Source organism: Paenibacillus cellulosilyticus (assembly GCF_003182255.1).
Lineage (GTDB): Bacteria > Bacillota > Bacilli > Paenibacillales > Paenibacillaceae > Paenibacillus_T > Paenibacillus_T cellulosilyticus.
Window position 1 is genome coordinate 57672 of sequence record NZ_QGTQ01000021.1, and the last position, 47910, is coordinate 105581.

The 47910-nt window shown below is 49.0% G+C and carries 59 protein-coding genes, 1 tRNA gene and 2 rRNA genes (1 of these 62 cut by a window edge); 5 read left to right on the forward strand and 57 right to left on the reverse strand.

Features of this window, described 5'->3' with window-relative positions; genetic code table 11:
• From DFQ01_RS21320 to DFQ01_RS31195, 7 genes are all read right to left on the reverse strand, one after another.
• A tRNA-Ser gene (locus DFQ01_RS21320) sits at positions 1-56 on the reverse strand; it reaches 33 nt to the left of the window's first position.
• 161 nt (positions 57-217) lie between these two features.
• On the reverse strand, positions 218-1498 hold the full coding sequence (gene serS, locus DFQ01_RS21325; RefSeq protein ID WP_110045938.1) for a serine--tRNA ligase: 1281 nt from the start codon (positions 1496-1498) through the stop codon (positions 218-220).
• A 66-nt stretch (positions 1499-1564) separates the two neighbouring features.
• Positions 1565-2149, reverse strand: a complete 585-nt coding sequence (gene pdxT, locus DFQ01_RS21330; RefSeq protein WP_110045939.1) for a pyridoxal 5'-phosphate synthase glutaminase subunit PdxT — start codon at positions 2147-2149, stop codon at positions 1565-1567.
• A gap of 141 nt (positions 2150-2290) precedes the next feature.
• The gene (gene pdxS / locus DFQ01_RS21335) at positions 2291-3172 is read right to left on the reverse strand and encodes a pyridoxal 5'-phosphate synthase lyase subunit PdxS (protein WP_110045940.1); all 882 of its coding nucleotides are present in this window, start codon (positions 3170-3172) and stop codon (positions 2291-2293) included.
• 139 nt (positions 3173-3311) lie between these two features.
• Positions 3312-4595: a D-alanyl-D-alanine carboxypeptidase family protein gene (locus tag DFQ01_RS21340; protein ID WP_110045941.1), complete on the reverse strand. Its 1284-nt coding sequence runs from the start codon at positions 4593-4595 to the stop codon at positions 3312-3314.
• A 156-nt stretch (positions 4596-4751) separates the two neighbouring features.
• Positions 4752-6209, reverse strand: a complete 1458-nt coding sequence (gene guaB, locus DFQ01_RS21345; protein ID WP_110045942.1) for an IMP dehydrogenase — start codon at positions 6207-6209, stop codon at positions 4752-4754.
• Between the two features lie 193 nt (positions 6210-6402).
• Positions 6403-6639 carry a helix-turn-helix domain-containing protein gene (locus tag DFQ01_RS31195; protein ID WP_174812912.1) on the reverse strand — a complete coding sequence of 79 codons (237 nt, stop codon included), beginning with the start codon at positions 6637-6639 and terminating at the stop codon, positions 6403-6405.
• A 70-nt stretch (positions 6640-6709) separates the two neighbouring features.
• On the opposite strand from DFQ01_RS31195, the gene DFQ01_RS32240 reads away from it, so the two are divergent.
• On the forward strand, positions 6710-6934 hold the full coding sequence (locus tag DFQ01_RS32240) for a helix-turn-helix transcriptional regulator (protein ID WP_110045943.1): 225 nt from the start codon (positions 6710-6712) through the stop codon (positions 6932-6934).
• A 456-nt stretch (positions 6935-7390) separates the two neighbouring features.
• Here the strand turns inward: DFQ01_RS32240 and DFQ01_RS21360 are convergent, their stop codons facing one another.
• From DFQ01_RS21360 to DFQ01_RS21585, 43 genes are all read right to left on the reverse strand, one after another.
• Positions 7391-7627, reverse strand: a complete 237-nt coding sequence (locus DFQ01_RS21360) for a hypothetical protein (RefSeq protein WP_110045944.1) — start codon at positions 7625-7627, stop codon at positions 7391-7393.
• Between the two features lie 324 nt (positions 7628-7951).
• Positions 7952-8557 carry a lysozyme gene (locus tag DFQ01_RS21370; protein WP_110045946.1) on the reverse strand — a complete coding sequence of 202 codons (606 nt, stop codon included), beginning with the start codon at positions 8555-8557 and terminating at the stop codon, positions 7952-7954.
• Complete coding sequence (locus tag DFQ01_RS21375; RefSeq protein WP_110045947.1) at positions 8554-9012, reverse strand: phage holin family protein; 459 nt, start codon at positions 9010-9012, stop codon at positions 8554-8556. Before DFQ01_RS21375 ends, DFQ01_RS21370 begins: the two co-directional genes overlap by 4 nt.
• A gap of 187 nt (positions 9013-9199) precedes the next feature.
• Positions 9200-11533 carry a M14 family metallopeptidase gene (locus DFQ01_RS21380; RefSeq protein ID WP_110045948.1) on the reverse strand — a complete coding sequence of 778 codons (2334 nt, stop codon included), beginning with the start codon at positions 11531-11533 and terminating at the stop codon, positions 9200-9202.
• Positions 11526-11729 (reverse strand): hypothetical protein, encoded by a 204-nt coding sequence (locus tag DFQ01_RS21385; RefSeq protein ID WP_110045949.1) that lies wholly within the window; start codon positions 11727-11729, stop codon positions 11526-11528. Before DFQ01_RS21385 ends, DFQ01_RS21380 begins: the two co-directional genes overlap by 8 nt.
• Positions 11722-11991 (reverse strand): hypothetical protein, encoded by a 270-nt coding sequence (locus DFQ01_RS21390; RefSeq protein WP_146216908.1) that lies wholly within the window; start codon positions 11989-11991, stop codon positions 11722-11724. The genes DFQ01_RS21385 and DFQ01_RS21390 overlap by 8 nt, the downstream gene beginning before the upstream one ends.
• 49 nt (positions 11992-12040) lie before the next feature.
• The gene (locus DFQ01_RS21395; RefSeq protein WP_110045951.1) at positions 12041-12619 is read right to left on the reverse strand and encodes a hypothetical protein; all 579 of its coding nucleotides are present in this window, start codon (positions 12617-12619) and stop codon (positions 12041-12043) included.
• A 39-nt stretch (positions 12620-12658) separates the two neighbouring features.
• Entirely contained in the window at positions 12659-14569 is a 1911-nt protein-coding gene (locus tag DFQ01_RS21400) for a hypothetical protein (RefSeq protein ID WP_110045952.1), read from the reverse strand.
• A gap of 4 nt (positions 14570-14573) precedes the next feature.
• Entirely contained in the window at positions 14574-14933 is a 360-nt protein-coding gene (locus tag DFQ01_RS21405) for a DUF6711 family protein (RefSeq protein WP_110045953.1), read from the reverse strand.
• Between the two features lies 1 nt (position 14934).
• Positions 14935-17484, reverse strand: coding sequence for a phage tail protein (locus tag DFQ01_RS21410; RefSeq protein WP_110045954.1), 2550 nt, complete (start codon positions 17482-17484; stop codon positions 14935-14937).
• The gene (locus DFQ01_RS21415) at positions 17485-17862 is read right to left on the reverse strand and encodes a Gp15 family bacteriophage protein (protein ID WP_110045955.1); all 378 of its coding nucleotides are present in this window, start codon (positions 17860-17862) and stop codon (positions 17485-17487) included. It lies immediately after the preceding gene.
• A complete protein-coding gene (locus DFQ01_RS21420) occupies positions 17834-18142 on the reverse strand; it encodes a hypothetical protein (protein ID WP_110045956.1) in 309 nt (102 codons plus the stop codon). Before DFQ01_RS21420 ends, DFQ01_RS21415 begins: the two co-directional genes overlap by 29 nt.
• A 16-nt stretch (positions 18143-18158) precedes the next feature.
• Positions 18159-18599, reverse strand: a complete 441-nt coding sequence (locus tag DFQ01_RS21425; protein ID WP_110045957.1) for a phage tail tube protein — start codon at positions 18597-18599, stop codon at positions 18159-18161.
• 8 nt (positions 18600-18607) lie between these two features.
• Positions 18608-18994: a minor capsid protein gene (locus DFQ01_RS21430; protein WP_110045958.1), complete on the reverse strand. Its 387-nt coding sequence runs from the start codon at positions 18992-18994 to the stop codon at positions 18608-18610.
• A complete protein-coding gene (locus DFQ01_RS21435; RefSeq protein WP_110045959.1) occupies positions 18991-19389 on the reverse strand; it encodes a hypothetical protein in 399 nt (132 codons plus the stop codon). Before DFQ01_RS21435 ends, DFQ01_RS21430 begins: the two co-directional genes overlap by 4 nt.
• Entirely contained in the window at positions 19389-19712 is a 324-nt protein-coding gene (locus DFQ01_RS21440) for a hypothetical protein (RefSeq protein WP_245946820.1), read from the reverse strand. The genes DFQ01_RS21435 and DFQ01_RS21440 overlap by 1 nt, the downstream gene beginning before the upstream one ends.
• Positions 19709-20071, reverse strand: a complete 363-nt coding sequence (locus DFQ01_RS21445; protein ID WP_110045961.1) for a head-tail connector protein — start codon at positions 20069-20071, stop codon at positions 19709-19711. The genes DFQ01_RS21440 and DFQ01_RS21445 overlap by 4 nt, the downstream gene beginning before the upstream one ends.
• A gap of 4 nt (positions 20072-20075) precedes the next feature.
• On the reverse strand, positions 20076-20336 hold the full coding sequence (locus DFQ01_RS21450) for a hypothetical protein (RefSeq protein ID WP_110045962.1): 261 nt from the start codon (positions 20334-20336) through the stop codon (positions 20076-20078).
• Positions 20337-20349: 13 nt separating this feature from the next.
• Positions 20350-21225 carry a capsid protein gene (locus DFQ01_RS21455; protein WP_110045963.1) on the reverse strand — a complete coding sequence of 292 codons (876 nt, stop codon included), beginning with the start codon at positions 21223-21225 and terminating at the stop codon, positions 20350-20352.
• Between the two features lie 12 nt (positions 21226-21237).
• The gene (locus tag DFQ01_RS21460) at positions 21238-21825 is read right to left on the reverse strand and encodes a phage scaffolding protein (protein ID WP_110045964.1); all 588 of its coding nucleotides are present in this window, start codon (positions 21823-21825) and stop codon (positions 21238-21240) included.
• A gap of 175 nt (positions 21826-22000) precedes the next feature.
• Positions 22001-22210, reverse strand: coding sequence for a hypothetical protein (locus DFQ01_RS21465; RefSeq protein ID WP_110045965.1), 210 nt, complete (start codon positions 22208-22210; stop codon positions 22001-22003).
• Positions 22211-22222: 12 nt separating this feature from the next.
• Complete coding sequence (locus tag DFQ01_RS21470; protein WP_110045966.1) at positions 22223-24085, reverse strand: phage minor capsid protein; 1863 nt, start codon at positions 24083-24085, stop codon at positions 22223-22225.
• Complete coding sequence (locus tag DFQ01_RS21475; protein WP_110045967.1) at positions 24082-25569, reverse strand: capsid protein; 1488 nt, start codon at positions 25567-25569, stop codon at positions 24082-24084. Before DFQ01_RS21475 ends, DFQ01_RS21470 begins: the two co-directional genes overlap by 4 nt.
• A 3-nt stretch (positions 25570-25572) precedes the next feature.
• Positions 25573-26892: a terminase large subunit domain-containing protein gene (locus DFQ01_RS21480; RefSeq protein WP_110045968.1), complete on the reverse strand. Its 1320-nt coding sequence runs from the start codon at positions 26890-26892 to the stop codon at positions 25573-25575.
• Positions 26885-27604 (reverse strand): phage terminase small subunit, encoded by a 720-nt coding sequence (gene terS, locus DFQ01_RS21485; RefSeq protein WP_110045969.1) that lies wholly within the window; start codon positions 27602-27604, stop codon positions 26885-26887. The genes DFQ01_RS21480 and terS overlap by 8 nt, the downstream gene beginning before the upstream one ends.
• Before the next feature lie 58 nt (positions 27605-27662).
• On the reverse strand, positions 27663-27920 hold the full coding sequence (locus DFQ01_RS21490; protein WP_110045970.1) for a hypothetical protein: 258 nt from the start codon (positions 27918-27920) through the stop codon (positions 27663-27665).
• A 380-nt stretch (positions 27921-28300) separates the two neighbouring features.
• Positions 28301-28903, reverse strand: coding sequence for an RNA polymerase subunit sigma-24 (locus DFQ01_RS21500; protein ID WP_110045972.1), 603 nt, complete (start codon positions 28901-28903; stop codon positions 28301-28303).
• The gene (locus tag DFQ01_RS21505) at positions 28896-29186 is read right to left on the reverse strand and encodes a hypothetical protein (protein ID WP_110045973.1); all 291 of its coding nucleotides are present in this window, start codon (positions 29184-29186) and stop codon (positions 28896-28898) included. Before DFQ01_RS21505 ends, DFQ01_RS21500 begins: the two co-directional genes overlap by 8 nt.
• The gene (locus tag DFQ01_RS21510; RefSeq protein ID WP_110045974.1) at positions 29183-29398 is read right to left on the reverse strand and encodes a hypothetical protein; all 216 of its coding nucleotides are present in this window, start codon (positions 29396-29398) and stop codon (positions 29183-29185) included. Before DFQ01_RS21510 ends, DFQ01_RS21505 begins: the two co-directional genes overlap by 4 nt.
• 3 nt (positions 29399-29401) lie before the next feature.
• Positions 29402-29800 carry a RusA family crossover junction endodeoxyribonuclease gene (locus DFQ01_RS21515; protein ID WP_110045975.1) on the reverse strand — a complete coding sequence of 133 codons (399 nt, stop codon included), beginning with the start codon at positions 29798-29800 and terminating at the stop codon, positions 29402-29404.
• 455 nt (positions 29801-30255) lie between these two features.
• On the reverse strand, positions 30256-32517 hold the full coding sequence (locus tag DFQ01_RS21525; protein WP_110045977.1) for an AAA family ATPase: 2262 nt from the start codon (positions 32515-32517) through the stop codon (positions 30256-30258).
• On the reverse strand, positions 32507-33040 hold the full coding sequence (locus DFQ01_RS21530) for a hypothetical protein (RefSeq protein WP_110045978.1): 534 nt from the start codon (positions 33038-33040) through the stop codon (positions 32507-32509). Before DFQ01_RS21530 ends, DFQ01_RS21525 begins: the two co-directional genes overlap by 11 nt.
• A gap of 26 nt (positions 33041-33066) precedes the next feature.
• Positions 33067-33423: a hypothetical protein gene (locus DFQ01_RS21535; protein ID WP_110045979.1), complete on the reverse strand. Its 357-nt coding sequence runs from the start codon at positions 33421-33423 to the stop codon at positions 33067-33069.
• Positions 33424-33450: 27 nt separating this feature from the next.
• Entirely contained in the window at positions 33451-33984 is a 534-nt protein-coding gene (locus DFQ01_RS21540; protein ID WP_110045980.1) for a hypothetical protein, read from the reverse strand.
• 17 nt (positions 33985-34001) lie between these two features.
• The gene (locus DFQ01_RS21545; protein WP_110045981.1) at positions 34002-34856 is read right to left on the reverse strand and encodes a DUF3102 domain-containing protein; all 855 of its coding nucleotides are present in this window, start codon (positions 34854-34856) and stop codon (positions 34002-34004) included.
• On the reverse strand, positions 34853-36409 hold the full coding sequence (locus DFQ01_RS21550) for a PcfJ domain-containing protein (RefSeq protein WP_174812911.1): 1557 nt from the start codon (positions 36407-36409) through the stop codon (positions 34853-34855). Before DFQ01_RS21550 ends, DFQ01_RS21545 begins: the two co-directional genes overlap by 4 nt.
• 13 nt (positions 36410-36422) lie before the next feature.
• Complete coding sequence (locus DFQ01_RS21555; RefSeq protein WP_110045983.1) at positions 36423-36797, reverse strand: hypothetical protein; 375 nt, start codon at positions 36795-36797, stop codon at positions 36423-36425.
• A gap of 140 nt (positions 36798-36937) precedes the next feature.
• Positions 36938-37309, reverse strand: coding sequence for a hypothetical protein (locus DFQ01_RS21560; RefSeq protein ID WP_110045984.1), 372 nt, complete (start codon positions 37307-37309; stop codon positions 36938-36940).
• A gap of 21 nt (positions 37310-37330) precedes the next feature.
• Positions 37331-38911: a DEAD/DEAH box helicase gene (locus tag DFQ01_RS21565; RefSeq protein ID WP_110045985.1), complete on the reverse strand. Its 1581-nt coding sequence runs from the start codon at positions 38909-38911 to the stop codon at positions 37331-37333.
• A gap of 9 nt (positions 38912-38920) precedes the next feature.
• Positions 38921-39529: a hypothetical protein gene (locus DFQ01_RS21570; RefSeq protein ID WP_110045986.1), complete on the reverse strand. Its 609-nt coding sequence runs from the start codon at positions 39527-39529 to the stop codon at positions 38921-38923.
• A gap of 21 nt (positions 39530-39550) precedes the next feature.
• The gene (locus DFQ01_RS21575; protein WP_110045987.1) at positions 39551-40630 is read right to left on the reverse strand and encodes an ATP-binding protein; all 1080 of its coding nucleotides are present in this window, start codon (positions 40628-40630) and stop codon (positions 39551-39553) included.
• Positions 40630-41955, reverse strand: a complete 1326-nt coding sequence (locus DFQ01_RS21580) for an AAA family ATPase (RefSeq protein ID WP_110045988.1) — start codon at positions 41953-41955, stop codon at positions 40630-40632. Before DFQ01_RS21580 ends, DFQ01_RS21575 begins: the two co-directional genes overlap by 1 nt.
• Positions 41956-41997: 42 nt before the next feature.
• Entirely contained in the window at positions 41998-42312 is a 315-nt protein-coding gene (locus DFQ01_RS21585) for a hypothetical protein (protein WP_110045989.1), read from the reverse strand.
• A 317-nt stretch (positions 42313-42629) separates the two neighbouring features.
• Here DFQ01_RS21585 and DFQ01_RS31200 point away from each other — a divergent pair, with 317 nt between their 5' ends.
• Positions 42630-42788: a hypothetical protein gene (locus DFQ01_RS31200; RefSeq protein ID WP_174812910.1), complete on the forward strand. Its 159-nt coding sequence runs from the start codon at positions 42630-42632 to the stop codon at positions 42786-42788.
• Here the strand turns inward: DFQ01_RS31200 and DFQ01_RS21590 are convergent.
• Genes DFQ01_RS21590 through DFQ01_RS21600 form a run of 4 tightly spaced genes read right to left on the reverse strand, consistent with a single transcriptional unit; the run spans position 42780 to position 43545 of the window.
• A complete protein-coding gene (locus DFQ01_RS21590) occupies positions 42780-42968 on the reverse strand; it encodes a hypothetical protein (RefSeq protein WP_110045990.1) in 189 nt (62 codons plus the stop codon). The genes DFQ01_RS31200 and DFQ01_RS21590 overlap by 9 nt on opposite strands.
• Positions 42969-42975: 7 nt before the next feature.
• Positions 42976-43110: a hypothetical protein gene (locus DFQ01_RS31960; RefSeq protein WP_281272033.1), complete on the reverse strand. Its 135-nt coding sequence runs from the start codon at positions 43108-43110 to the stop codon at positions 42976-42978.
• Complete coding sequence (locus tag DFQ01_RS21595) at positions 43107-43319, reverse strand: helix-turn-helix domain-containing protein (protein WP_174812909.1); 213 nt, start codon at positions 43317-43319, stop codon at positions 43107-43109. The genes DFQ01_RS31960 and DFQ01_RS21595 overlap by 4 nt, the downstream gene beginning before the upstream one ends.
• Complete coding sequence (locus DFQ01_RS21600; protein ID WP_110045992.1) at positions 43309-43545, reverse strand: helix-turn-helix transcriptional regulator; 237 nt, start codon at positions 43543-43545, stop codon at positions 43309-43311. The genes DFQ01_RS21595 and DFQ01_RS21600 overlap by 11 nt, the downstream gene beginning before the upstream one ends.
• 154 nt (positions 43546-43699) lie before the next feature.
• Here DFQ01_RS21600 and DFQ01_RS21605 point away from each other — a divergent pair, with 154 nt between their 5' ends.
• Genes DFQ01_RS21605 through DFQ01_RS21615 form a run of 3 tightly spaced genes read left to right on the forward strand, consistent with a single transcriptional unit; the run spans position 43700 to position 45812 of the window.
• Positions 43700-44029, forward strand: a complete 330-nt coding sequence (locus tag DFQ01_RS21605; RefSeq protein WP_110045993.1) for a helix-turn-helix transcriptional regulator — start codon at positions 43700-43702, stop codon at positions 44027-44029.
• A gap of 8 nt (positions 44030-44037) precedes the next feature.
• Complete coding sequence (locus DFQ01_RS21610; protein ID WP_110045994.1) at positions 44038-44526, forward strand: ImmA/IrrE family metallo-endopeptidase; 489 nt, start codon at positions 44038-44040, stop codon at positions 44524-44526.
• 53 nt (positions 44527-44579) lie between these two features.
• Positions 44580-45812, forward strand: a complete 1233-nt coding sequence (locus DFQ01_RS21615) for a tyrosine-type recombinase/integrase (protein ID WP_110045995.1) — start codon at positions 44580-44582, stop codon at positions 45810-45812.
• 222 nt (positions 45813-46034) lie between these two features.
• Here DFQ01_RS21615 and DFQ01_RS21620 read toward each other — a convergent pair whose 3' ends face one another.
• From DFQ01_RS21620 to DFQ01_RS21630, 3 genes are all read right to left on the reverse strand, one after another.
• Positions 46035-47177 (reverse strand): putative glycoside hydrolase, encoded by a 1143-nt coding sequence (locus DFQ01_RS21620; protein WP_245946821.1) that lies wholly within the window; start codon positions 47175-47177, stop codon positions 46035-46037.
• 426 nt (positions 47178-47603) lie between these two features.
• Positions 47604-47720, reverse strand: a 5S ribosomal RNA gene (gene rrf / locus DFQ01_RS21625).
• 96 nt (positions 47721-47816) lie between these two features.
• A 23S ribosomal RNA gene (locus tag DFQ01_RS21630) occupies positions 47817-47910 on the reverse strand; the annotation flags it as partial.

Sequence of the window (47910 nt, forward strand, 5' to 3'; positions counted from 1 at the left end):
CTTGCACTCTAACGGTTTTCAAGACCGCCCCGTTATGACCGCTTCGGTACCTCTCCACATTTAAAGTTTAACATTAAGATTGTACCACAAGCCAATCCAAACAATCAACTTTCTTTTCGCTTTTGGCCAAAATATTTACAAATAAGAGCCGCCCCAGTAGGACGGCTCACTGGAGCTGTCCTACTATCGATCTTTGGGACAGCCCTGCTATAACAGCTTATTTCTTCGTAATTACCGATACGCCGCCCATATATGGACGCAGTACTTCCGGAATAACGATCGATCCGTCTGCCTGCTGATAGTTCTCCAGAATCGCAGCGAACGTACGACCAACTGCAAGACCCGAGCCGTTCAGCGTATGCACGAACTCTGGCTTGCTCTTCGGCTCACGACGGAAGCGGATCGCGGCGCGGCGCGCTTGGAAATCCTCTACGTTCGAGCAAGACGAGATTTCACGGTACGTATCTGCGCTTGGCAGCCACACTTCGAGATCATACGTCTTCGCAGCCGTAAAGCCCATATCGCCTGTGCACAGCGACAGTACGCGGTATGGCAAACGGAGCAGCTGCAGCACCTTCTCTGCGTTTGCCGTCATTTTCTCCAGCTCGTCGTACGACGACTCTGGATGAACGATCTTCAGCAGCTCAACCTTATTGAATTGGTGCTGGCGAATGAGACCACGCGTATCGCGGCCTGCTGCACCCGCCTCCGAACGGAAACAAGCGCTGTATGCGACGAAATATTTCGGAAGATCTTCATTATTCAAAATCTCTTCACGCGCAATGTTCGTCACCGGAACTTCAGCCGTTGGAATTAGGTAGTAGTCCGAACCCTCCAGCTTGAACAGATCCTCTTCGAACTTCGGCAGCTGACCCGTACCGAACAAGCTGTCACGGTTAACGATGTAAGGCGGCAGCACTTCCTCATAGCCGTGCTGGTCGCTGTGAAGATCCATCATGAAGCTGATAAGCGCACGCTCCAGACGTGCACCTAGCCCGCGGTAGAACACGAAACGTGAGCCCGTTACTTTGCCTGCGCGCTCGAAGTCGAGAATGCCGAGGTCTTGTGCCAGCTCCCAGTGCGCTTTAGGCTCGAAGCCAAGCTCAGTAGGTGTGCCAATGCGACGAATCTCAACATTGTCCTCTTCCGATGCGCCAACCGGCACTGACTCATGCGGCAGATTCGGGATCGCCATCATCAGCTCATCGATTTGCGCTTCCAAGCCGCGAATCTCATCGTCGATTTCTTTGATGCGGTCGCCAACTTCGCGCATCTCAATGATGAGTGCTTCTGCGTCGCCGCCCGACTTCTTCAGCTTCGCAACTTCTTGCGATACGACGTTACGGCGGTTCTTCAGATTGTCCGTCTCAACCAGAATCTCGCGGCGGCGAGTATCCAGCGCCGGGAACGCTGCTACGAGCTCCTCCGACTTACCGCGGTTTGCAAGTGCTTGTACTACTTTATCGTAATCATTTCTGAGCCATTTCACGTCTAGCACGAATGATTCTCCTCTCAATAATGGGTCGGCGGTCCATCATGCCCGCATCGGCCTCGATTGCGTTCCTTAAGCGCGGCCTGCTGCCGCTTCACGTGCCATGTCTACGAAATAAGCATGCAGACGGTAATCGTCCGTCAGCTCTGGATGGAAAGAGCAAGCGAGCAAGTTGTTCTGCCGAGCTGCTACAATCTCATCCTTATACGTCGAGATGACCTCAACGCCTTCGCCTACTTCTTTAATCAGCGGAGCACGGATAAATACCGCACGAATCGGCTCATCAATACCTGCTACATCGAGATCCGTCTCAAAGCTTTCACGCTGGCGGCCAAAAGCATTGCGCTGTACCGTCATATCCATCAACTCAAGATGTGCATCTTCTTGACCTTCAATACGTTCTGCAAGCACGATCAGTCCCGCACACGTACCGAACAGCGCCTTACCTTCTGCGGAGAACTTCCGAATCGCATCGATAAAATCATACTTCCGCATCAGCTTGCCAATCGTCGTGCTCTCCCCGCCAGGGATAACGAGACCATCGAGGCTGTCCAGCTCTTCCACTCGTTTAACGGCAACGGCTTCTGCACCGGATGCTTCCAGTCCACGAATATGTTCTGCTACGGCACCTTGCAGCGCCAATACGCCTATTTTCATAACGAATACCTGCCTTTATGTTGACGCCTTCAAATCGATCAGCGTTCGAATATGTACTGCTATCTGAACCTTAGTATGCCCTTCATTGCCGAAAAGCCCCTGTATAAGGGGCTTTTCTCTTTTCTCTATGCTGTAGAGCTATTAAACGCTGCGGTCTTGCATGCGGTCGAAACCGGACAGCGTTTTGATATCGATACCTTTCATCGGCGTACCGAGGTTCTTCGATACTTCCGTGATCAGCTTGTAGTCTGTGTAGTGCGTCGTTGCTTCAACGATTGCACGAGCGAATTTCTCTGGGTTGTCCGATTTGAAAATACCGGAGCCTACGAATACGCCGTCAGCGCCGAGGTGCATCATGAGTGCTGCGTCAGCTGGCGTTGCTACGCCGCCTGCTGCGAAGTTAACGACTGGCAGTTTGCCTGCTTCAGCGACTTGCACGAGCAGCTCATAAGGAACGCCCAGAACTTTCGCTTCGTTGAACAGCTCGTCCTTCGACAGGCTGGATACACGACGGATTTGACCGTGGATCAGGCGAAGGTGACGAACAGCCTCAACAACGTTACCTGTTCCTGGCTCGCCCTTCGTACGGATCATCGATGCGCCTTCTTGGATACGGCGAAGTGCTTCGCCCAGGTCTTTCGCGCCGCATACGAATGGAACCGTGAATTCGTTCTTGTTGATGTGGAATACTTCATCAGCTGGCGTCAGTACTTCGCTCTCGTCGATGTAGTCAACACCCATCGATTCCAGCACTTTTGCTTCTACATAGTGGCCGATACGAGCTTTAGCCATGACCGGAATGGAAACAACCTTCGTTACCTCTTCAACAATCGTAGGGTCAGCCATACGAGCTACGCCGCCTGCTGCACGAATATCGGACGGTACGCGCTCAAGCGCCATTACTGCTACTGCGCCTGCCGCTTCCGCGATTTTTGCTTGCTCAGCATTCATGACGTCCATGATGACGCCGCCTTTTTGCATTTCAGCCATACCGCGTTTAACGCGCGAAGTTCCTGTTTCCATCTCCTGAAACCCTCCTATTTATATGCGGATACAATGATAGCTCCGAATGTAACTCTAACCATTAATTTTACATGAAGCGCAGCGAATCGGCAACCTTACAGCTGCGATTGCTGCGCTTCCACAAGCTATATATTTCGTATTAGCCGAACAAATTCGCAATTCCGCTGAACAGACTCGAGAAGAAGCTGCCGATATTACGGAATAACATCGTAAACCAGCCTGCTTTTTTGACGTCTTCTGCTGCGATTAGATCAACTGTCTGCGTCAACGATTGGTTCGTATCCGGGTTTTTATACTCGTACGTTACCGTACCAAGCTTCTGACCCTGCTTAATTGGTGCTTTTAGCTCACTGTCCGGCAGCAGCTCGGTTTTTACAACGTCTGCCTTCGCCTCTACACCCTTCTTCACGAGGAAGCTCACATCATTTGCTGTAATAACACCAACCGATTTCGATTTGCCCTTCGTTATTTTAACCGTTGGAACAGATTCTACGACAGTTTTCGGTGCAACAATCGTTTTCTTCTCGAAGTTTGCATAACCATAATCGTACATTTTCGCTGTCTCATGGAAGCGAGAGCCCTTCGACTTCGTGTTCATAACAACACTTACGTAACGGAGACCGTTAACTTCAACGGTACCGGTAAAGCAGTAACCCGCAGCAGAGAGGTACCCTGTTTTCATACCGTCAACGCCTGGATAAGCATACGATTTCAGTTCCGTTACGTCTTTATTCGATTCAAGCATATAATTGTAGTTAATAAGTTCGCCTTTGTCCCGCTCACGGAACTTGTATCTTTGAATACTTGAGTACTCCAGGAACTCTGGATGTTCAGTTACGATTGTTGCAGCCAGCTTCGCTTGGTCGCGAGCCGAGATGACCGTTGTATCCTCAAGACCGGCTGGTCCCGTGTAGTGTGCGGACGTTAGTCCGAGACGCTGGGCCGTTTCGTTCATTTTATCGACAAAGCCTTGTACAGAACCGCCTACTTGAACCGCCAGTGCGATCGTTGCATCGCTGGCCGATCCAACAGCCATTGCAATATAAAGCTCTTTAACCGTATGTTTCTCGCCTACCGCCAAATATACTTGGGAGCCGTCGGGTGGAACGGTTGCTGCTTCTTCCGAAGTGGATACGACTGTATCCCAAGTGAGGCGGCCCGCTTTAATTTCTTCGAGCACAATATATTCCGTCATCATCTTTGTCATACTCGCCGGAGGCATTGGTTCATCCGCATTCACTTCATACAATACTTGACCAGTCGTTGGTTCAATAAGAATAGCTGCCTTCGCATCAATACCAAGCGGATTACCCGCGCCTTCAGCAAACGCTGCTGTGGAGCCCAACGCCAACATAACCATCCATACTGCCAACACTGCCGCCGTGATTGAGCGCAGGCGCCCCAGCTTGAAACTTACCTTCAAGTTATTCTCCCCATTTCCCATAAGCTTTCGTCCGCTTTATTGTAACATAGTAAACCAATAATGAAAAAGCCAGACGAGAGAGTTTGCGAAATCCCGCAAATCCCCTTATCTGGCTTGTTATATCATGAATCAACCGAGCGCTTTTTCCTACTAAACTTACAGAGAGTAGTTAGGCGCTTCTTTCGTAATTTGTACGTCGTGCGGATGGCTTTCGCGAAGGCCAGCACCCGTAATACGAACGAATTGCGTGTCGTTCTTCAGCTCTTCGATCGTTGCCGTACCGCAGTAGCCCATACCCGAACGGAGGCCACCGATCATCTGATGTACCGTGTCAGCCATTGGCCCTTTGTAAGGAACGCGGCCTTCGATCCCCTCTGGAACGAGTTTGCTCTCATTCTCTTGGAAATAACGGTCTTTGCTGCCTTCTTTCATTGCGCCGATCGAACCCATACCGCGATATACTTTGAAGCGGCGGCCTTGATAAATTTCCGATTCGCCAGGGCTTTCTTCCGTACCTGCGAGCAAGCTGCCGATCATGATCGCACTTGCGCCCGCAGCGATTGCCTTCACGATGTCGCCGGAGTATTTGATACCGCCGTCCGCGATAATCGGAATGTTGTATTCGCGTGCAACCGATGCGCAATCATAGATTGCCGTAATTTGCGGTACGCCGATACCCGCGATAACGCGTGTCGTACAGATCGAACCTGGACCAATGCCGACTTTAACGACGGAAGCGCCAGCTTCGATCAAGTCGCGTGTAGCTTCGCCCGTTGCAACGTTACCGGCGATGATCGTCAGCGTTGGATATTTATCACGAAGCTTCTTAACCTCGTTCAGGATGTTGATGTGGTGACCGTGTGCCGAGTCCACGACGATTGCATCGACACCTGCGTTAACAAGTGCTTCTGCACGCTCGAACGTGTCTTTCGAGATACCGATTGCCGCTCCACAAATGAGTCGTCCGTGCTGATCCTTCGCTGCGTTCGGGAATTGGATCGCTTTCTCAATATCTTTAATAGTAATAAGACCTTTAAGTACGTTGTTGTCGTCCACGAGCGGAAGCTTCTCGATCTTATGCTTCTGGAGAATGACTTCTGCTTGAGCCAACGTCGTCCCAACTGGCGCCGTAACGAGCTCTTCACGTGTCATAACTTCGCTGATCTTCATCGAGTAGTCATGTACGAAGCGAAGGTCACGGTTTGTCAAAATACCAACCAGCTTGCCATTCTCGTCCACGATTGGCACACCGGAAATGCGGTATTTGCCCATGAGTGCTTCAGCGTCATAAACATGATGGTTAGGCGTCAGCGAGAATGGATTCGTAATAACGCCGCTCTCCGAACGTTTCACGCGATCGACTTCTTCTGCCTGCTGTGCGATCGACATATTTTTATGAATAATACCGAGACCGCCTTCACGAGCGATCGCAATCGCCATTGCCGATTCCGTAACGGTATCCATGCCTGCGCTAATAAGCGGCATGTTCAGCTTCACATTGTCGCTAAGTACGGTTCCTACCGCAACCTCACGCGGCAGCACTTCAGATTTGCGCGGAACGAGCAGCACGTCGTCAAACGTCAAACCCTCTTTAGCGAATTTAGTATCCCACACGAGTATGTTCCTCCCTTGATTTCATCCTTTATTTAGCTTGCTCTGACGGATATTATTGCAATATTTTTTGAAGTATATCACAGTGCATCAGAGAATGTAAATGAAATCAATTTTCTGAAAAAACCTTATTCTGGCGCGATTTACATCGTTGCACAGCGTATCACAGAAGATCATACTAATACTCTATTTTGCATCACTTCATTGGGGAACATGTGGGTAAAGTGAAATCAATTTCGTTAATACTACAGTTGTAAAGGGTAGCCAACTTTATCGCTTCACTAACAAGTGTTTTGTTAGGTTGCTTCTCATAGCGCCTAATTCTTGTTTGCTTAATCCCTGTACGATTAGATGCTTCCGTTATAGTGTAGCCGCTCAATACCCGAGCAACCCTTAAAGTTATGTATGTTTTTCTTGCCAGTTCATTCTTCATTTGACGATACCTCCTGCACCTGATGTAAAATTGATTTAATGCACATATATAAAGGAAGGAGAAAATCTGAGTGCTGTCCCTGGAATGGGGGGATAGCCGGTTACCGGAACTACTTCGCAACAGTAAAATGACCCAGGCTGAGCTGGCACGAAGAATCGGTGTGAACCGACAGTTCATATACAAAGTGAAAGTTAAGGAACGATTCTTCTCCCTAGAACAAGCAATACTTGTTGCACATGTTCTTAACTGCTCAGCCCACGACCTATATGAATACAAAATTCATAGTAACCGGTGAGAGTAGCATCGCTGCTCCCCTCCGGCCAAAAGGGAACACTACTGGGTTACAACACTCATCGTCATAGTAACAAATTGGCATCTAATTAGTTGTCGTATTGTGTCGAAATATGCTCATGTAATTTTACCCAACTCACCCCCCTGTTTGCCCAAACATAAAAAGGCCGTCATAGTCCGAAGGAATACACCGATAGGTAGAAAACACAGTAAAAAGATGTACGATCGCTTCGTACAGACCTGTGCTTTTAAACTCCACCTACTGAAATGTAACAATTCCTCCGGATTATAACGGCCCGTCGCTCGGAACCTGATATAATCACCTAATTGTAATTAAATACCACTTATAACTCCCATAGTCGCCTGACAGAGAGTAACATATAAATTAACACAAACTTGTGGTGAGAGCCAGAGATGCTTTCCCATAGCTCTCGACAACATCCTACCAAATTCAACCATGCTAGTCAACCCATCTACGAGACATTTGCGCCGGTTGCTCCCACCCTCGGACAACCCTCACCATACTACACTGCTGCTCTACATATAATAGCTCACTAAGCTGCTGCAGCGACTGTTCGACCTGTAACCTGGTCCGTCCGGACAGATGCTGCAGCCGATCCATGTCTAGCTGCGCCCATTGCTGCCTATTCAAATTGAATAAGATCCGCAGCACCTTACGCGTCGTATCATCCAGCACGCCGAATTAGCTCCACATCAACTATGCTATCTATATTGAAAACTCTAGGTGCCTTGGCGGTCATGCAGTACGCCTTAAGGCGGTTGCCCTGTACCGACAGCACGCGGACTTCCCTAATACTGACCTGACGCTTCCGATCGATGTAAATAAGCTGCACAAGCTTTCCAATGTAATTCTGCATTGTAATCACCTCGCTAAGATGTATGAACCCATCTTACCAGAACATTTGTTCCTATTTCAAGACAAAAAAACCCCCGCTAGCCTTGGCTAACGAGAGGCTTTTCTGATAATCACAAGCGTTTGGTATTATTACCAATCCGGTGTTTAGCGCATCGATACAACGAATGTCAACCAGGACAACTCCGACACAGTAAGCGTCCGCTGCTTAACCTTTTCCAACCACGCCTCATCCGTGATCGTCTTATTGCTCAGCAGCTTGCTTACGTTAGACTCCAGTACACCCCATTGGTAATTACTCAGTTGCATTTCTTCTTCCTCCTTCGTATCTGGTGTATTAAACAAATCCAGCTCAGCCTGCCGCCGCCGCGTCAACCCCGCCAGCACTGTTCCACTGGACTTGTTGTACTCGGGCAGGCTTGTGGCGATCTGCTTGGTGGTGCGTCCAAGGCACAACTTCCGAAGGTTGCCCGCGCCGCAGTTGTAGCAGAAGCTCACCAGCGCGTCGAACTGGTTCTGGTTGAGCTGCAAGTTAAGGTCGTTCACAGGATTCTCGTAGCGCACGATGTCGGACAGGAACATCGCGTCGGCCTGCGCCTGTGTGATTGTCATGCCTGCCTTGACGTCAGAGCCGTAATGGCCCCAGCCTATGGTGTAATAGGTTTCGGTAGCCACAGGCTTGTACGCCGTAAGCTGACAACCTTCGAATGATTTGATTAGGCTAATGCCCGTCTGGGATAATTTTCGGCTCATTTGCTAACACCGTCCTGACTATCGTTCAATTGCTGCAGCTTGTCACGGATCGCAGCCGGCCATGGAACGCCAAGGATCGCTGAGTTTTCAATTACGGATAAACCCTCCCGCGCAGCGTAGAAGAAGACAGCAGCGGTCCGGAACACTGGTGCGCCTGGCTGAATCCATTCATCCATAAGTGAAGCCAAACCCACAACAAAAAGGACGACTGCTTTGCGCACGCCGCCCCAGAACATTACATCGCTATTCAGCGTTTTGGTTTTAATGGCGCCAAGGACACCTGTAACATAATCAATAACCATGAGCACTAGCAGCAGCTTCAGCGATTTATCCCATCCTCCTAACCAATCGGTCGCCATCACCCCCGCTGCGGCTACAATGCCACCCAATGCTGTCTCTTTACCCGTTGTACCGATCGCCGCCGTATAGGCAGTCGCTATGGACTCTTTAATCATTGGCACCAATCCCCTCCCCCAACATAAAGAGGCCGAGCAGTTGCCCGACCTCAATCGAAAATTCCCAGTTGTGGTGATTAATTTTAATAATGAGGTTCATTGATAATGTCCCCCCATAAACCTATCTCGAATTAATGTTGTGCTGTCTCGTGACGTCAGATGCGTCGGAAGGACGCCGATCGATTCTCTATAAAGATGCTGTTTTAAATTGGTTAACGATCGAAAGTAACATATTTGTTACGTACTCTAAATTCATTTGATGAACAGTTACTGTGTAGCTTTCTGACTCTGAAGGCAGCTTCATTGCACATTCGCAGAGCACACTTGGAATCCCTTGCTTTGCAACCCATGCAGCCATTAACGGAGTATCATTGTCGTAAGATATCCGGCCTATGATTCCGCTGTCAGAGGGAACGTTATATGTTGACTGCCCTCTTCTGGTCATCTTACTAATAATGAACCTGCTTGCTGGATCAAATAACTGATTTTCAGGAATAATTTGATTGATATTTGACCAATAAGTTTCAGTCCAATCATACCCGCTTGAACCGTTCATATGAAAATCAAGGAAACACATCGCATCTAAGTTGTTTGTGATTAGTGTTCTTATATACTGGCTTTCCACTTCACTGAACGCTGATGCCCCTTTATAGTCATCCGTAGAAGCGTTCCAACGGTAATCGAAATTTCGATTCAAATCCACACCATTTGCATTTCGTCTTGTAACATTATTAAATCCATATGGATTTACAATAGGAACCACTACGAACTGCACATTAAACCTTAAATACTCTAATAATGGGCTGCTTCCCCAATTCGTATAAATCAGCTTCATAAGGTTTGCAATCGCATAAGTGGATGCTTTTTCGTCACCGTGTATGTTTGTTGCAATAATGATTTTCGGCAGGCTACGAGTATAAAATGACGAATAACTAGACCGTTGCTTTACTTCGCTGCCTTTAAATTGATACGAGTAAATCGGTAATCCGGTGCTATCGTTACCTAAAAATGATTTGCTAATATCATCAGGGTGTTCCGCAGCAAGGTCATCATACATGTTGTAAATTGCATCTATCGTATTCCCGCTGCCGAAGCTACTAACAACAGGCGCTTCAAACCATCCGCTTATTGGTTCGGGACTAAAATAATAAGACTTTTCATTGTACGTTATATACAACTGTGCGGCTATGCTAGCCAACTGACTTGTAACATTTGTTGTGTAATCAGTTGGGTATTTTCTTACAAGAATTTTATATTTATAGCCACTCTCTAGGTGAAGATCATTTCTTGTGTATGCATTGTTTTTAATATAGGTGCCATCCAGACTGTATTGAAAATAGGCCCAGTGATAGTTCTCCTTATCTCTCAAATATACATTAACGATCTCTTTGCTTGAGACGCTAAAATAGTCAACACTTCTTATACATCCAACATCAGTGTCTAGGTTAGTGCCATTTGTAGTGCTGAGTGCTCCAATTTCGAATGAAGGTCTAATGAGTTTATCTGCCTTATATCTTAATGCAGACTGAGATATATCTATTTTTGGTGATACAGCGTTATCCCCAATCTTCTCTTCCGTAATAACCTTGTCTTTTAGATTTTTGGTACCAATGATTTGTCCGACAAATCCCTCATCCACCGTTACATAGTAAGGTTCAAAAGGTAAAATGACATTGCCCACATTGACTTGTGCTGTTGCAGCTTTGATATAGATTTTTTGACCCATTACACGGATATATCTCGTACTACTTCCTAACGTCTTCGTAGCCGTGCAATCTCGTCTTGTAATAAATACTTTGTTTAAATCGTACTCCGCAAAATACAGGAATCCGTTCGCGTTACCAACCGGATTGAATGACATATCAGAGTTAGGACTTACTGCAATAAAATCAGAAACGACATAGTCTGTATTAACAGTCTCTATTCCTGCACTGCTTATTGTTAAGTTTTGAGTACTCGTGTCGTGATTATATAAGTTAGTCGATATCTTAAAAAAATTGGTTTTTGCAGGAGTAATGCTCCCGTTAGAGATGCCGGAAGTTTGATACATCCACCCCTGCAACCACGCTGATCCATTCCAGTTGTACACATATCCATCTGCTATATTTAACTTCGCTTGGTTTGATCCTGTTGGATATGCGGCCTGAATGGCAGGTAGATCCTTAAATGCTTCCGGTGTACCGTCAGATACAGATGCAATCATGCTATAAACCTCTGATTTTTCTGCCTTTGTCGCAATTGTAGCGATTGTTGAAGTAAGATCAGATTGATTCGCCTTCGTAGCAATATGTTGGGAAGCAGCATTCAATCTGTACTGCAATACCGGATAAGTAACTCCTTCTATTGGATCGTATCGTGCATCGAGGATTTCTGAATTACTTTCTCCTGTGCTTCCTACAAGGTTATCGATACGTTCCTCTTGTTCCTCAACTTGTTTATTAATTGCGGAGAAGTTACCATTGATCTTCGGGTTACTATCCCGCATCTGTTCGGACAATGGGATGTTCTGAATGTTAGCCATTCTGCTGTTCCTCCTTCCTCGTTGTTTGCTTAGCGAGCTGATCGCGGCGCTTCTGGATAGCCTCCTGGACGCCGAGCAGGATCGCGTCTTCCTGCTGCGGGTGGTAAGGCGTCACGGCCATGATAACGGCGCATATCTCCGGTACCGGCTTCATTGGATCGATCTCGCATTTTATTACAGGCTGAACCTTAGCCACCCATTACACCTTCTTTCAGAACTAAAACCGACTCTGACAATGCTGCCCACTGGACTCCGCATGAACTACATTTAGCTACTTCTTTACGCATAGGCTTGAGCTGAGGAGGAATAGGCTCAGAGCGCAAAATGGTGTCCGAAATCATTTCTTCTTTTCGAACATCTACAGGTAAACGAAAAACAGCCACCCCGCATTTACCGCAATGCAAAGTAGGCTGCTTAAGAGCTTCTATTTTGTTGTAGGAAATCATTGTCTTCTTCATCCTCCCAACGAAAAAGACGCCCCCTCAGTAGGAGCGTCTTACGTTATCGTTATTTACTTTCTAGCTCTGCAAGCTCAGCCTCTAGCGCTGCGATCTGAACGTCGTATTCGGCAATTTCAGTTTCAAGTTCAGCAAGGCGAGCGCGGTTATCTGCATCAAGTTGTTCATAGTAAGCGATGCCTTCAACTGTCTTTTGATAATGTGGATCTTCTTCAGTGATGCTGGCTAGAAACTGTTTCGCACGTTCATACTCTTTATTCGGCTGCTCAAGTGAATTCTTTAATTGATCTCGTTCTCTAACAGCAATAATCCGTTTCCCGTCCACAACCATTAGCTCATTCTTTTTGTCCTGGATGGCGTCAAATGGATCAGTTGGGATTGTCGCGGTCGACAACTGCACGCCCTCCTTACTAACGTTTAGATTTAAACCGACAGCATCAGACACAGACCTAACGGGTAAATAACTACGGCCGTCTATTATTATACCATTGCCGATCTGCTTGCTATTGTAGGATACCGGAATTTCACCTTCGACCTTTTTACCGACCAATGTAGATACTGCTCCGTACACTGGTACCGCACTTGCAGCGATTATACCGATGATAAATCCGATAATATATTTGCGCACAATATTCACTCCCATAAAATTTTCAAAGATTATACCATATTATGACTGATAGTGGGAGTGACTTGATGCAGCAATAAATGTTACTGTGCCTCCATCGGCTGTCAATAATACTGTACCGTTAGGTATACCATGGTTATGTGCCCCTGCAGCAGTCGTAACTGAACCTATATTAGCTTTACTGTTCAGCTCACTTAATAAATTGGATTCGTTCGTAATAATCTTATCCCACGAGGTTATATACAACGTCTGGCCGAACGGAATAGCAACGTTCGCATCAAGCGATATCTCTTGTGCAGTAATATCAAAAAATCCCGGGGATGAATGATCAAGCGTCACAGTGTACCCATTATTCGTGAATGACAACACAGGTCTATTTCTACCTGTATAATACGATGTCACTCGAATGTTCTCTGATTCTGACCCAAACGCCCCGAAATAGTTCCCATCGACACTCATTTCTGAACGCGGATATGCTGCTGACGTCTGTATCAGAGCGCCGGTGATCTTGCCGCCGTTGATGGCCGTACCATTTATCACGCCACCAGTAATCGTGGTGCCGTTTATCTCGCCACCCGTAATGACAGACGCCTCGATCGTGCCACTGAACTTAATAGCATCTTCAGTGTCATCATAATAGAGCTTACGGCTTCCGCCGACGTACCAGTCGAGCAGCACGTCACTGTTGATGATCAGCTTGGACGCATGATCGCTGCGCTCTGTGACAATGCCTTCTTCCTTAGTAATCGTCACACCGAAGTACGGCTTGCCTTGCTTGACTGCCGTCTGGTTGAGCTTATTCACCTGCTGTGTCAGCGATCCATCGATACTAAACTCGGATGCTTGCTCTGACTTGGCCGGCGCCTCGATACGCATCTTCAGCCCGCCCTTGTAGCTCATCACCTGGTGCAGTACGATCGTCTGATAGCCGACAAGCCCATTCCATGGCAGCAGCGCGCCGTCCCAGCTCGTTATCATCTCTTCCCACGCATTACCTTCATATTGCTGGAAGCCGATCACATCGCCATGTTCAAAATGCGGGAAGCCTCTAGCGTCCATGTCGATGGGCACATAAGAGAACCCATTCAGCGCGGCGTGCAGGTCGTCAACAATGGCCTGCGTAGCAAACGGCAGGTCGACGTACAAGGTCTGCCCCTCGCTGCCTTCGCCTGCCTCATAGGACAGCCCCTCCTCGTCATCGTACGTCGCCACAATGCGGGTGTACGTCTTCAGCGGGTTGGTCTGCTTAACGCGGATATAGTCAGATACGCCCATATCGCTAACAGGAGCTGCCGCGGCACTGAAGCGTTTGAACTTGATTAGTCCGTCTTTACCGACAAATACGCATGCCACGTTAGCAGCCGCGATGTAACTCATTACCTGGCGCATGCTGTAGCCGGTTGGCGCTACCTCCATCACATAAGATGGATTAATGACCACGCTGCTGTCGTAGGCATAGCCAAGCCGATCGCATATCTCGTCCCAAACGGCCTGCTGTGTCGTTGGATACGTGAGTGAGGAGACATACGCGACATCGGACCATACGAGCTTGTCGTAGCAAACGAGTGTCCAGACTTTGTTGTTCATCTGCCGGGAGTCAACGTAAAACTCACCCAGTGGTAGCCATTCGGTCATCCCACCTTCCCACGGCAGGTTCATATCCTCCCATGGGTATATGCCGTCCTTCCAGGTAATGCGAGACGTGCTGAGCGCCACGAATGGGGCGATGCGGGCGTTAGCAGGAACTGTTCCCTTAAGCCGCAGCTTAATCGTCAGTTTGGACATGACTGCCGTCCCCAGCTCAAACTCCTCGCCTAGCGTCAAACTGTTTTCAATTTCGAACTCGACGACATCCCGGTTATCGTAGATGTCATCGCCTGCTTCAACCTTAAGGATGAACTCACGATCTGGGCGGCGTAGCAGATCCGCGTATAGTGTAGATATTGGATACATGCAATCACCGCTCCGTCAATGTTACTTTAAGACCTGACCACAGGATCTCGCCGCCCTTGGACACAGCCACAGGTGCCGGGCGGTTGCCAACATAAAAGGTCTTGGTCTCGTACTGGCCGGTCATCGGGTCTGGGTAGGTGAAGTCGAAGAAAACGCCGCTCATGGACTGCAGCAGCGCCGACATAATAGACCATTTAATTACACCCCACTGCATTTCAATCTGGCGCTTAACAGCCACCCTGTCCCGTGTGAGCGTGCCGTCAGCGGTCCGTGTAGTCGAGTCACCATCGTCAAGGTCCATCGTGGTCACCGTGAACTGTGACGGATAGGACGCGATCACTTGCCCGTCAATCTTAAGCTCCATATCACACCTCCAGTAACGGCTGTCTCGATTGCCGCTGTGCGCTATTGATTGCTCGGGCGGCCACTCGCCCGAATTGCGTTTCGCCGATCTGCAGCACTGCGCTTTTATCGCTGGACTTGATTGCGTCAAGAATCAGCATCAGGGTATCGACAACAACCTGATTGGTGCCGCCAAGCATCTCCTGCAGCTTAGACAACGGTGAAACAACTTCCGGATCCACAGAAGCTCCTTTGTTATCACCGACCATAGCCAGCGTTGGACCGTAAGCAAGACCGCCTTTTGCTAGCTTAGGGATAGTCGGGATGTTGATGCCGAAGGATTGGCCACCTATTCCAGGGACCCAGTCTGGCATGTCGATGCTGACGGTATTGAGCTGCCGAATCATGAAGTTAAAAGCATCGATAATAAGATTAACTGCTCCCTTGAAGACACCGACAATAGAATCTGCAATGCCTTCATTAAAGCTCTGTATGCCGTTCCAAGCGCGCTTCCAGTCTCCAGTAAATACGCCGGCAATAAAGTCGACAATGCCACCCAGGGATTTAATAATACCAGCTGCTACGTCAATGATGACTCCAAGCACCGACCCGATAACATCGCCAATTAGACTGAAGATGTTAGAGAACGTTGGACCAAGCACATCTATTAAATAATTGGTTACCGGCACAATGAATTTGTTGAAAATATCAAGAGCTGCCGTTGTGAGCTTGCCGACAAACGTAGCTATCTCCTGATACAGCCCTTTCAAGTGTTTCTCCCAGAGCCACGACATGTTTTCGAGCATATTCGAAATGAACGGCTGCAGGAACTTGTCCCACAGATTTGACCATAAGCCCTTGATGCCATCCAAAGCATTCTTAACTCCGCTCAGGATCTTATCTCCCCAGGAATACCAGAAATCCTTGACGATGTTTAACGTATCGACGATCCTGTCAGAGAATAATAAAAGGCCCGGCTCAACTGCACCGGACCAAAGATCATCAAATATGAGTTTGACACCATCGAATAGGCTTAGGTAGATATCCATCGCACCAGATAGGAACTCCGACAGAATTGGAAGGCCATCTGTAACGAACCAAGTCAAGACCGGCATTGCCGCTGTCTCTAGCCCAGTGAACACATTTAGCATGGAATCTAGTAGTCCAGCTACAATGGTGCCCAGTACCGTAATCTCTTTCTGCCACAGCGGTACAACGCCCGTCGTAAACCAATTTTTCAGCGGTGCACCAAGCGCTACGATATCCGTAAAAGTCTTTCCGAATGCTGCTTTCCAATTCCCTAGTTGTGGCTCGATCTGTGCCCATGCTTGGGTGAGTGACGGACCGAACGTAGATACGATTGTCTGTCCAATCCCTTTGAACGAGCCGTCTAAACCGCCGAACATGCCTTTGACGTTGTTGACAAAACCTTGCACCTTTGCCTTTACCGGGTCAAGCTCAATGTCAGGCGTAAGCGACCCAAGGCTACCAAGATCAACGCCAGCACTAGTACCAGCCAAAGCCGCACCAGCTGCAACGTCATCCATAGCGTCTGCAGTACCCTGAGAAATCGTATTGAGCTGATCGAAGCCACCCAACGCGCCCTTGATGGTCTTGCTGGCTTTCTTCACGTCATTGGCTGCATCAGTGGAGGCGTCGCCCATACCGCTGACAGCCCCAGCAGCAGCGTCTGAGGTTGCCGTCACTTGGCTGCTGGTTTGGCCTGCACTGCCGAAGATGACTTCGGTAAATGCCTTGAAGTACTCAGCCCCAACCTGCAGGTATCGGATTAGCTTGTTAATCCAACCGATAACAGGAGTCAGCACATTAATAAAGCCTTGCCCCATAGTACCTTGGAAGATTTTCCATTGTTCATTGAGAAGCCGCGTTTGGTTGGCCCAACCATTGCTCGTCCGTGCAAAGTCGCCTTGTGCGTCCTTGCTGGCATTAAGCAGGTAATTGTACCGCAGTAGCGTCTGCTCAGCCTGACTCATGGACTGCCAGCTCTTGGTGATACCTTGGGAGAGTGCATAGGCTTCCATATTCGCGACGTTCATATTGATACCTAGCGCCATTAGCGGCTCCGTCTCGCCAGCAATACCGCTTCGTATCTTCTCGAATGCATCGTCATTACTCAGGTTATAGAATGACGCCATATCAGCGGATAACTCGGTCAACTTCTTCGACATCTGCTCCATCTGGCTACCAGCAAGACCGGAGCTCTTCATCATAGCGCCGAGTGTTGAAGCATATCGCTTTGCTGATAACTCCGAGAGGCCAAACCCTGTGAGAGCTTCCTTCGACCAGGCGTTAATATCTGCCGCCATGTTGCCAAACGTTACATCAACAACGTTCTGAACCTCGTTTAGATCGGAGGCGAGGTTGATGGCCTCGCGCCCGAAACTAACGATCTTATCTACCGCAAACGCCGCGCCCGCTAAGGCACCTAGCCGCTTAAAAGCACCGCCAACCATGTTATTCGCTATATTGGCAATACCATTCAGCTGGTTGCGAAACATATCGAAATTTAGACCCAAGTCTAAGTCTATCCTGCCTGCGCTGCCTGCTGACATCTACCTCGCCTCCTTTCCGAACATCTTCCGGAATAGCGTACTAAGCGCCTCCATGTCTTTATCCAACCTCTCTGGGTCAGATAGCTTTTGCTGCGCCTGCTTGGTTCTCCATTCACGGTGAATTCGCCGTTGATCGGGGCTAAAGGCCTTAATTGCTTTCGGGTCCTTCTCAGCCCGTATCGCTACAATGCCACCTAACGGCGTATCCGACATAAGCCCTGATACGAGCGTACAGAACTCGTCCCAGGGCATGTCTTTGTGTTGTCGTACGCGAATACCGTATTGTTTGGCAATACTCGCTTCTATTAGCGGCCAGTCATCATGCAGATCGTACCAGCGTTCACCGCTACTACTGACCTGCCCGTTGAAATCGGGCATCTGCTTCCTCGTATGTCAGCCCTTGCATAGCAGCCATGACCGCCGTCGTAAGTACCTTCAGGTTTGCAACCGACATCTTTTTTACACCGATTTCCTCAATAGCTTCCTCGCCCAGCGCTGCAGTAATGGATTCCAATACTTTTTTAGTCGATCCTTCTGCCGCAAGTTCTTCAAACTTGAAGACTGACTCAAGTGAGTCATTCACGTCATAATGCTTATCGCCAATCTGGATTTGTGGCCGCGCCGTACTCAACTTGTCCGTAATATTAATCAGTGTCATTTATACGTAAGCCTCCTTATGGTGCAGCCGGCGTATAGACCGGCAGCCCGTCCGATAATACTTCAAATTCCAGATTATCGATATTCGTCGAGTCGCCACCTGCTGGCGTCGTTAGGTTGATAACACAATCCATGGTGAGCTTATCTCCGTTCGGCAGTTCCCACTCGAACTTCGATTCGACTTCTTGGCCTGTACCGATCAGCAAACCGCCAATATAATCGTTGCCGGGATCGCCATAGTTACGCTTGCCCGAGAAGCTGAACGTCAAGCCCTTACCGGTTACAGCACGGCGAACCCAACCGCCTTGGTCCATTGGTGTCCATTCTTCGGTATTTGCATCGATCGACGGCGAGAATGTCTCCAGGTCCTTCACGACAACCATTTCAGCCACCGTCGATGCGCGACCAGCCGTGCCAATCTTAAACTTGTTATTGTGAACCGGATATACTCCAGTCATATGGCTTGTCACCTCTCATAAAATATAGTCATCTCGATTACGTACTCGTAGATCCCTTCGTCATCTGTGCCGACGTTGACGGGTTCTGGTGTACTCATCTTGAACATAATCACGCGTTTATCGCCGATCGTCGGCTGCTGGCCGAACAGTGCGTCATATACCTCCTGCGCCTTGCGTTCAGCTGTATCCGCGTTACGGCCCCAGTGGACCAAAATGGATACAAGCTTGGATGTATATGACGTATTGGGAAGCCCGCCGATCGCAATGTTAGGAGAGCCGCCAGGAAGGCCATAGAGACCGATACACTCCGGCTTCTTGCCGTCGAGCTTGCCAATATACCAGCTCGGGCAATCGACCTTCGTCTTCAACCAGTCGCGAACCTCAGCTAGCCTCATTTGATGATCCCTCCCGTAAGCTTCTTCCAAATCTTCGTAAACACGCGTTTGACGATGTTCTCCTTGCCACCCTGCGCCCATTCCTCAAGCCACATGCCCTGGGCATTGCGGTTCTTGTCACGACGGAAGTTGTATTCTGGATGCCAATAGAGACGGCGGGCATAAGGCGTATCGTAGACAACCGATACCTGCCCTTTCTTGGCCTGCGACTCATCGACAAATGCGCTGCGCTCTAGTTCACCTGTCTGCTTCGGTACGACCTCTGCTGTCATGATGTCGCCAAGGATGCTGTCTCTCGATCCTTGCAGCGTCTTCTCAAGTGCTTCGACCGCTGATTCTGAAATAGTCCGAAGCGCCTTCTTGTTCATCTTCGTTCGTGCCTTCACTTTGCCCATCAGCTCAGCTCCAGCTCAGTCGAGAATACGGAGCCGTCCGGGTTACGTGGGCGAGCAGCACGATTGATCGTCTTGCGATCTGGACCGATACGGACATATCCCTCGATCATCTTGTCTGGGTTAATGTCACCCTCAAAGATAAGCTTGCCGGAGACCTGCACCAGCTGTCGTTTAGCGTCCATGACCTGCCGCGATTTGTCCTCATAGCAAGCGAGCCCATCGAAGATTAACTCCTCGACAGGCTCCCCGTCCTCAGACAATTCAGTTTGATATACCTGAACAGGAGTCTTTAATATCCAACGTGGAAACGGCAGCTTCATCATAGCCTCCTGTTCGCCAGCCCTGTAGCCCGTAGCAGCCCCGTGACAGCTTCAGTGGTCTGAATGCCCCCAGCACCCTCAACTGCCTTGAATGACAGCGATACGCTGCCAGCGCTATAGCCTGTAAGCGGCGTGTTCAGGTAATTGCCGTACTGGAACATGAAGTCGGCTTGCTGGCAAATGGCCTTAGCCACATTCGCACGCTGAAAAGGCGTGAGGTTATCAACACCACACGCCACAATTCGGTTATAGGTTAGGCTGTCTACTTGATCGGAAGCACGCTGCAGTTCACGCTCAAGCATATCTGCTGGGATGCTACCGTTGCCGTAGAGCGTGTAATCATCAGCGGTTGCATAGGCCATATGATCACCCGCCTGTTGCTTCTTTCAGCTTTTTGTTCGCTTCGGTCAGTTTTGTCTTCATGCTCGCCAACTGCTCTTCCAGTTCCTCATTACGATCCAGTGCCTTCTTATGCTCGGCATACGTCACCGTCTTGGACGGGGACGTCTCGATCGTCTCCAGCGCGCCGCCTTGCTCCTCCGCGATGTCGTAACCAAGTTTCAGATAGCCTGCTTTGTCTGCCTCGTCAATCTTAAGCTGCTTGTTTCCTTTGATTGCGTATAGCATAGGTCATTCCTCCTTACGCTTGTGCGTTAATTTGTACGCCTGCCAGCTTACGTTCAAGCAAGAACAGGTCCGTGTAACGACGGTTTTGATACAGGTAGCCGTCGCCGCCCGTATGCGAGCCTGGTTCCCACAGATAGATAACACTGTGCTTCACAGGTGCGAGGACTGCGGACGGGTGTACCAGAATCATGTTGATCTGCTTCGCGCCTACACCCGGTACCGCGCCGCTAGTAAAGTCGAACGACGACTTCAGGCGATCCGATGGGACCATGACCAGCGTAACGTCGTCAAGACTGCGTACAGCACGGTCTACCACTCCATTGTTGCCCGTAACTTCGATTGTCCGCTGCACTTTGTCCGCTTGCTTTAAAAGCTTCTTCATTGTCGGTGTCACGTACATAATACGGCCGCTCTGCGGCACACCAGCCTCGTCCATTGCCTCCATCATGTCATCAAAGATGCTCAGCACATTGGAGAGAGAAGGTACAACCGTGTTGATCGTGCCCCCAAGGTCCTCGACCTCGGAATACAGCTTCGAGTACCGGTATTTGTCCAACTCCGGAATCGCCTGTTCCTCCTCAAACGTGTTAGTCACGTTTGCCGCAGAAAGGATCTGATTCGTTTCATCGACATCCATCGCATCGACGAAGAACTCGACATCGCGGTCATGTTGCAGCACCTTCAGCTCGAAGTCGTTGGCGATCGCTTGACGATTCCAACCACCGTTGCGGCTGTGATCCTTATAACCAGCCACGTCCAAGCGTGGAATCTTGACTGTTTTCGTGCCAACGAATTGTGCGTTCGCCGTCGTGAGCGCTGCCGAAGTAAGCTCCTGTGCGTATTTTTGAGACAATATTGTTAGAAAAGATTCTACGTAATTGTAAGGCATTGATTATCACTCCTATTTTTGTTGTGTGACGCCGAAGATTGCCGCCAACTGATCATTGGCTGCTTGACCCCCGTTACCGCCACCAGAACCGCCAACACGGAAGCCAGGTCCTCCGTTGCCACCGCCATTGCCACCTTCAGGTTTGAACAAGAATGCCTTCGACTCCTGCAATCCCTTAAGCTGCTCGTCCAGTCCGACAATCTTCTCACCATCGACGACGAGCTTCGACCGATCGAACAGCCCTGCAACAAGGCCTTCATCGTGTACCTTGCCTGTGAGTGCACCTTTGATTGCATTCGTCAGCGTAAGCTCCTTCAGCTCGTTGGCGTGCTTCTCTGCTGCGGCCGTATTATCTGCTTGGAGTTGCGCAATCTTAGCCTGCAACTCGGTAGCATCGCCCGCGCTCTTCTTCAACGTCTCGAGCTGAGCGTCACGCTCCGTGACATCCTTCTCAGCCTTCTTCTTGGCCTCAACAGCTTCGTTATACTGCGACTTAGGTACAAAATGCTTCGGCAGCTCCTTGCCGGTATCGCCGATAATAGAATCAATCTTGGCGTCGTCCAGCCCTGCCGCTTTCAAAATTGCTTTCAACCAATCCATTTATCCATCAGCCTCCATAGATTTTTATAGCTGCTCTCCAGCTACAGGGAGTAGGCCGCTATGCTCCGGCCAACGAGCAATAGGCCCTAGCAGTCTCAGCCAGGGCCTAGAAATTCACAAGCGTTTGGGATTTTAGGCAAAACAAAAGCACCCTCGCGATATGCGTGAGTGCTCTTTAGGATAGAACCTTTATGCTGTTCGCTTGTTCCTCGGTGATTTCTTCATATTCAAGATCCTCACCGACAAATATACGGCATTGCTCAGGATCAGGCTGCCATGCAGCGTTCTCCGAATCGAAACGTTCGAAGTTGCCCCCTACATATCGATACAATCGAGATGCAGAATCACCTGTATATCCATATACAAAATAGAAATCTTCCGGCATGCCCTTACCTCCTTACTTAATCTTATCGATATCTTTCGGCTTCTTCAGGCCCGAAGACAATGAGAACATCTCCTTCGTTAGCTCAGCTCGCCGTTCAGTTGATGTACTGTCGAGTCTGTATTCCTCGTATATTTCATGCATCCGTCCATTCTTAAGCTCAAAGCTTTCAGGGGTATGAAATTGCACTTCGAATTTCTGTCCCTCAGGACTAACGAATACCGCGTTTACGCCGCGATAAGGGTTACGCTTATCGTCCCACGTATTTTTGAGCTTATGGCGTGTGTAGCCCTTCGCTTCCATTTCAGCTACCACAGCTTCATAATGGCCGACCAGTTTATCACCATCCGCCTGGTACGTATACCTGATGACATCATTCATGTTGGAAAGCGTGTCATTAATGATCGCCATATCCCCGCTATTCTTACTATCCGAGTTAACCTTGCGCAGATAGGAATCCTTACCCTTAAGCCTGTATTCAAGACCCACCATATCCATACCAGTAGATTCTGATATAGCCTGAAGGTCGCTCGTAATCTGCGGCTCCCGCGCAACGACTTGCTCGTATGCGTTCAGCTTGCGATAATCGCCTTTGTACTGATTCCAACGCTCACTTTCATTATACTTAATGCGCTGGAATTCTGCCAGAGATGCAGGAGCTCGATCACCAAGTACTTGTTTATACCTCTCTAGTTGCTTAGCATCACTTGACGCCTTTTCTCTGATTAGATCCTTTGTGGTCAGAGGTGGTAATTGGGTCTTCTCACGCTTGCTGTCGCGTTTCAGATGATCATTCTCAGCTAGATGCGTCTTCAGGCGTCCTTTCCACTCTTTTACCTTGGCTGCAGCTGCTGCCTGATTGTTAGGATCGGTCGAGCCTGCCTCTCGGCGATTGTATTTCCGAATCTGACGCTCCATATAACGTTGCTTTTGTTCAGCCTTATAGTTCGCCAAGGCTTTCGCATCATCGACCGGCTGCGGAAGCTTGCTGACACCTGGAAAGAATGTCGCCATGTTATGCCGGCAATGCGGATGGAATAAACCGCCCGCCATGGCCGTACTGAGCAATGGATAATCACCGTCTGCTGCCGTTCCACCGCTATATACGTCGTCGATGTACACCTTACCTTGCCACGGTAAGCAAAGCGGTGAGCAGTTACTATGCGCTGATACGACGACAGTACGGACACCTATCTCCTGCCGCCTAGCACCCTCGCCTGCGAATGTCGCTCGCTGCGCCGCTGCCCGCAGCGCCATCTCTGCATATGAAGCGATGTTAACCTTGCGGCCATCCTTATACGTGATGCAATCGATACCTTTATCGAGAAAGTCCTTCGTTGCCATGTCTATTGCCTGATTCAACGATAACGCACCGCTGTTATGGTATAGCTGTGCCTTATATATGGTCTGCCGATACACATCATCCATTTTCCGTAGCATAGCGTGCTTGGCATTATCCATATCTCCGTTAATCGAGTCAGTCAGTGCATCAACACGTCGGTGATTCAACTTGAAGAAGTTGTCGTCATTGTCCTCACGCGGTACTGGCCGAGGCGTGTTTTCACGCTTACCGAATCCGAATCGATTCCAAATACGGTTAGCAGCATCACCCACGCTCTTGGCTCCGCGCTTGAATGACCCCCACAACGTACGTTCGACAGTATCCTTGACGTCAGGCATAGCTTCGTCGACGATCTTGCGGTTTCGCTTGCGATACTCCTTAATGGCCGCTAACTTGCGCGCCTGCCACTGCGTCCACTCGAAGCCTTCCTTCTTCTCCTCATCCTCATGAGCAGTTAGGTTACGCTTCATGGACTTTATCAGATCGGTTTCCATCTGTCCGAATATGGAACGAAGGTCAAAGCGCTTCTTCTTCATTCGTCATCCAACTCGTCGTCCGGTGGATCATCCCGTGTGCCAGGCTCATCTGTAAGCATGCCGCTGCTCTCCGCTTTCAACCGTGCGACCTCTTCGGCCTTCTCTTCATCGGTCCAGGTGTCGCCATACATCTCTTCGACAGCTCGCTCAATCGACATCACACCGAACGTCCGCGCTTTACCAACCGTCTCCACCACACTGTCAAACGACGGCGAGGCGTACTCTCCGAACTTGACGGATGGCTCATACAGTCCAGCTGCGCGACCGTTTAGCGTATCAAAGACCATCAGAGCCGTGGCAACGACCTGCGGGATAACCTCGTTCAATCGCTCGACCAGCTTGCCACGAGTATACAGCGTCGCCTTCTCCTTCTCGCGTTGCGCCTCGGCGTTGTCTGTCTTCTTCAGATCGATGCCCAGCGTGGCAGGTGAGACAATGCCCTGTAGGCACATGTCCAGCGCGCTAGCATACGATTCGACGAACGCTTCGTATAGAATTTGCGGCTGAATCATACTGATTTGGCTCTTAGCATCCTCGGCGAGTGTCGATCCAACTTTTATGAACTGATTATCGAACGGATTGGGCCGCATCGTCGCCCCGGTATCAGGGTTACGCGGTATCAGATCCTCCGGAATGTACTTCTGTACCCTACCGGACCGGATCGCGTCGAGCCATTGGCTTACAACCTCATCCAGCGCATCGAAGCTGTCTGCCTTGCCCTCGAATATCGACTTGCCGCGGCCTTTCCACTTCGGCGACTTGAAGAACATAAGCGGTAAGGCCATAATCCAGTCACCGCTATACGTCACATCGGCCAGTTCTGCCGTTTCCGGTACCATAGTGAGCGGCACTTCCTTGCCGTAGGCGTCCAGCAGCTGATACTTGATGTATCCACGCCCAAACGTCTCGACGAGTCGGTAATCCTTATCACGCTGCCGATAGTCTGTGTAGAAGACGACCTCCTGCAGTCTGCCGCGCTGCCGCTTATACTCAACCTGGTCACCGCTGTAGAACTCTATGATCGGATACGGCGTAATGGCTGTATCGACGGTCAGCTTGAAAGCTCCGTCGCCTGCTACTAGCGCATCCGTAATGGCCCCGCCCAGCAGCTCGGGGAAATCGTTATCCTCGGCGATCTCTTCCCACGTCACATTCACGGCCTCCGTCTGCAGCTCAATGCTATCCATATCAGCAATGACAATGTCAGACAGCTTGTCCGCGATTAACGCAGGTAATCCGGTATGGATCTTACGAATGCCTAGATCCGCGCTCGGTACCGCTGCCCAGAAGCGCGACCGACTAACAGCATCGGCTGCTGCTTGCTTGTGAAACTGGTCCAGCTCAGACGGATCGCCACGATACCATAGCCGATTACGCAGCACGTTCGTCCCGTAGCTGAATGGCTCTGTAATCGTAATGACTCGATTCTCCACCGCTGGATTGATCCGCAGCATCTTCATGACCATGTTTTTAAACCACCCCACTCTCTATACCTCCAATCTGCGTTTGAATGGCTGCACCGCATACTCGGAGCTGTCCAAGCAGTCTACCGGATAGCTGCCGTCATCCGTCCGCACCCATTCGCCCGCCTGGCGCTCCTTCTCGTCCCACGTCGCATTCTCCAGCGCCTCAGTCCACTGTTTCAGGTGGTGCATGACCTTATACCGCCCTTGATTGATCAAGATGTTCGTCAGTCGGATGCGATCGACGATGCCCTCTTTCTTGTAGGCAGCTACGACTTGAAGGTTGATACCGCGGCGCCGCAACTCGTTCGCCAGCGCCTGCCGAAATAGCTTATCGGCTGACTCCGCGAAGATATGAGCACACGACAAAAATGCCGGATAAGTCTCCGACCACTCGACTATCTTATTCACGATTTCCTTTGCATACCGATCATGCGTATATCCGCTTTCCTTACCCTGCTTGTGGTAGTAGCCATCCAGCAGCACGACGTTCTCGTACTTGGCCGTCATGCCCGTCAACGTGGCGACGGTCGCATCCGTACCACCAATATCGATGCCTATCGAGAACTCCATAAAGCGGTAGTCCTTGATATCAGCACGCGTTACGATGACATCCTTGCTTGTGTAGCCCGTGTAGATGCGCCCTGTCGCTGCGGTTCTCTTGCCTTGGATGTCGGCTTGATACCATAGACTGCCCTTGTCATACGTCGCAAGCACAGCCCGTAAGCGATCGTCTGGGATGCTCAGATTACCCATAACGGTAAAGTGAGCGTAATTGTACCCCGGGTTCTCTCCACGCTTCAGCAGCTCGTCCTGATAGTCGAGTACATCGCGATAGAACCAGTGTGAAGGAGGCTTCGGGTTGAGGTCGAAGAACAGCTGCCGCTTAGAGCTGGCGAGCGTCCGGTCGAACGCCTCCTGTACGAATGACTGGTGACACTCGTTCACCTCGGTGATATACACCGTACCGTAGCTGTTACCCTTGATCCTCGCCGCGTCGTTCGCCTTACCGCCTCCGGCTATGATGACGACCTTCTCACCTGTAGCTGTCTGGATGTAAAGCGCATCGCGGTTCTTGTACTCACCTTCACGGCAGCGGCCCTCGAATAGATGCTGCAAGCCGAAGCCGTTCGAGTCAATCGCGTTCATCTTGGCCGCACCGAGGCTCACTCCGGCTACTAGATGAAGCTTGTCGGGATGCACCTCTAAGCACATAGCGTAGGCGATTAGGTTGATGATGTTCTTACCTGCACGCTTACCACCTTCTGCAACGTTCAGCCATGAGTCCTTGCTGCGTGCGATATACGCCGCCTGCTTCGCCGTAAGCGGTGCATACTCAATCATCGGTCAGCACCCTTTCCGGCGCTGGGTTGTTGATCAGATCGGCAAGAGCGGTAATCTGAGCGTTCGGGTCTACGCCGTCCTTGTTCGGCACCTTAGCCTTCAGCACCTCGATGCGGGCTTTCTGCTCCTCTGTCGCAAGATCTGTCTTCAGCAGCTCGTCATATTGCTTGATCAGACTCTGAAGCGTCGCCATGGCCCGGCTCTGCGCCTGCAAGAAGGTCGCCTGCTTGTCCCAAGCCTGCTGAACCTCCCACTTCTCACCAAATACATTGCCGCTCTTCTCTTCGATCCGCTCGATCGTCTTATCATCGCGGTCCTTGACGAACATAATCTGCTGCGCCCGAATGATGGCCGTGTACTGGATCATGATGTTGTCCCAAACGATGTCGATAGGGTTGCGCTCCTGCAGCTGCTCCATGATCTCCAGCGATTCAGCCGGCAGATACTTCTGGAACAGCCCGTGCGTTACGGCGTTGCTGTTGCGCGCTGGTGCCCCTCCGTTGTTGCCGACGGCATTCTTATTCCCTTTTGGTGCACCCCCGCGTTTTGTGTGCATACCTTTGTCAGAGGGTGCACCCTTGTTTCGCTCCCAGCCGTGCCGCTGCTTCCAGCTCTTAACCGTGTTCAGGGTAACGCCATACTTCTCGGCAATCTCCTTGTATTTCAAGCCTGCTTGATAGTCCAGCTCAGCCAGCTTATGCGTCTCTGCCATGCTTCACGCTCACCACCTCCGGTATTGTGTTGTTTTGCGGAAAAATAAAAAGCACCGGTTAAGGTGCTTGATTTAGCTCATCGGTTGATGTCGATGCCGACAATAGTAGATTCACCATTCTGGATAAATCCTCTTCATTTCTCGCTATTTTCGCCGATTTCATGCAATCTTCAAAACGTATTCCCGCACACGCAAAATCTCCAAGTGCATCAATTTCCGAAACAGACATATGCATTGTCATCTCTTCGATTTGCGATATTTCTGATCCTGTAATTGCACAAATTTTCAAGATAGAAGAATATCTTATCTCGTCCATCGGAATCACCTCGTGAACATTGTAATGCATATAGCTTTATGGGAACAGCCTTTTTGACGAATCTTGTGCCTTTTGCGTAGGTGTGCCACCGACCCGACTCAAATTCCTAAACGCTTGGGTTTTTCCCTTGAAGCACCGCGGCACACTGCATACTTGCTTTGAGCCAGTCCAGCGGCCCCATATACAGCCCTTGCAGTGCACTGGCGGTGTTGGCTCCTCGCGTTCGATCTGATATTTCTTATAGGCTTCCGGCGTCATGCTGGTGCCTCCTTTACATGCAAAAAGGCCGTCCGATTGGACGACCTTGGCTCATATACAAATATTTCATACTAGCATAATACCATGGGTTGACATGCCCTGTGTTCGCATTCTATTCGCATTTATTTCGCAATTTTTTCGTACTCACTCACTGCTTTCTTACGCCAGCGGTAAAAAACATCTCGTGAGACATTCAATTCCCGCGCTGACTCATTCCAAGGTCGCCCGTCAATGTAGTGTGCACGCAGCAACTTCGCATAATCCGGTTCATAACTTTCCAGCGCCTCGAGTGCTGCATCGATCTGATCACGCTGCGCCTGTAGGTCCTGCAACTCACTCAGTCGCTCGACAACAGCCTCATAGCCATCCTTGCTGCCTGTTCGCGCCTCAATGACCTTCTCTATCTTAGCCCGCAGATCCCGCAGCGCCTTGTCATCATCCGCGTCACTGGCGCCCGCAGGTACCGCTCTAAGCTGCGCCCGAATGCCGGACGGATATTTATCCAGGTAAGCATGCGCTGCTGTCTCCAGCTCCTGCTCTCGTTTCGATAGGTACATGTATGACGGCATGCCGCGCAACCTGCGGTGCAGCTCCATCAGCTGATCGTCTTGGTTTAGTCGGCTAACCGTTATACCTGCTCCGACCGAGTAGTTTTCGAGTACTTTGATGCGGGCTATGATGCGTTTATAATTGCTCAGTTGCTCGATTACCGTTGTCTCATCCATGCGTTTCACCGTCCTTTATGCGTTGCGCCTCTCCTAAAGCGTCACAAGCAAACTTACCTTCGTCCTGCATAATTTCACTTGGATGCAGCGAATCTGAACGATATATTTGGTGCGAACCATACCATTGCAATGAACCGACGAGCAGTGTATACGCCCTGTTGAGACGTTCTATTTCGGCTTGCTGCTGGTCGATGTGCTGCAGACATTCTTCAACTACCAAATCACCAATCACCGTGTTGTAGTTCCGCGCAATTTCTAGTCTTTTAGCGTCCATATTGCTCATCTGCCTTTCTCGTAAACTTCTTCAAGCCATTCAATCAGCATCACCATCTGCTTGACTGCGATGCGGTGATCCTGGTACTTCTGACTAAGCGCGCTTGTCGACTCCGTCACCCATGCCCAGAAACTTGGGTTCCCCATCCCGTGCTGCATGGCCATCTTATTGACTTGTCCGATCCAATCGATCACATCCTTGAAGAATGCGTTATAATCCATCGGCTACAGCTCCTCGATCCGGATATATATGCCCGGCATGTCCGCCCAGAACTTCTCCACGATCTCACTAGCGACTAGAGCATCGTCTTTCCAGTAGCCGCAATCCGTCATGCAATCCTTTAGCAACTTCTGCAGGTTATCGGTGTCCGGCTTCGTCGTCTTCCACTCACCATTGCAATGCTTGCCTTTCACCGGAAAGCACCACTTCACCATGAGCCTTATAGCGCCTGTATATTTACGCCCCGGTACATGCTGGCCCAGGTGCGCCATTAACTTCGATCGAGCTGCCTTCAGCTCAGCAGGCTCGTAAAATACTGGCTTTCCGTCGACGACCGATACTTGCTTCTGCTGATGCGTGATCGTCGGTACCTTCTTCATCGGCATGAAGAATTCGATTGTCATTCTCAGGCATCCACCCTTCTAGTTGCGCGGATAAATATTAGGGGGAGGGGGAGTGGCGCTTGCGACACGCCACTCCCTATCCCTATATATATTTATATATAATGGTTGCCGCTTCCCGGCGGCGGGCACCATGACGCACCTTATTTCCGCCGTTAAATCGCCGGACAGCGGTGACCATTATACGTAAGTTATATGCCGTGCGGCGATGACCATAAAAATATGATCACCGCCGCAATAGTCGTTACAAGTTTTTCGCTCTGATGCGAACGACTTTATACATTCGTGTGCTGTGATCTTCCCGTATTCTGTTGATTGCTTCGCATATGGCAGCACTGCGTTTTAGACCGCCATGAATGTCGTATACCCTACGGTCCTCACCATATACCTCGTCGTGAAGGTCTAAGGTTATTTGCTTCGTCCACCCACTTCGTTTCACGCACGTCCCCCCTGGTGCATTAATCATTGTCATCACTATCAACTTTGACAATGACATTGCCATTATTCTTGTCGATCATATATCCAAACTTTTTCACCCAGTCTCTAACCGTTCGTTCAGCGACTTCTTTTCCGGTGGAAGCATACCACTCAATGATATCCTTTACCGTTGGAGGCTCGCCGAAATTACAGTTATCAACGACATCTTCGAACTCCTCCGCCTTACTTCTGCGTTCCTTATCAGCCTTGCCTTTTCGCTTGTCTGTGGCTTTCTTCCAAGGGGGCTGGGATGATTCTCCTTCCGGATCAATGTCCTTCAGACTGCCCACCTCATCAATCCGATGCACCGGATAGTCGAACCACATGTTAACCGGCTTGAATTTCGCATACTCCCGCAGCGTACCCTCTACACGCCATGCGGAGCGGCCACGTACGGCTTCCAGCACGCGTTGTATCTCCGCATGCGCTGCAGCCTGCTCCGTGTTATAGATGGCCCGCCGGGAGTGTTCCTCCATCTCTTTCGCGCTCAGCAGGTCATCTTGTGAAACAGAATTCCGCAGGTATTCGGGATTGTATTGCTGGAAAAACCGCTTGTAGACCGCACAAATCGCCTTGTTCTCTTCTTGCTTCAGCAGCGCTTCAGTTATATCCAGTTCTACGAGGTCGATCAGCGCATCCGGATCCCGAGCGAATACGCCGCTTCCGCTGGCCCGGTCCATCGACTTCTTGCCGCCTTGTGCACCCTTTGAGTGGTGATGGCAATAGATGACGCTGGCGCCGAGCTCCGTCGCAATTTTATCGAACTGGTTAGTAAAGTGTGCCATCTGGTCCGCGCTGTTCTCATCACCAGTCAGGACCTTATAGATCGGGTCGACGATGACGGCAATATAATTCTTCTTAGCAGCACGCCGGATCAGCTTCGGAGCCAACTTGTCCATCGGTACCGATTTACCACGCAGGTTCCAGATGTCGATATTGCCTATGTTCCGAGGCGGTAGCCCAAACGCCGTATACACGTCACGGAAGCGGTGCAAACAGCTAGCCGAATCAAGTTCCAGGTTGACGTAAAGGACACGTCCCTGTGCGCATTGCCACGATAACCACTTAATCCCTTCTGCAATAGCTATACTTAACTCAATTAATGAGAAGGACTTGCCAGCTTTTGAGGGTCCTGCAAGCAATAGTTTATGACCTTGCCGCAGTACGCCGTGAATCAATGGAGGTGCTAACTGCGGCATGTTGTCCCACGAGTTCTCTAGGCTCTCTGGATCCGGTAGATCGTCGTTAACACCTTCGATCCATTCGTGCCACTCTGCCCAGCTGCTCTTACCAAGATTCGTATCAACAATGAATTGCTTCTTCCCGTTCCGCTCGATGCCCGGCATGCGGGATAGCCTGGATGGGTTCCGGTTCTGGTTATCAATGTTCAGGCCATTCCGCTTACAGACGTTATATAGGTAGTCGACGCGCTTGCGGTACTCATCGTAATTAGCCGCCTCAACCCGCACGATGGCATGCAGGCTCTTACCACCGCTGTACACCATGACAGCGATCGGCAGCTCGAGTTCACGCATAATGGCATTCTGCTTCTCGATCTCCATCGTGTCAGACTCAACAAGTGCATAGCGAAATTCGGTCACGTTCTCATTCTTGACGCCCTTGCCGTCTAGCGGGTTGAATCGAATCCAAGCACCTGCAGCTGGGTCATAATCACCGAACACCTCACCAATATCACCGCTACCCTTGTGCAGTAGTTCAATCAGTTCGCCAGCCGTCCGGTCATAAGCTCCCTTCGTGGGTAGATATTTGCCATCATCGTTTTGCCATGTATCTGTGACATAGCCAACATTCTCGCTAGCCTCGAACAACGTCTGAAGGTAAGTCGTGATCTGCTGCAACGGGTTCCAGTCTTTCGGTTCGTGGATCTCCTTGCCCTCGATCCAGTTCTTGTCGACGATGACGTAATCGCTGGCAATCTCATCTTCCCATCCTAGCTCGTGGTCCTCGCGGTCCGATGAACGCGGCAGCCAGCCATTATCTTTGGCCATCTGTGTGATCGTGGCGCCCGTAACCGGTTTGCCTGAACCCTCGAAGGTTGTCCACTTCTTGAAGCATTCGCCTGGCCGGTAGCGTCCGCTGTCACGCTTGCTCCAGTCGTCCCATTCGCTGGCCGTGTAACCTTCATACTTCAATGCCATGCCTACGTTGACCCATTCCTGATAGCTCAGATACGCCGGGTCAACGTAGGTCAGTAGCGCGATCAGATCAATTTTATGCTCCATATCCTTGCATTTCTCCTTTCATACGGGAGAGGATAGTGCGAGCACGTTCACCCTTGTCGTCAATCACTTCAGGTTGGTCCCATCCGTAACCGTCCTCTATTGGCGCTGATTGATAGGCATACTCTGATCCGTACCACTCCAATACCTCGATCAAAGCTTCCTTTTCAAGTGTTAAATCCTCTGCCAGTACGAGGCAGTTGGATAGTTTCTCTTCTAAAGCTGCTTTGTCGCGTTGAAGGGATTCAATTTCGCTTATAATCGCATACAATTCATCGCGTGTAATTGTTACGTCACCATCATAATCTGCATACTGTATCATCAACTTCTTTTGTTCATCACTCACTCTATTCATTGGTGTATCTTCAGTTGCGTACAAAATAGCCGAAAGGCATTCCTCGCAGACTTCTATAAGTTCATGCGGACTCGTCATCTTAACACCTGGAATAAATGCAGTTCTGAAAATGGAAACAACATTGACTTTTTTCTTGGAGCAATTACCACAGTCCCCAAAATAAACTCGCATATTAACCCTCCCATGATCTTCAATATTCAAACGGTGTTCCTGCTGTAAGTGGATACCCACTCTGCAATCTTGGCATCAAGCACTCCGTTTTTTGCACCTGCACGATAAAATTCCTCAGACACCATGATTGATAAACTTTCGCCATTTCTAATCTCTGAACCATGAACTACGATGTATCCTTTCGGGCGGCTCTTACGTTCATCCCATACTGCATTCACATCAATCAGCCCTTGCGAAGCCCGACCGCCTATTCCGTGTCTCTGGTACAGGATGATAAAGGCATCAACTTTTTTCTCATCCTCGTTTTTCTGAACGATTTCGATAATCAAGCTATTTTTATACTTCTCGGATAGTTTATTGATCTGAGCTATAGTAACTGGCATGTTAAACCCTCCCATGTTCAAAGCTATTCATCGAGATACTTGGTCAGCAATAAGATCAGCTAACAATATTTCGTTTCCAGAGGTATTACGATATGGAAGAATCACGACTGCTCCGTTAAGGAAAAATACGGATGAGACCTTTCCAGTACAGGCTGCCTCCTCATTCAGGTCTACCATCTTGACGTATTCTTCATCCAAGTAAATGAAATCGGATCCCGATTGAATAATTCGCATTCTTAATACATCATGATCCTTAGAGAATGGAGTGATATTCCCGGGTTTAGCAGTTCCTAAACTTGTGTATATAGGTTGGATGTTTATCGCTTCCTTCTCCGTTACATCGCCAAAATTCGCAACAAGTGCTTTCCTTGGCTCCGGAATCATAGCAAACACCGAAAAGAGAAGAACGAGAACCTCCCGAGGAAGATGGCTGTCGGAAAAACGCAGCATCCAATGCCTATTGGTGATGTAGTGGAATTCATCCGTCCTTGACCATATAAGCGACCGTTTCCCGTGAAACTTAATCTGGCGGCAAACCTCTTTCAGATTAATCCCTTTCATCTATATCAACTCCATCCCTATAATTGTTCTGACATTTTGCCAAGCAGACCGCTTACAGCTCCTACATACTTCTGATGCTGCTCAGGATCCGTCACTTCAACATCACCTAACGTAGTCAGCAGCCCCTTGAATCCTTCAACAAGTGCATCAAACTGGATACGGAATTTCACCGTTGCGACACTGGTCGGCTGTGCCACCTTCTTACGGAGCTCGGCCAGCTCCGCCTCAATCCCCGGCGGGATTACCTCCACTGTCGCTGTCGTCTCGATCGGCTTTGCCTTCAGCTCGGCCTCCAATCGCTTTACCGCCGCCTGTGCTTCAGCTAATTCAGCATGCACCTTATCGACGTCACTGCTGCTTCCTGTGATTCGCGCATCGATGAGTTCATCCTGAAGCTGTTCTACTCGAGTCTGAAGCTTATTACGGTCTGCTTCAGCTTGCGTCTGGACCTTATTCAATTCTGATTCAAGCTTCTTCGCTTGTTTCTCAGCTGCCTGACGCGCTTTCACTGCCGCCTGCAGCTCACGTGTCGAGAGCTCCGCAGCATTCACATCAGCAGCAAATTGCTCCCGTTCATCTGCTGGCACTGTAAGCAGTGCGACTGCCTGCGTATAACTCAAATTCTCAAGCGCTTGGTAATTTGAACCGTATTCAACAGATACCTTCATGAAGTTGTTCGCGGTAGACTGGCTATAATTCACATTGTCATTCAGCCACTGGCCCCACTCACCATGCGCAACGAGCGCTTTTGCTTCATTCAACTTATTGCCGATCTCGATTGCACTCCGGAGGACAATTTCTCGGGTTTGGGCATCGATGCTGCGGATCTCCGCCGCAATTAGCAGCGGTGTTCGATCAATCAATTGACTCATACAGCTACCTCCTGCTGCGCGTCTACCTTCACGCGCGCTTTCTTTTTCGTGAGCTTTTCTTTAACAAAGGCATCTACAAACAACTGCACCTTATCGGTCGTCCCACAATTCTTAAACCCTCTACATTGAACGATCTTGTTATCTCTAATCTCCATCGTATAGAATGGCTTGTCCGGCTCCGATACCCATCGAATCACCAGAATGTCGCACTTCCCATCAGCATAGCTCTGAGCATATCGACCAACACAGTGCCGGAGCGCTTTTCCCTCCTCGATCAGTTCAAGCGAATCCTTGGCTGCACGTATTAAAAGCCCATCTTTTTCAAACTCGTATTTTGTAAGAACCTTGAGTCGCTTCTGGATCTTACGGTTAAGCTCCTCGTCTTCCTTGTATTTAACCTGCTTGATGGTATTCTGATGAGCGCTGTGCAAGTCGGGCGGCAGCAGAATCAACTCATCTGTAAGATCCAGCCCCAGCTGCTTGCAATCTTCGATATAGTCCCTCCACGTACAGAGGATGTCTCTTTCCCAAAATGCCCGCTTATTCATTTTTTCAATGGTCTGCTGCTTTCTGATATAGCCATCAGCGCGACGCAGACTTACATGCGTAAGCAGCTTCTGCAGCAAAGACCAACAGCGGTCGTACCGATCGGCCAAGTCATCGAGTTCGCTTAATGTTAGCCCCGACTTTTCATTACACATAACTTGGAATAACCTAAGGGTCAGTGGATTATTTACTTGATCGATCATCTTAATAAACTCCTTGGAGCGTTGTTTGCTAAGCTTCAGGACCTTATCTATAGTTTTGCCGTTCCAATTGATGGCGCTGTATGTTAGGCCATTATCAAGCTTCGCTGATACAAAGTAACGCATGCCAAGCTTAGTCAAATACTCAATGCACGGGTATTTAGTAAACAATGAGAAGAACTTAACGCTATCGGTTTCATGGTACTGCTCCCAGGTACTGTATTGGAACGGTGTACCCGCAACTGCTTCTCGGATCCACTCAATCGGACAGAGAGAGCGGTATCCGAATGACAATGAATTTTGGAAGTCGGACTTAATAGTGGACACTTTACGCCACTCTCTGTTCCCCCACCACGGCTCGTACATTTGTGCATTTCCCATCTCAAAAACGTACATAGCGCTTGGTGAATACAACGTTTCAACGTCAATATAATCCTTGCTATAATCGCGATGAACGTACATGCTTCTCGCAATGATAGCGTTCGGGTTTGCTAATGATTTTTCGTAAAAGATGATGTGGCCGCGATCAACAAGGTACTTACGACTAATGCCGCTTTTCTTTACAGTGCATTGTGAGCCGCATTTGACACATACCTTCTTCTCGTTTTGCTTCAGCCCAACTGTCCGATATTTTTCTCTGCAATGTGTGCAATAGCCGTACTGCAGCCCTTTCTCCCTAGTCGTAAAGATATACCTGCTTCTTAACAGGACAACATCCCGCACATAGTCCTGCACGCACTGGCTTACATCTGAAGGGAAGTGGGAGAAAAAGAGTTCACGATCATGCTCTTCTGCTTTCTTACTCATAGCGCGCCACCCCTTATAAGAAGTCATCGAGACTTACTTCAAAATCAGTTCCAGCAGTCTTGGCCGCGGGAGCGGATGTCACGGTAATGGCTGCAGCTGCTGCCTGTGTTGTGACACTCCCCTTAATTCCGTAATAGCTCAGTACGATCGCGAAACCCTCCGCATCCGTCAGCATGGCCATGCCGTTTGACTGCTTCTTCTTAGCTTCAGCCTTCATGGCGTCCAGGCTCTTCGCGATCGTCTTGTCCGCTGCGGCCAGCTTGTCCGCTGAATCTGAATGCTCTTCAAGGTAACCCAGCAGGAATTGTCCGATAACTTGCACATATTGATTATTTTTAGCGGCCGTCATCTCGGCTCGCAGTTTATCTAATGCAGCTTGCGTGCTCATTGCTTGCATCCTCCCTTGTTCATCTAAAAAATCACTAATACTGAATTGTTGACCAACCATCAAGCACACTTGGCACCAGTGAATATCAGATGCAATTTCCTTCATGTCACCGCCACAATCCGGACAGATTAACATCATTATTAGGCGCCACGATTAACCGTAGAGGTTGAAGTCAGTGCAAATTTGCCGAAACCCTTATCGACCAACATCTCGTCTGTACCGCAGATCGGGCAGACAGTCGCAGAGTGATCGATACCGTCATAATCCTCTACAGCGAAATTCACAAAGCAGTCCTCGCATTCATAAAGGTGCATCATCAGCACTGGCGCCTCAGACTTACCGGGATAGGTCACGCGTACAGGCCATTCGAGCGGATTACGAAGTCGTTCGTGATAAATCATTGTCCGGATACTCCCATGCGTGCTCCCAAGCTCCTTGGCGATCTCACGCAGCGGCTTTCCGGAGAGGAACAGCTTATGTAGCTGCCCCCTATCCACCATGTCTTTTGCCATCGTCCCTTACCTCCCGAATATTCAATCTCCGCGATATTCTTTTGGATTGACGCCATCTGGTACACGCCAGCCATTTGCAGCGATTCGGTCGATAAGGTTCTTCGCCGAATCAAACGACCACGTTCCTACGTGATCGAAGCCACGCTGCTCGAGAAAACGGATCTGCTTCGGTGTGGTGAGTCCTTCCTCCCGGCGCTTGTCGAGACGATCGAGCAACTTCGCTGCCTTACCGGCATTGTCGATCTGATCCGGAAGAATGCCCATCTTCTCTAGCGTCTGCAGCTGCTTATCACTTGGCGGAGACATCTCCCATCCGAAAGCCGGCACATACGACGCAAGATCTTCAGCTTGGATGCTCATCTCAAACTGAAGCGGATCAACCAGCGCGCGCTTACGGCGCTTCATCTCTGCGAGCTGTTTCGCCAATGCTTCTTCGCGCTGTGCAACAACGTCATCCGCAGCCTGCTTCTCGACAGTCTCCAAATCTAATGGGATACCTGCCTGGTTTATCTGCGTCGTCATGGCCTGTGCAATTTCTTCATTCTCAGCAATGAGGTGAGCAGGATGACATAGCTCATGGCGTTCTGTATGCCACAAGAAATCGAGCAGCAGCAGGTCTGTCTTTCCTGGGAATAGCCGGGTACCGCGCCCGACCATCTGGCTGTATAAGCTGCGGACCTTCGTCGGCCGTAAGACGACGACACAATCAACGCTTGGGCAATCCCAGCCCTCCGTTAGCAGCATTGAGTTACAGAGTACGTTGTATTTATCGTTATCGAAGTCCTCCAGAACTTCTGCTCGATCCTGCGAATCACCATTAACTTCGGCAGCCCGAAACCCAAACGAATTTAGAATATTCACAAATTTCTGACTTGTTTTGACGAGTGGAAGGAATACGACGATCTTGCGATTCTGTGCGATTTTCCACATTTCCGCTGCAATCGAATCGAGGTACGGATCCAGAGCTGTTCCCAGGTCACTGGTCTTGAAGTCTCCTCCTTGCTGTCCAACAGTAGAGAGATCCAATTGCAAGGGAATTGTCATCGCCTTGATCGGGCTCAGATAGCCTGCTTTTATAGCCTTTGGTAACGTGTACTCGTAGGCTAGCGATTCGAAATAGGCTCCGAGGTTACGCATATCGCCACGGTCCGGCGTAGCAGTCACGCCAAGAACGTTGGCCGATTCAAAATACTGTAGAACACGCTGATAGCTTTCCGATATGCAATGATGTGCCTCGTCAATGATAATCGTATCAAAATGGTCTGGTGCAAACTGCTCAAGTCGCTTCGGCCGCATCATCGTCTGAATGCTTCCCACGACCACTCTCCACCAGCTCCCGATCGACGTCTGTTCCGCTTTCTCTGTTGCACATTTCAGCCCTGTCGATTTCTCCAACTTGTCAGCAGCTTGGTCAAGCAACTCTCCGCGGTGGGCAAGGACGAGCAAACGCTCGCCCAGTCTTACACGATCCTCAATGACTTTACTAAATACAATCGTCTTACCGCAGCCAGTAGGCAGAACGAGAAGCGTACGCTTTTTACCGTTAACCCATTCTGCTTGGATAGATTCCCGCGCTTCCTGTTGATAAGGTCTGAGTTCCATGATGACCTCCTAGAACTGGCCCGGCGCCCATCCGCCGCCTTGCTGTTGGCCGGTAGGGAACGGTTGCTGGTACTGCTGTTGTTGCGGCGGCTGCTGATATGATTGCTGCTGTTGCTGAGTCTGATATTGAGGCTGTTGCTGTTGGTATTGAGGTTGTTGCTGGTATCCTTGTTGTTGTCCAACTCGGGGGATATCATCAGGTGCATAGAATGTTTTAACCTGGTTACTAGAACGATCCTCGCCGTTGTGCTTGTAGTTTCGTACTTCAAGCTTCAGCCTTCCTCTTGCACCGACAACAGCATTCCAATTCATGCGCAGCGGCTCCCCCTTTCTCTTTTGACCAATTGCCGAAAAGAAGTTCGACAGAAGGCCCTCTGTCTTCGTGTGCAGGAAGAGGTTATGAAACACGACAACGTCGCCATGTTCAGGAGAATGGATCGTCAAATCCAATTTAGCCTGATTACAAGGAGGCATTTTGTCACTTCCAGTAAAACGACCGCGCTCAAATTTGGAAACCGTGAAATTGTAATCGCCGGCAGGAAGCAGGGTAAACCCACCTCCACCGTCTTTCTCGATAGTGTCGTCCCAACCAAATTCGCGTTCTTGTTGATTATTCATGTATGATTCCTCCAGTGTGTATTAGAATGGCAAATTCTTTCGGGCTTCTTGGATCATTCCATGTACTTGCGGCCAAGCTCCAACAAGCACGCCAGCAATGAAACCAGGATCGTAATTTGCAATCGGTGTGTCGAGCGGATAGTAGCCCTTCTGGCTGACGACAAGCTGAATTTCAGTGTCTTTTACTTGATGTTGCATCATCAGATCGAGCAATGATGCAGGTATGCTCGATCCGCTCTCCGGCTGCGCACCGGAGTTGGACGGCTGCATTGGTTCTGGCTGTGTGGATTGCTGTGCTTGATCAGGCGGTTGCTGCTGAGACTGTTGACTATTGTATTGAGGTTGCTGAACAGCAGGCTGTGATGCGGCTGCACTGCTGTTAAAAATGTGTGCAAGATGTGAATAGTCCAACGGGAACTCATCCGGTAGTCCGTGGCGGTTCTTTGCGTCCCATGCTGGATGGTGCGTTGCATACACAGTTCGTATGCCGCCTTGAGCCTTGTTCTTCTTGCCTTCCTTATCCGTCGCAACAGAGAACGTTTTATAATTGATGAACAAGACCATATCTGCCCACTCTTTGACGAGTGCCGCGGTACGTGAACCCGTTTTCTTACCCAGCTTCAGTTGATAGCGATCATAGGCACCCATTTCATCTGGCTGCTCAAATTTAACAATCTGTGCATGAGCGTTCAGGACAACATTTATTCCGGCTTCGATCAAATCGCTAAGCATGTTGAGTAACCGACCGAACTCTTCTTCCGAGTAAACATATCCCTTGCCGTACCCAAAATCCTCGATACTTTGTTTCTGGTGAGCAGCGCATACACCTTCGTTGCACAGCAATTCAGCCCAGTCGATCGTATCAATAACTAACGTTCCGTATCGCCCAGCCTGCTGCTTCACCCATTGAACCTGCTGTTTGAGCATCTCCCAGCTCGATGGCTTCGGCAGCCGATCGACGTCCAATTCCGTCGTCGACCCTTCCGTATCGATGAAGATTGGACGTGGGAACCTCGTAGCGAGCGATGACTTACCAATTCCTTCAGGTCCATAGAGAACGACTTTCTTTGCTTTTTGAACCTTACCGCTGATAACCTGCATCAGAATTCACCTGCTTTCCATGTTGTGCCGCCCCACGACGGGCCCGGGTCAATCTCGCCTGGTACTGGCTGCAGGTGAACACCTTCCTGGCCGGCGACGTAGCCATCCTCGATGACGATCGAGCATTCTTCACCAGTGCTGACGCGCGTCGCGATAGCCTGGAGACCTTCTTGCTCAAGCCATTGACCGAATACCTGCAGCGTCTGCATATCCATCTGCTCAAGCTTGTCCAACAGGATAAAACCGCAATTTGGCTTCAGCTTGCGAACGATTGACGTGGCTACTATCAACTGATCAGCACCGCTCATGTTATCCCACTGCTGACCGTTGTACCTCAGATCGCCGTTTTCAACCGTTAGGCCCTGCAGCGGAAGATTGGCCGTAGTAAGCAGGTCCGTCTTCTGTTGCCTGATACCGTCAATCTCAGTCGATAGCTTGTCATATTCCACTCGGTATTCGCTGGCGTCAGATTCAGCCTTGTCCTTGTCGAGGTTAGCCCGAACACGACGGTTGATCTCGTCGATCTGCTGGATATTGGCTTCGAGCTCTGCTGTCGATTCATCCTGCAGGTCAATTGCATCTTTACGAGCTATAGCCAAATCTTCACCGATTTTTGCATACTCTTCCTTAAGCTTGAGCAATTCAGCCTCAAGTCTAGCAATCTCTTCGCCTTTCGACTTGCGAACTGATTCATAATGGTCCAAACGTTGCCGTTTACGCTGATTCTCGCCGTTACGCGCCAGGATAGCTTGCTGCTGCAGAATCAGCTCAGACGCTGAAATAGGTTCTTTAGGTGCATCAGGGAAATACAGCTGTTCCTTAGCGAACTTGGACTTCTGATCAGCAATCTGACCGATGGCGTGACGACGGCTATAGATCTCCTGTTCTTTCGTCTCCAGCTCATGAAGCTGAGTGCCCACACCGATGATCCGAAGTAAGATGGCCGCTTTTTCCTTGCTCGTAGAATTCATGAATTTCGGTAGATCAATCGCTAGTTCCCCGACGAAGCTATCGAGCAGCTGCTGCCCACCTTTCTGACCGTTCGGGTCAATGACCTTCAGGTCGCTGTTCTTACCCTTGCGCTCAACGACAAGCCCATTGGACAGCACAAGGTGCAGATAAGGCGGTACAACCGACCCTTCGCGTTCAGCTTGTGAAGGGCGATACTTGTTACCTCCAAGTGCCCACGCAATGGCGTCCAGCACGCTCGTTTTGCCTTGTCGGTTATTCCCACCGATAACAGTTAATCCGGACGCGCTAGGCTCCATCCTGACTGCCTTAACGCGCTTGACGTTCTCAATTTCTAACTTATTTATCTTGATCATGCGCTCTTCTCCTTCATATATGACTAGCTGATAATGTATCGATTAATCCCAGGGGCCGCGAAGACCCCGCTCGTGATCTCTGTAAACCTGTAGTTCACGTTCCAGCTGCTCATTCTCTTTCTGCAGCTCCTGCGCTAGCCGTATAGCGTACGGCCAGCCTTCGCGCGCCATTGATATAAACTGCATGATTTCAAAAGATGGAAACGGCGTTCGCGGGTTTATAATACTGTCGTGCCAGCCATCCTTATCAGTCTTCAAGGTTGCAACCGAATTTCCAACAATACACCACGGTCCAGGCGTTGCTGCCTCACAGATCGCCATGTCAGCAGCCAAGTCTCTTGCTTCTTGATTTGACAATTTTGCTTCCTCCGTTGAGCCACCATGTGCTATAATGGCGGCAACTATTATTTCTTATTGCTCAGACCTTTGCGGCTCCTACCCCGCAAGGGTCTTCTACATTTAACCGGGACTTCATACGACGCTTTCCGTTCTGCTCTGCCGCAAATTCCAGACATACCTGACGCTCATCACGCGACAACTCCAGCCATACATGCCCAGTCACGCTCACAGTGATCACCACCCTTCGTGCGCTTTCTGTCGAATATTTCCTATCCCTCTGTTAATATGGTAGTTGTCCAGACTAACCAAATCGAAAAGAAAGGAGGGTAAAGATATTGGATAAAGATAAAATTGCACATGAGCTCGCGCTAATAGCTGTAAAGCAATTCGTTGAAAGTAACAAACTGGCGTATACGAAAAGTGGCTCTATCGCTATTGACTTAGCACGTAAGTACATGGAATATTACAATTCAATAATGATGGAATTAGAGTAACTTTTCTTCAAGCAATGCCGCTTTAGTTAGCTCTAAGGCGGCTAATGCTTCTCCGACACTTAATCCCAGCGACTTCAGTTGCTGCACAAGAGACGCGCTTAATTCCAGCTGCTCTTTTGTAGCCCATCCGTACAACTCTACTTGTTTGACTGCAACGTTAACTCCAGCATTAATGGCCACGTACCCCTCACCTCCCCTCACTCGGAACGATCCGATAGTAATCGGTGTTGTAAACGTCGATCGAATCGCCCGAGCTGACGTATACTTTATTGCCTTCGCGACGGATGATCTGGCCGATGATGATTAGCTTGGAGTTGATCAACTTAACTTTCCAACTTTCAGAGACACAGGTTCAATCAGAGAACGTTCATGCTCGATTAGCCATTCTCGTTTGATCTTCCAGTATCCACCATTCTTATAAGCTTTGAGTGATCCGTCAGCAATCCTACGTTTCACCGTCACCGCGCTTATGCCCAAATAATCAGCGACGGCTTTCACATCTAATGTTGGGCGAATGCTTTCAGCCGACATACTGTTCACCTCCATTTTGTCTAATTAAATTAGACTGGTCTTCAAAAAAAATTTCATTAACCTCCACTTTCACAATTCGTGAAAATTGTTTGGCTGTACCCACACTCATTTCTTCAGGATTTCTTTCCCATTTCATGTAAGTATGAGTATGTACTCCCAAAACCTCTGCTACTTCTTTTTGCGTGAGGCCCGCAAGTTGTCTTGCCTGTTTCAGGGTCAGACCCATTGTTCACACCTCCTTCCCCTGCTCGGTTGAGACCTATGTTAATCCAATTAAATTAGACTGTCAACGATAAAATCTAATTTATTTTGAATAACATGTTGAATTTTTTCTACTTTTTGCGTATAATCCAAATTAAATAGAACGCGAGGTGCGGAAGATGATACAGGAGAATATTAAGAAGTTGAGAGCAATGTATGATTTAACTCAACAAGATCTAGCTGAAATAGCTGGAGTTACAAATAAAGCAGTCTCTGCATGGGAAAGTGGAATATCTGAGCCTCGTATGGGTGCGATCGAGAAGATCGCTGCTCGTTTTAACCTAAAGAAGAGCAATATCATTGAGGAAAACGGCATGGATATTATTGAGACAGACCAGCCAAAACCACAAACAATTGCAGCACATTTCGTTGGAGATGATTACACGGTTGAGGAGCTACAAGAAATACTTCGTTATGCTCAATACATCAAGTCGAAACGGAAGGATTGATAAGCGGTATGCTAGATTCATTACATCACGAAGCAGAAATTGATGGAGTTGAGGTAAGATACCACCGCTTCGCCTCTAAACGAATCCGCGGTTTGTATGTAGACGGGGTTATTACATTGAACCCAACAGCCATCTCTTCTCAACCGGAAATGCTCTGTATATTGGCAGAGGAGTTAGGTCATCACTTTACTTCGTCTGGTATAATACTGGATCAAAATAATCTGTTGAACCGAAAGCAGGAACTTCGAGCTAGACGCTGGTCTTACCATAGACTCATTCCCCTAGAGCGCATACTGGAAGCTTACAAAGCTCGAGTAAAAGGACGATTCGAAATTGCTGATTATCTAGGTGTGACAGAAGAATTCCTACAGCAAACAATAGATCGTTATAAAGAAAAGTATGGAGTATGCGTATCCGTTGATGACCAGCACATACTTTATTTCGAACCACTTGGAGTATTAGAATTGTTCCCACTGGACAATGATAATTTGCTGTAAGGCGTTTACACATACCCAAAAATCGAACATATGTTCTTATTGGAGGTATAACATTGGCAAGAAAAAAGAAACTTCCCCCTGGTGTTCGTCTTCGCGATGGTCGTTACACTTACCGTTATAGCGTCGAAGTATTCGAAGATGGGATTGTAAGAAGAAAGCAGAAAGAAACACCAGCATACGCTACTGCAGAAGAAGCCTATAACGAAGGAATTCTGATAAAGGCACGGCAGCTCCAAGGTACATATATCGACGAAACAAACATGACTTTAGAGGGCTGGTACGACATATGGATACAGTCATACGAGGAAAGTGGAAAGAAGAAACATACTATAAAGTCTCGAAAATCAAGAGCTCAGCCTATCCTGAAACAGTTTGGTAAAAAGAAATTAAAAGAAATAACCGCCATGCAGTATCAAAACTTCCTATACGATCTTAAACGAAACGGTAAAAAGAAGAATACGCTGCTCGCAACTCATGCTGTTGCCTCACTTCTATTTAGGACAGCTGCTGCTCCTCCTTACGAGTTAATTCAAAAGGACATTACAGAGCACGTTGTATTCCCTACATATCTGAAAACAGTTGAAGAGCTTGAAGCAGGAGAGGAAACCTTCAAGTACCTTGAGAAGGAAGAGTTAGCTCTGTTCCTAAAGACAGCTTTCCAAATCGCTGACGAAGAGAACGATCCATTAGAACGTTTAGTGCTTAGGGAATTTGCACGCTCGCTTTGGGTCCTAGCCTATACTGGTTTACGAATAGGCGAGCTCTGTTCACTGGAACGAACACGCATTAATGAAGTTAATCTGCAAATCCGTATTATTAAAACATTATATGCAATGGAAGGTGTAGAGAAATTTGAGCTTGAAACACCAAAAAATGATGGCTCTGTTCGTACCGTAGATGTTACAAAACAGGTTATTACGATGCTTCACGAACAAGAGAAAGAACGAAAACAGATCCAGCTTATGTGTACCCGCTATTATGATGGACGCCCATTCTGTTTTGTTAACGGACGAAGAAAACCTGGTTATCCAATTTCCCCAAGAGATATCGAACGCTTCATGAAAGATGTATTAATAAGAGCCGGCTTACCAACTGAGCTCACCCCACATAGCTTGAGGCACACATACACGAGCTTATGCGCAGAGGCAGGCATCGAGTTGGCCTCTATACAGAGACAACTTGGCCACATAAATGACAAAACGACGACAATGATATATCGACATGTAACAAAAGCACGACGTCGAGCAGACGTTGAAAAACTTGATGCTCTCCTTAAAGATTTATAGCCCACAGTTCCTTGTGGGGAACATGTGGGCAAATGTCCTTTAGAGCCGTGTTATAGCGCGGTCTGCTAATATTATTGCAATATTAGCAGAGGGGGTATAGGCTGTCAAGCTTGCAAGATCGGCATTTTCAGCCGTTTTCATCGCTATTTTCATGATAAGGATGAGACTTAACAGTGTTGCCATAAAGCTAACATTGATTATTACAAAATGTTAGTTACATTTTCATCTATAGTTATATTTGCATGCTGCACTCCATAACAGAAAGTCATTCACGCCCTGATCGTGCAATGCTTTAATCTGTTTCTTCACCGCCTGTCTGTCATATACCATGTGTGGATGTACCCATGTAGCGGTGAAGCTTTGCAGCCAAGGACGCAGCTGGGCTGGCTTTACGCCGCCTGCCATCATGGCTTGGTTTCGTTTCTTTGCGTCCGCTACGGCATGACTTACAATCGCGTAAGGATTCATGTCAGGATCACGCACGCCATATATGCCGCTGCTGTAGTGGGACGGATAGATCATCGGCGAAATATAATCGACCTCTTGTCCGACCGAGCGCCAACGCTGCCCAATACCCATATCATCGGATGCCGATGTAACAAGGCCAAATACATCCGCGGACACTTTAGCTCCTTGACGATGAATGATCGGCCGTGCTTGGTGAAGAAATCGACGAATCGCTTCCGCACGACTCCACCCATTTGCATTCGCAAACTTAACTTGCTTGGTCGTAATCCCCTCCGGGAATCGCACGTAATCGAACTGAATCTCGTCAAATCCGAGCTTAGCCGCCTCTGCTGCTATGTTAATGTTGTATTTCCATACTTCTTGATGATACGGATCAATCCAAGGCCGCCCGTGACCATCGTTCCATACGCCGCCATCCTGACGACGAATCGCTAATTGAGGCTGTCTTTTCGCTAGGTAAGGGTCCTTGAATACCACAACTCGACCTATCGTATAGATATGGTTACGATGCAGCTTCTGAATAAGCTGCTTAATGTTTGGAATCGTTGGCGTTTGATCAGAGCCTGTCCGCTGTACGTCACCGACTGAAGATCGATATGTCAGTCTGCCAAAATCATTCTTCACATCCACCACGACAGCATTCAAATCCGTCTCACTTATTAATTGAAGCAGCTGATTCATTCGGCTATCATTACCCGCAACCCAACCCGATACATAAATGCCTCTTATCGGTTGAGCTGTGCTTTTCGTATCGCCGGCTTTCAGGCCGCTCGCTTTGGTTCCTACATAGGTTGGCTTCTGGATCGGTGTAAACATGCCCGTTAATGCAAGCATCCCACACAACATTAATGCTGCCCCGTATCTAAACCAACGTCGCGTTGTGCTTGCCTTATTCATCCGGTAAACCGCCTCCTTCTCACTGCTCTATACATGTAGTATGAGCGTCTTAGCGACTCAGGTTGAGAAGGAGATATATCCAAATTCATACGGTCACTGACTAATCCGAAAACAACAAAAAAGCCGTGTCATGAAGACACGGCTTACTTCGTGCTTGGCGTCGTCCTACCCTCCCAGGACCCTGCGGTCCAAGTACCATTGGCGCTTATGACGGTCGATGATCACGAAGTTAACTCAGGGAGCCTTCTCGGCATCGAATCTTGATCCAGCCTTCGGCCTCCGTTGCTCATGTAGGGTTTGCCTACACTCCGCTACTCATCCTCAGTCTAAATCAACCTTCTCGGTGCTTATCAACCTTAATATATATCTTTATCTCGTTCCGTAAACAACAAAAAAGCCATGTCATAAAGACATGGCTTACTTCGTGCTTGGCGTCGTCCTACTCTCCCAGGACCCTGCGGTCCAAGTACCATTGGCGCTGGAGGACTTAACGGTCGTGTTCGGTATGGGTACGCGTGGAACCCCTCCGCCATCGACACCAAACGTGCAGTCGCTCAGCTTGGCTGCTGCGATGCTTGTTGAAGGTTACACCTTCAAAACTGGATGCGAATGTTGAATCCTTAGCTTAAGTAATGCTTTTAGGATAAGCCCTCGACCTATTAGTACTCGTCAGCTGCACGCATTGCTGCGCTTCCACCCCGAGCCTATCAACCTGGTCGTCTTCCAGGGGTCT

Coding starts and splice junctions, on each gene's coding strand:
- pdxT (WP_110045939.1), bottom strand. CDS start 2,149: ATGAAAATAGGCGTATTGGCGCTGCAAGGTGCCGTAGCAGAACATATT.
- pdxS (WP_110045940.1), bottom strand. CDS start 3,172: ATGGAAACAGGAACTTCGCGCGTTAAACGCGGTATGGCTGAAATGCAA.
- DFQ01_RS31195 (WP_174812912.1), bottom strand. CDS start 6,639: ATGAAGAATGAACTGGCAAGAAAAACATACATAACTTTAAGGGTTGCT.
- DFQ01_RS21370 (WP_110045946.1), bottom strand. CDS start 8,557: ATGAGCCGAAAATTATCCCAGACGGGCATTAGCCTAATCAAATCATTC.
- DFQ01_RS21375 (WP_110045947.1), bottom strand. CDS start 9,012: ATGATTAAAGAGTCCATAGCGACTGCCTATACGGCGGCGATCGGTACA.
- DFQ01_RS21380 (WP_110045948.1), bottom strand. CDS start 11,533: ATGGCTAACATTCAGAACATCCCATTGTCCGAACAGATGCGGGATAGT.
- DFQ01_RS21390 (WP_146216908.1), bottom strand. CDS start 11,991: ATGAAGAAGACAATGATTTCCTACAACAAAATAGAAGCTCTTAAGCAG.
- DFQ01_RS21400 (WP_110045952.1), bottom strand. CDS start 14,569: ATGTATCCAATATCTACACTATACGCGGATCTGCTACGCCGCCCAGAT.
- DFQ01_RS21405 (WP_110045953.1), bottom strand. CDS start 14,933: ATGGAGCTTAAGATTGACGGGCAAGTGATCGCGTCCTATCCGTCACAG.
- DFQ01_RS21410 (WP_110045954.1), bottom strand. CDS start 17,484: ATGTCAGCAGGCAGCGCAGGCAGGATAGACTTAGACTTGGGTCTAAAT.
- DFQ01_RS21415 (WP_110045955.1), bottom strand. CDS start 17,862: ATGCCCGATTTCAACGGGCAGGTCAGTAGTAGCGGTGAACGCTGGTAC.
- DFQ01_RS21420 (WP_110045956.1), bottom strand. CDS start 18,142: ATGACACTGATTAATATTACGGACAAGTTGAGTACGGCGCGGCCACAA.
- DFQ01_RS21425 (WP_110045957.1), bottom strand. CDS start 18,599: ATGACTGGAGTATATCCGGTTCACAATAACAAGTTTAAGATTGGCACG.
- DFQ01_RS21430 (WP_110045958.1), bottom strand. CDS start 18,994: ATGAGGCTAGCTGAGGTTCGCGACTGGTTGAAGACGAAGGTCGATTGC.
- DFQ01_RS21435 (WP_110045959.1), bottom strand. CDS start 19,389: ATGGGCAAAGTGAAGGCACGAACGAAGATGAACAAGAAGGCGCTTCGG.
- DFQ01_RS21440 (WP_245946820.1), bottom strand. CDS start 19,712: ATGATGAAGCTGCCGTTTCCACGTTGGATATTAAAGACTCCTGTTCAG.
- DFQ01_RS21445 (WP_110045961.1), bottom strand. CDS start 20,071: ATGGCCTATGCAACCGCTGATGATTACACGCTCTACGGCAACGGTAGC.
- DFQ01_RS21450 (WP_110045962.1), bottom strand. CDS start 20,336: ATGCTATACGCAATCAAAGGAAACAAGCAGCTTAAGATTGACGAGGCA.
- DFQ01_RS21455 (WP_110045963.1), bottom strand. CDS start 21,225: ATGCCTTACAATTACGTAGAATCTTTTCTAACAATATTGTCTCAAAAA.
- DFQ01_RS21460 (WP_110045964.1), bottom strand. CDS start 21,825: ATGGATTGGTTGAAAGCAATTTTGAAAGCGGCAGGGCTGGACGACGCC.
- DFQ01_RS21465 (WP_110045965.1), bottom strand. CDS start 22,210: ATGCCGGAAGATTTCTATTTTGTATATGGATATACAGGTGATTCTGCA.
- DFQ01_RS21470 (WP_110045966.1), bottom strand. CDS start 24,085: ATGAAGAAGAAGCGCTTTGACCTTCGTTCCATATTCGGACAGATGGAA.
- DFQ01_RS21480 (WP_110045968.1), bottom strand. CDS start 26,892: ATGATTGAGTATGCACCGCTTACGGCGAAGCAGGCGGCGTATATCGCA.
- terS (WP_110045969.1), bottom strand. CDS start 27,604: ATGGCAGAGACGCATAAGCTGGCTGAGCTGGACTATCAAGCAGGCTTG.
- DFQ01_RS21490 (WP_110045970.1), bottom strand. CDS start 27,920: ATGGACGAGATAAGATATTCTTCTATCTTGAAAATTTGTGCAATTACA.
- DFQ01_RS21500 (WP_110045972.1), bottom strand. CDS start 28,903: ATGGATGAGACAACGGTAATCGAGCAACTGAGCAATTATAAACGCATC.
- DFQ01_RS21505 (WP_110045973.1), bottom strand. CDS start 29,186: ATGAGCAATATGGACGCTAAAAGACTAGAAATTGCGCGGAACTACAAC.
- DFQ01_RS21510 (WP_110045974.1), bottom strand. CDS start 29,398: ATGGATTATAACGCATTCTTCAAGGATGTGATCGATTGGATCGGACAA.
- DFQ01_RS21515 (WP_110045975.1), bottom strand. CDS start 29,800: ATGACAATCGAATTCTTCATGCCGATGAAGAAGGTACCGACGATCACG.
- DFQ01_RS21525 (WP_110045977.1), bottom strand. CDS start 32,517: ATGGAGCATAAAATTGATCTGATCGCGCTACTGACCTACGTTGACCCG.
- DFQ01_RS21530 (WP_110045978.1), bottom strand. CDS start 33,040: ATGCGAGTTTATTTTGGGGACTGTGGTAATTGCTCCAAGAAAAAAGTC.
- DFQ01_RS21535 (WP_110045979.1), bottom strand. CDS start 33,423: ATGCCAGTTACTATAGCTCAGATCAATAAACTATCCGAGAAGTATAAA.
- DFQ01_RS21540 (WP_110045980.1), bottom strand. CDS start 33,984: ATGAAAGGGATTAATCTGAAAGAGGTTTGCCGCCAGATTAAGTTTCAC.
- DFQ01_RS21545 (WP_110045981.1), bottom strand. CDS start 34,856: ATGAGTCAATTGATTGATCGAACACCGCTGCTAATTGCGGCGGAGATC.
- DFQ01_RS21550 (WP_174812911.1), bottom strand. CDS start 36,409: ATGAGTAAGAAAGCAGAAGAGCATGATCGTGAACTCTTTTTCTCCCAC.
- DFQ01_RS21555 (WP_110045983.1), bottom strand. CDS start 36,797: ATGAGCACGCAAGCTGCATTAGATAAACTGCGAGCCGAGATGACGGCC.
- DFQ01_RS21560 (WP_110045984.1), bottom strand. CDS start 37,309: ATGGCAAAAGACATGGTGGATAGGGGGCAGCTACATAAGCTGTTCCTC.
- DFQ01_RS21565 (WP_110045985.1), bottom strand. CDS start 38,911: ATGGAACTCAGACCTTATCAACAGGAAGCGCGGGAATCTATCCAAGCA.
- DFQ01_RS21570 (WP_110045986.1), bottom strand. CDS start 39,529: ATGAATAATCAACAAGAACGCGAATTTGGTTGGGACGACACTATCGAG.
- DFQ01_RS21575 (WP_110045987.1), bottom strand. CDS start 40,630: ATGCAGGTTATCAGCGGTAAGGTTCAAAAAGCAAAGAAAGTCGTTCTC.
- DFQ01_RS21580 (WP_110045988.1), bottom strand. CDS start 41,955: ATGATCAAGATAAATAAGTTAGAAATTGAGAACGTCAAGCGCGTTAAG.
- DFQ01_RS21595 (WP_174812909.1), bottom strand. CDS start 43,319: ATGTCGGCTGAAAGCATTCGCCCAACATTAGATGTGAAAGCCGTCGCT.
- DFQ01_RS21600 (WP_110045992.1), bottom strand. CDS start 43,545: ATGGGTCTGACCCTGAAACAGGCAAGACAACTTGCGGGCCTCACGCAA.
- DFQ01_RS21605 (WP_110045993.1), top strand. CDS start 43,700: ATGATACAGGAGAATATTAAGAAGTTGAGAGCAATGTATGATTTAACT.
- DFQ01_RS21610 (WP_110045994.1), top strand. CDS start 44,038: ATGCTAGATTCATTACATCACGAAGCAGAAATTGATGGAGTTGAGGTA.
- DFQ01_RS21620 (WP_245946821.1), bottom strand. CDS start 47,177: ATGAATAAGGCAAGCACAACGCGACGTTGGTTTAGATACGGGGCAGCA.